The organism is Paenibacillus sp. MDV22-iso6, from assembly GCF_058408365.1.
In genome coordinates this window covers 56,898-114,568 of record NZ_JBZVDZ010000005.1, presented here as the reverse complement: position 1 = coordinate 114,568, position 57,671 = coordinate 56,898, and the positions used below count along the sequence as shown (strand labels likewise).

The following is a 57,671-nucleotide window of genomic DNA, read 5'->3' as shown; positions in this document are numbered from 1 at the left end:
ATCAGTTGACTTACATGGATATTCTTAACAAAGACCTTGGTGTAATGGATTCGACGGCATCCTCGCTTTGTAAGGACAACAACATCCCGTTGATCGTATTTGCCATTACGGAACAAGGTAACATCAAGCGTGTTGTTCTGGGTGAACGTATCGGAACAATCGTTAAAGGGAGTGTAGATTAATGCCACAAGCGGTTAAACAACATGCCGAAGAGCGTATGGAAAAAGCAATTCAAGCATTGCGTCGTGACCTGGCTACTTTGCGTGCAGGCCGTGCAACTCCAGCTCTTCTGGACCGAGTTCAGGTAGAGTATTATGGGGCTATGACGCCATTGAATCAACTCGCTAATATCAGTACTCCGGATTCCCGTACACTGATGATTCAACCTTGGGACAAATCTTCCATGGGTGATATCGAGCGTGCCATCATGAAATCGGATCTGGGTCTTACTCCAGCCAATGATGGTAGCATGATCCGTTTGTCTATTCCGGCATTGACGGAAGAACGCAGAGCGGAACTTGTGAAGCTGACGAAGAAGTTCGGTGAAGAAGGTAAAGTAGCGATTCGTAACATTCGCCGTGATGCGAATGATGACATTAAGAAAATGGAGAAGTCAGACATTTCCGAGGATGAATCCCGGAGACATCAGGACGATATCCAAAAATCGACCGACAAGTTTATTGCTGAAGTCGATAAGGTACTCGCTGCCAAAGAAAAAGAAATCATGGAAGTGTAAGACAAGCGCAGCCCCTCCAATACGGTGGGGTTTTGTCTCTTTTTCCAAGCTTCAGGTGAAGAAACTTCAGGGATTTTGGAGGAACAGGAATGATCAAACGGGTTCGGTCGTGGTGGAATGGGGCTGACAAGCAGGAAACGCTGACTATATCCGAGGATAATATCCCGCAGCACGTCGCCATCATTATGGACGGCAATGGACGATGGGCGAAACGTTTGGGTCTCCCACGAATAGCTGGCCACCAGAATGGGATGAAGGCGGTCAAACGTGCGACCATCGCGGCGGATGAACTGGGCATCAAATATCTGACGATGTACGCTTTTTCGACAGAAAACTGGACGCGTCCAAAAGAAGAAGTGGATTTTCTGATGCGGCTTCCGCAAGAATTTTTGGCGATAGAGCTGGATGAGCTTATAGAAAAAAATGTACGGATCCGCATGATGGGCCAGGAGGAGCACTTGCCTTCCCATACTATTAATGCTTTGCGTGAAGCTATTCGTCTTACGGAACATAACACAGGGCTTGTTTTGAATTTTGCAATGAACTACGGAAGTCGTCGCGAAATGACGGACTGTGTCAAACAGATCGCTCTGCAGGTAAAGTCGGGGGAACTATCGGCAGACGACATTACGCCTGAACTCATTGACAGACATATGCTCACTGGAGATATGCCTGATCCGGATTTGCTGATCCGGACGAGCGGAGAGTTGAGATTAAGCAATTTCATGCTTTGGCAGCTTGCATATAGCGAATTATGGTTTACGGATATATACTGGCCCGAATTTGGCAAAAAGCATTTGCTTGAAGCAGTAGCCGAATATCAGCGCAGAACAAGGCGTTACGGCGGTTTGAAATAGATGGAGGATGAAGCCGTTGAAACAGCGATTAACGACAGGAATCATAGCAGGTGTATTGTTTTTGGGTTTTTGCATGCTGGGCGGACCCTGGTACCATGGCTTGGTACTGCTTATGGCTCTCATCGGTTATTATGAATTTGTAAAAATGACCGGGGTACAGCCTTTTTCAGGTGTAGCCCTAATCGGTTATGCAGGTATCTTTGCGATTGTGTTTCCTTGGGAAATGGTTTGGGAAGCCAGACCACTAACGTTATTCCAGATCGGATGGCTTGTGATGCTTGTATTAATGATGGCCTCTGTGGTAACTAAAAACAAGATTCCTGTAAACACTGTTGCCATGCTCTTTCTTGGAGTAATGTATATTGGGATCGGTTTTTATTACATCGCGGAATCGAGACATTTGCATCATGGGTTGTTCTGGACGTTTCTGCTTCTGGGCTCCATATGGGCAAGTGATGCAGGTGCATATTTTGTAGGGAAACTTATCGGGAAGAACAAACTTTGGCCGTCGATCAGTCCTAACAAAACGGTGGAAGGTGCACTGGGTGGTGTTGTGATCGCGGTAGTCACTTCTGTTGTTTTTGCATTGGTGTCAGACGGCTTGTTGTCTTGGCAAAGAGCGGTATGGATTGGAATTGCATGCGCGGTTGTAGGACAAATGGGAGATCTGATTCAATCTGCTTACAAACGTGTGTATAACATCAAAGATTCCGGCACTTTGCTCCCGGGGCATGGCGGTATTCTGGATCGATGCGACAGCTGGATTGTCGTTTTTCCATTCGTACATATACTAATGCTTCTGCCCTATTAAAAATGAGCACAAGCCATATGACGAACTATTCGTCATAGGCATTGGATAAATAAAGATGAGGTGCAGCATGAAAAAAATTGCGATTCTCGGGTCAACCGGTTCCATTGGAACTCAGACACTGGATGTAGTCGATATGCATCCCGAACGCTTTCAAGTAGAGGGACTGGCTGCTGGGAGCAATATAGAGCTGCTGATTGAGCAAGCAAAGCGTTATCGACCCAAAAAGGTATCAGTTGGCTCAAAAGAGTTAGCAGAGACCGTGGCACCGCACTTACCTGGCGAAACACAGCTTTTTTATGGCAAAGAAGGACTGGTTGAAGTTGCTGCCGGAACGGATGCAGATACGGTTGTTACTGCTGTAATGGGGAGTGTTGGGCTTGAGTCGACCCTGGCTGCTATTGATGCAGGCAAACAGATCGGACTGGCTAACAAAGAGACGCTAATTACAGCAGGACATATTGTTACTGCCAGAGCGGCTGCGAAAGGGGTACCGATTCTGCCTGTGGATAGTGAGCACTCGGCTATCTTCCAATGCTTGAATGGTGAACCTCGTGAACGTGTGATGGGAATTACACTTACGGCCTCTGGAGGATCATTCCGTGATTTGACTCGTGAACAGCTAAAGGAAGTTACTGTAGAAGATGCACTCAAACATCCGAATTGGTCCATGGGATCGAAGATCACGATAGACTCTGCAACGATGGTGAATAAAGGTCTGGAAGTTATTGAAGCGCATTGGCTTTTTGGACTAAGTTATGATCAGATTGATGTATTGCTTCACCCGGAGAGCATCATTCATTCCTACGTGGAGTTTAATGATACGAGCATTATTGCGCAGCTTGGCAATCCGGACATGCGCGTTCCCATTCAGTATGCACTGACCTATCCAGACCGCTTACCATCGCCTTCACAACGTCTCTCCCTAACGCAAGTGGGCAAGCTGCATTTCCGTGAGATGGATATGGAACGGTTCCCTTGTTTAAGAATGGCATACGAGTGTGGTAAAATGGGGGGAACCGCAACAACGGCGTTTAATGCAGCCAACGAGGTTGCCGTAGCGCGTTTCTTGCGTAAAGAGATTTCGTTCCTTAAAATAGAGGATATTATTGCTTCTGTGCTGGAAGCACACCGCAATGTGGACGGGCCTGATCTAGAGGAAATCGCAAGATGTGATCAGGAGAGCCGTCAACTTGCGTTCAGTCTGTAATCTCTTTTTTCAAGATAAAATGGAAGAAGTGATTCTCTTGTGCGGCATCAGAGAATAATGATAATCTAAAGGGACAGACTGCGGTTCGTGCCGTGAAGGAGGATGGATAGGGATTGGAAACCATACAAGTGGTATTTCTAACGGTGCTCATGTTCTTTGTCATCGTGACGGTTCATGAATGGGGACATTATTATTTTGCCAAACGCGCCGGTATTCTTGTACGGGAATTTGCGATCGGTTTTGGTCCCAAATTGTTCTCATATAAAAGAAACGAGACCCAGTTCACACTGCGTTTGCTGCCTTTTGGCGGATATGCACGTATGGCTGGGGAAGACCCGGAACTGGTAGAAATTCAAGAAGGTCAGACCATTGCAGTAAGGTCGGCTGATGACCAAGTCAAAATGATCTACCTCGATCAATTGGATAATCGCAAAAATGTAATTCGTGGTGAAGTGATCTCTATTGATATGGAGAATGCATTGAAATTGCAACTCGATGTGGATGGTGAAATTCAGCAGTACCGGATACATCCGCAAGCGATGTTGGTTAGTCGTGGAAAACAAACCCAGATTGCACCGAAAGATCGCCAATTTGGCAGTAAAACGGTGGGTCAGCGGGCAATGGCGATTTTTGCCGGACCACTCATGAATTTCATCCTGGCATTTGTTTTATTTGCAGTCTATGCACAAATGGCTGGGGTTCCAGTTGAGAATCCGAAAAATCTGGAAATTGGTGAAGTGCTTGAAGGTGGAGCTGCCTACCAGGCGAATTTGCAAAAGGGAGATATCATTGAGACGATCAATGGTACTGCTATTGGTACGGATTCGCAAAAAATGGTGACGATGATTGCCGATTCCAAAGACAAACCGATGGAATGGACACTGCGTCGGGGGAATGAAACGTTTAATATAACGATCACACCTCGTGCAGTAGAAGGTCAAGAAGGCGGTAAAGTCGGAATTGTGCCAACACTGCCAACCCGATCTGTTGGATTTGTAGAAACCTTTAAAGTGTCAGGGATAGCGATGGTCGATACAACCAGAGTAATCTTTGAAGGCTTCAAACATTTGATCAATCAGTTTAACATGGATGATATTGGTGGTCCTGTGCGTACTTTTGAAGTAACAGGCCAAATTGCGAAGCAGGGTATTGAACAGTTGACGAGATGGGCAGCTATTCTGAGTCTGTACCTCGGTATTTTCAACCTGTTGCCGATTCCTGCGCTAGACGGAAGCCGTCTTGTATTCCTCGGAATTGAAGGTCTGCGAGGCAGACCTGTTGACCCCAACCGGGAAGGCATGGTTCATTTTGTCGGCTTCGCGATGTTGTTTGTACTGATGCTAGCAGTAACATACAATGATATATTACGATTAATTAACGGATAATTATGGTTTGACTACGCTCTGACTATTCAGAGATAGTCGTTATGGGAGGACGCTGGAGTCTTATGTCAAAGGAAAATGATAAACAGTTCGTGACTGAAATTACACCTCAGGGCGAGGATTTCTCACGCTGGTACATTGATGTTATTAAAAAAGCTGATCTCATGGACTATTCACCCGTACGCGGTTGTATTGTTTTCAAACCAGACGGTTTCGAAATCTGGGAGCATATCAAGGATGAGATGGACCGTCGTTTCCGTGAAACGGGTCATCGTAATGCCTACTTCCCTATGTTCATTCCCGAGAGCTTTTTCCAAAAAGAAAAAGAACATGTTGAAGGCTTCAATCCCGAATTGCCTTGGGTAACGGAAGCCGGCGGAGAAAAGCTGGAAGAGCGTCTGGCGATCCGCCCAACCTCGGAAACCATCATTGGTCACATGTACTCCAAGTGGATTAAGTCGTATCGTGACTTGCCGGTGCTGATCAACCAATGGGCGAACGTGGTTCGCTGGGAGAAGAGAACACTGCCTTTCCTTCGCACAACCGAGTTCTTGTGGCAAGAGGGCCATACGGCGCATGAGACAGAAGAAGAAGCACGTGAAGAGACGATGAAAATGCTTGAAATCTACCGCGAAGTTGTGGAAGAATATCTGGCGATTCCCGTCATTACAGGTCAGAAAACAAAATCCGAGAAATTTGCAGGTGCTGTAGACACCTTCTCCATCGAAGCGATGATGAAGGATGGACGTGCGGTACAAGCCGGAACTTCTCATTATATGGGTACGAATTTTGCAAAAGCATTTGAGATCCAGTATCTTAGCCGCAACAATGTGTTGGAACTGGCTCACACCACTTCATGGGGAACAAGCACACGTCTGATCGGTGCGTTAATCATGGTTCACGGGGATGACCGTGGTCTGGTTCTTCCTCCTAAAGTTGCACCAACACAAGTGGTCATGATTCCAATTGGACCGCCAAAAACACGTGATGCCGTTGTAGGCCGTGCGGACGAGTTGTTCGCTGAACTGAAACAAGCGGGAATTCGTGTGAAAATGGATGATCGCAGTGATGTTCGTCCAGGCTGGAAATTCAACGAATATGAGATGCGTGGTGTTCCGATTCGTCTCGAAATTGGCCCGCGTGATATGGAGAACGGTGTGTGTGTTCTCGTTTCCCGGATTACGGGAGAGAAGAAAGTCGTTGAACAAGCAAATCTGGTGGAAGAAATCCAGACTATGCTGACTCAAGTGCAAGCCGATATGCTGCAACGTGCTCGCACGTTTATGTCGGACAACTTCTACTCTGTAGATACGCTTGATGAGATGAAGGAACTGATGGAGAACAAACGTGGGTTCACACTGGCTGGATGGTGCGGTTCAGAAGCTTGCGAAGATAAAGTAAGAGAAGTAACAGGTGCAACAAGCCGGAACATTCCGTTCCAGCCTGCGGAAGAAAAGCATACGTGCTTGGCTTGTGGTGAACAAGCGAAACACACGGTAGTGTTTGCAAGAGCGTATTAAGTCAGGATAACCTGACTAACGGCACTTATTCACCGTAAGAGTAAGGAATGGAGAGCTTCTGTCGGATAAAATGAGTCGGTGCGGGTTCGGATCGGGGACATTTTTGAATGCAGAGGCTTTTCCTGTTTTAAGGGGGTACAAGGAGGAACACGATGAGTGGATTCGAGGAGAAGAGAAAACGATTTGAGTTGTTGATGAAACAGACGGAGCTTCCAGCTGGCCTAATAGAGCCCTACTTTTTGGATGGATGGATTGAACGGGTGGAGACAAGCCGTAGCAACCGCGACTGGACTATTGTGATTGCAAAGGATACCTTGGTTCCTGCTCCAATCTATCGAACATTTTGCCTGCACATTCAGGAGAAAATGAATCATATTTCCAAGATTACGTTTGGTTTCAAATATAGTGAGCAGGTCGAGATTGGTGATATTGTCAGTGAGTATTGGAACTTGTTCCTTGAGTGGGTTACACGGGAGATTCCATCTGTTAATGGTTGGATGAATCGTACCAAGTTCGAATGTGAAGCGGATCTGCTGCAATTGACTATGAGTGATGCCATGTCGATGGAGCTCGCGAAGAAGAAGCAGATCGATCAGGCTATAACTACTTTTTACGATAAGTATTTTCAACTTCCCTTGCGGGTCAAATTGCTGGTTGGTGAGGTTGAAAGCAACAAAGAGGCAATGGAACAATTCCAGCTCAAGAAGCGGGAAGAAGAGCTTCAAGTTATCGAACAGATGATGAGTGAAGTGGACTCCGAAATGCCTGAAGAGGAAGAACAGGGCGATGTTCGTTTACAGATGGGATATGAGATCAAGGAACCACCTGTACCTATGCAGGAAATTCAGGATGAAGAGAAAAAGGTTACGTTGCAGGGAACGGTCTTCGGTCTGGATCGCAAGGAGTTGCGGAACGGGAATACGTTGTTTACTTTTTATCTGACGGATTTCACGGATTCCATGCAAATGAAGATGTTTGCCAAAACAAAAGAGGATGTCAAAATCCTGAGCCTACTGGCCAATGGAAAATGGGTGAAAGTGCGTGGCCGTGTAGAATACGACCGGTTTATGCAAATTCCGGAACTTGCCATGATTCCTTCAGACTTGGTAGAAGTAAAGGCACCACCATCCCGTAAGGATAATGCAGCTGAGAAACGGGTTGAGTTCCATTTGCACTCCACAATGAGTACAATGGATGCCGTAACTTCGATCGACAAATACGTAAAAACTGCAGCGGAATGGGGACACAAGGCTATCGCCGTAAGTGATCATGGCGGTGTGCAGGTGTATCCGGAGGCATCCAAAGCGGCCAAGAAAAACGGAATTAAAATGATCTACGGCCTTGAGGCCAATGTGGTGAACGATTCAGTTGCTGTTGTACTGGCACCACAGCCATTGGAACTCAAATCAGCGACATATATCGTCTTTGATATTGAGACCACAGGTCTGTCTGTAACCCAGAACAAGATTATCGAAATTGCGGCTGTGAAGGTAGAGGACGGTAAAGAAATTGACCGCTTTGCTACGTTTGTAAATCCGCATGAGCGCATCCCATATAACATTCAGCAGTTGACTAACATTAACGATGAAATGGTGAAGGATGCACCTGAGCTAGAACCGGTTATCCGTGATTTTGTGAAGTTTGCCGGAGATGGCGTATTGGTTGCGCATAATGCGCGATTCGATATGGGCTTTATTCAGGCTTCGCTGAAACAGCTTGGTATGCCTGAGCTTCTGAACCCTGTCCTCGATACGTTGGAATTGGCACGGTTGTTATATCCAAAAATGAAGAACCACCGTCTGAATACGCTGGCGGATAAATATAAAGTAGCACTGGAAAGTCATCACCGGGCGATTGATGATACGATTGCGCTCGCAGGTATACTGAATGGATTGGTTAATGATGCCGCCCAGATGAAAGGCCTGACCATGCTTGATCGGCTTAACGATTATGTCGGAGTTGATCTCTCTAACACGCGTCCATTCCATTGCGGCATCTATGCTTTGAATGATGTTGGTAAAAAGAATCTTTATAAACTGGTATCACTTTCCCATACGGAGCATTTCAAACGGGTGCCTTGTATTCCAAAGTCGAAGCTGATCAATTTGCGTGAAGGTCTCATTATTTTATCCGGTTGTGAAAAAGGTGAGTTTTTCGAGGCTGTGCTAAACAAATCGCTTGAAGAGGCGGAAGAGATAGCGCATTTCTATGACATTCTGGAAATCCAGCCTCTGACAATGTATATGCATTTGGTGGACAAAGGGCTGGTGGCTACACCAGAGGAATTGAAGCTCGCTGTTCGTAAAGTTGTTGACATTGGTCAAAAATTGGGGAAACCGGTAATAGCCACAGGTAACGTGCATTATCTGGAGCCGCGCGATAAGCTATATCGGGATATCACCATTCACGGAATTACAGGGTTCAGCCCACTCAAAGATCAACGTAAACCGGATGCTCACCTAAGAACGACGGATGAAATGCTGGAAGAGTTCCAGTACCTGGGCCAAGATAAAGCCTTCGAAGTCGTTGTTACGAATACGGTTGAATTGGCGGATCGGTTCGAGGAAATCAAGTTGTTCCCGGACAAGCTGTTCACCCCGATTCTGGAAGGTGCGGACGATGAAATCCGTAATACCTGCTATAATACTGCCAAGTCGATTTATGGTGAGGAACTACCGGAAGTCATTGTGGCACGACTGGAGAAAGAATTGAATCCAATCATCAAATACGGTTTTTCTGCCAACTATCTGATCTCAGAACGTTTGGTTAAAAAATCGAATCAGGACGGCTACCTAGTAGGCTCCCGGGGATCGGTTGGTTCGTCTGTAGTTGCTACTTTCCTAGGCATATCCGAGGTTAATCCGTTGCCAGCACACTATATTTGTGTGAATCCGGAGTGTAAGCACAGTGAGTGGTTCCTCGACGGCAGTGTGCCGAGTGGATTTGACCTTCCTGAGAAAGAATGCCCTGATTGTGGAGGCCGGTTAAAAGGCGAAGGACAGGATATTCCGTTTGAGACTTTCCTTGGCTTTAAAGGGGACAAGGTTCCCGATATTGACTTGAACTTCTCGGGTGATTATCAACCGCATGCCCACAACTATACGAAGGTGCTTTTCAGCGAAAAGAGTGTGTTCCGTGCGGGCACAATTGGTACGGTAGCTGAGAAAACAGCATTTGGTTTTGCCAAAAAATATGAGGAAGAACATCATAAGAAATGGCGCGGAGCAGAACTGAACCGTTTGGCCTCCGGTTGTACCGGAGTTAAACGTAGTACAGGACAGCATCCCGGTGGTATTGTTGTTGTACCGGATTATATTGAAGTGGAAGATGTAACGCCTGTACAATTCCCGGCGGATGACGTTAATGCGGAGTGGAAAACAACACACTTTGACTATCACGCCTTTGAAGAGAACTTGCTAAAACTCGATATTCTGGGGCACGATGATCCAACCATGATGCGGATGCTGCAGGATTTGACAGGTATCGATCCAACGACCATTCCGATGAATGATCCTAAGGTTATGAGCATGTTCAACTCTACCGAGGCACTCGGCGTTACGCCAGAGCAGATTCGTTCACCAGTTGCCACTTTTGGTGTACCAGAGATGGGGACGAAGTTTGTACGTCAGATGCTTATCGAGTCCCAGCCTTCGTCTTTTGCCGATCTACTCCAGATCTCTGGATTGTCTCATGGTACGGGGGTATGGCTTGGTAACGCACAAGATCTAATTAAAAATGGAACTTGTAACATCAAAACGGTGATTGGTTGCCGGGATGATATCATGTTGTTCTTGATCTATAAAGCGGGCATGGACGCCAGTCTTGCCTTTAAAATTACGGAGAGTGTGCGTAAGGGACGTGGTTTGCCGCAAGAATGGATTGATGAGATGAAAAACTGCAAAGTGCCGCAATGGTACATTGATTCCTGTCTTAAAATCCAGTACATGTTTCCAAAGGCCCACGCGGCCGCTTACGTTATCTCTGCAGTACGTACAGCTTTCTTTAAGCTGTATCACCCAATTGAATACTACGCAACATACTTCACAGTTCGTGCGGATGAGTTTGACATTGAACTGGTATGTCAGGGCTATGAGCCTATCTATCGGAAGATCGTAGAGATTGAACAATTAGGTTTTCAGGCACCGCCAAAAGAAAAAAATATGCTGCCTGTCCTTGAGATGGCATTGGAAATGGCAGCACGCGGATTCTCGCTCAAACCGATTGATCTGTATCGTTCGGAAGCGACGAAGTTTATCGTCGACGGAAATTCACTTATTCCTCCGTTTTCGGCACTGGGAGGAATCGGGGATAATGCTGCACGCAATATCGCTGCGGCAAGAGAGCATGGAGAATTCCTTTCGATTGAAGATTTCCAGCAGAAGTCCAAAGCAAGTAAAACAATTGTTGAATTGCTGACGAGCATGGGATGCTTCCGCGGTTTGCCGGAAAGCAATCAATTATCCTTGTTCTAAAATGACATTTTGAGTACCCATTTATGGTCTTTGATGTGATTACGTAAATTTTTCTTCATTAGTGGTTAAAATGGCTGAGTGATCGCTTACTTGTCACTATTACCAGACTATGTTATAATTTTTGAAGTGAACGAGATAGTACGAATTTCTAAAGAGTGGGGAAACCCACTCTTTAGTCTTTGGTATACAAGAATCTTGGGTAATGAAGAAATTGCCAGTCATTATTTGCTGGTGTAACCTAAGTTGGAGGTTATCGGTTTTGAGCACAACGAACATTAAATCTACCGTGGAAGAAATGATCCAACCCTACTTGAACGAACAAGGCTTCGAGCTGGTTGACATCGAATACGTCAAAGAAGGCAGCAACTGGTTTTTACGGGTGTATGTCGACAAAGAGGGTGGCATCGACATCGATGATTGTGTCTTGATCAGCGAAAAGCTAAGCGCCAAGCTGGATGAGAACGATCCGATTCCGACCATCTATTTCCTTGAAGTGTCTTCTCCCGGTGCGGAGCGTCCACTGAAAAAACCAGAGGACGTTGCCAAATCCGTAGGTAAAAATGTATTTGTTACAACCTACGAGCCGGTAAATGGAATAAAGGAATTTGAAGGCAAGCTGCTTTCCTTTGATGACGGGGAACTTGTGATCGAAGCAGGCAAGAAACAGCATGCCATTCTTTATGACAAGGTTGCGAGTGCGCGCCTGGCCATTCTGTTTTAAGTGCCTTGTTCACTTATTAATGAAAAAAGACACATCTCACGATAACGGCAAGGTGCTCATGAGTCTAGAGCCTTTCGCCGTTTTACGTATGAGATGCCATGTTTGAAAGGGGGATCAACATTCATGAGTATGGATTTTATTGAAGCAATGAATGAATTGGAGCGGGAAAAAGGGATCAGCAAGGACGTGCTGTTTGAAGCGATCGAGGCAGCACTCATCTCCAGCTACAAGCGTAATTTCAACACCGCCCAGAATGTGCGTGTTGACATGAACCGCAATACGGGTGTTATCCGGGTGTATGCCCGCAAATTGATCGTGGAAGAAGTCCTGGATTCACGTACCGAAATTTCATTGCCTGCTGCACGCGAGATCAACCCACACTTCCAGCTGGAAGATATTGCGGAGATTGAAGTTACGCCGCGTGATTTCGGACGTATCGCCGCACAAACTGCCAAACAGGTAGTGACCCAGCGGATTCGTGAAGCCGAACGCGGCCTGATCTACAACGCTTTCGTTGATAAGGAAGAAGATATCGTTACGGGAGTGGTGCAGCGTCAGGATTTGCGCAATATCTACATCGATCTGGGCAAAATCGAAGCGGCATTGCCGCTGACCGAATTGATGCCGAACGAGAAGTTTGTTCATGGTGACCGTATTAAAGCTTACATCACCAAGGTCGAGAATACGACCAAAGGGCCGCAAATCATTTTGTCCCGTACACATCCGGGCTTGTTGAAACGTCTCTTTGAACTGGAAGTACCTGAAATTTTCGATGGTGTGGTTGAGATTCGCTCCGTCGCACGTGAAGCGGGCTTCCGCTCCAAGATTGCTGTTCATTCCCGCAATGAGGAAGTTGATCCGGTTGGATCATGTGTAGGTCCTAAGGGAATCCGCGTGCAGACCATTGTGGGTGAGCTGCGCGGTGAAAAAATTGACATCGTTCGTTTCTCCGATCAGGTAGACGAATATGTGGCTAATGCACTTAGTCCTTCCAAAGTATTGGAAGTTCAAGTATTCGAGGAAGAAAAGATGGCTCGGGTTATTGTTCCTGACTATCAGCTGTCCCTCGCCATTGGGATTAAAGGCCAAAATGCCCGATTGGCAGCCAAACTGACCGGCTGGAAAATCGACATTAAGAGCGAGAGCCAGGCGGAACAGGAATTCGGCAGAGAGAAAGATTCTTCTTCGGAAATGCACCAAGATTCCGTCTCCGTCGACTAAAGTAAAGCACGGGGGGGCGCTAACGTATGAAAACTAAAAAAGTACCGCTGCGCAAATGTGTGGCGTGTCAGGAAATGATGCCCAAAAAGCAGCTGATCCGTATCGTTAAAACGCCAGAGGATGAAGTGCTGATCGATTTGACTGGCAAAAAGTCCGGACGTGGTGCTTATTTATGCGGCAAAGAGTCCTGTTTTAAGCTTGCACTCAAAAACCGGTCTTTGGATCGGGCGCTAAAGGGCAAAGTCTCACCGGAAATTTATGAGCAATTGGCAGCTGATTTCGTTGCGGTAGAGGACGAATTCATAGCAGCACAGGAGCGTGAACATGATGAATAATAAAACATTGTCTTATCTGGGACTCTCCATGCGTGCAGGCAAACTTGTGACAGGTGAAGAAATTGTACTTAAAGCGATCCGTTCTTCCGAAGCTAAAATGGTTATTGTTGCGGGTGACGCCTCGGCCAATACACAAAAGAAATTTCGCGACAAATGCGGGACATATAAAGTTCCACTGGTGATCGGATTTGACCGGGATAGTCTGGGTTCAAGTATCGGTAAAGAAACGCGGGTTGTTCTTGCAGTAACGGATCGAGGGTTTGCAAAAATGATCTCCAAGCAAGTCGGTATAATGTCGGAGGTGGAGTATATTGAGTAAACAGGAAAACAAGGATAAATTGCGAGTTTATGAATATGCGAAGTCCCTCAATATGAGTAGTAAAGAAATTATAACCATTCTTAAAAAGCTGGATATTCCCGTAAACAATCATATGAGTGTCATGGAGAATGGTTCAGTCGGTAAGGTGGAACAATTTTTTAAAGATATAAAATCCACTGCCGCTTCCAAACAAAGTAACGAAGCAAAATCCGTTGCTACTTCGTCAGTGCGCAGTGACAAAACAGTGGACAGCAACAAGCCGGCCGGCGGAGTGAACACGCCGAATAGCAGTAACCCATCCGGTAGTCCCGTACAAACAAAAATACAACAGGAAAAGCAGGTAGGTATGAACAATAGACCAAATTCCAACAATAACAATGGCTCCCAAAGACCTAGCGGCCAAGACAGCCGCAACAGAACGAACTCTTCCCAAGGCTCAAGCCAAGGAGGACAATCAAGTAATCGTCCAAGACCAGCTCAAGGTGGACAAAGCAGTACAGCATCCCGTCCGCAAAGTACAGGTCAACGTCCATCGAATAGCGGTGGCGGTCAAACAAGAAGCGCAGGACCGACTAGCAGTGGCAACACTGGCACTGGCGGCAACCGTACTGGTGGCCAAGGACAGAGCTCAGGACAAGGCCAACGCAGAGGCGGCCAAGGTAATTCCGGCAACAGCAACAATAATAGCGGCAACCGTTCGAACAGCGGTGGCGGTGGACGTCGTTATGACGATAACCGTGGCGGCAACTTCCGCGGTAATCGTGGCGGTAAGAACAATCGCAACAGAAATCAACAACAGTACCAACAACGTGAGAAAATTGATAACACACCTAAGAAAATCATCGTACGTGGTGACATGACTGTTGGTGAAACAGCGAAGTTGCTCCATAAAGATGCTTCCGAAGTTATCAAAAAACTCATTGCGATGGGTGTAATGGCAACGATTAACCAAGAGCTTGATATCGAAACAATCCTGCTGCTTGCTGGAGAGTTCGGTGTTGAGGTTGAAGTGAAAATTGTCCTTGAAGATGACCGCTTCGAAACACTTGAAGAGAATGATGATCCTGCTGATTTGCAGTCTCGTCCTCCGGTAGTTACGATCATGGGTCACGTTGACCATGGTAAAACAACATTGCTTGATGCGATTCGTTCAACAAATGTAACGGGCGGAGAAGCAGGCGGTATCACGCAGCATATCGGTGCTTATCAAGTTGAAATTAACAACAAAAAAATTACGTTCCTAGATACACCAGGTCACGAAGCGTTTACTGCTATGCGTGCACGTGGAGCACAGGTTACGGATATTACAATTATTGTTGTAGCTGCAGATGATGGTGTTATGCCACAAACCGTTGAGGCGATTAACCATGCCAAAGCTGCTGGGCTGCCAATTATCGTAGCTGTCAACAAAATTGACAAGCCGGGTGCAGATGCGGATAAAGTAAAACAAGAATTGACCAACTATGAACTCGTTCCGGAAGAGTGGGGCGGCGACACCATCTTTGTTAACGTTTCGGCGAAACAAAGAATCGGTCTAGAAGGTCTGCTTGAAATGATCCTGCTCGTTGCAGAAGTGAATGAGTACAAAGCAAACCCGGACAAACGTGCCCGTGGTACAGTGATCGAAGCCGAGCTGGATAAAGGACGTGGCCCAGTTGCCCGTATTCTCGTACAGCACGGTACACTGAAAGTCGGAGATGCTTTTGTTGCAGGTAACTGCTTCGGTCGCGTACGTGCGATGGTAAATGACAAAGGTCGCCGTTTAAAAGAAGCTGGACCTTCAACACCTGTAGAAATTACTGGTCTGACTGAAGTTCCAGGTGCGGGAGATCCGTTTATGGTGTTTGAAGATGAGCGTAAAGCGCGTTCTATCGCCGACAAACGTGCCATTACACAACGTGAATCCGATTTGGGTACAAATACACGTGTGACATTGGACGATCTGTTCCAGCACATCAAAGACGGTGAAATCAAAGATCTGAACGTAATCATCAAAGGTGACGTACAAGGTTCGGTTGAAGCATTGAAAGGTTCCCTTGCGAAGATCGAAGTTGAAGGTGTACGCGTGAAAATCATTCATAGCGGCGCTGGTGCAATCACAGAGTCTGACATCATTTTGGCTGCAGCATCCAATGCCATCGTGATTGGTTTCAACGTTCGTCCTGATAATCAGGCGAAAGCGACTGCAGATCAAGAGCAAGTAGACATTCGTCTGCATCGCGTTATCTACAGCGTTATCGAAGAAATTGAACAAGCGATGAAAGGTATGCTTGATCCGATTTACAAAGAAAAAGTAATCGGTCATGCTGAAGTTCGTAGCACGTTCTCCATTAGTAAAGTCGGTACCATTGCTGGATGTATGGTTACCTCCGGTAAAATTACGCGTTCCGCGGAAGCACGTCTGATTCGTGATGGCATCGTCCTTTACGAAGGCAAGCTGGATTCCCTGAAACGTTATAAAGATGATGCCAAAGAAGTAGCCCAAGGTTACGAGTGCGGTATCACGCTGGATAAATACAATGATCTCAAAGAAGGCGACGTTATCGAAGCCTTCATTATGGAGACAGTACAACGATAAGCAAGGAAGCATGAGGTGAACAACAATGGCTAAGATTCGTACAGGTAGAGTGGGCGAGCAGATCAAGAAAGAATTAAGTCTGCTTATCCAGTCTGAACTGAAAGATCCTCGTATCGGCTTTATTACCGTAACGGGAGTCGAAGTGACAGGCGACTTGTCGCAAGCCAAAGTTTATCTGAGTGTCTTCGGTGAACAGGAACAAAAGGATAATTCGCTTAAAGCGCTGGCAAAAGCAAATGGATTTTTGCGTTCAGAACTGGGCAAGCGTATCCGTTTTCGACATGTTCCCGAGTTGATATTCAAGATTGACGAATCTATTGCATATGGCAGCCGAATTGAGAAGCTGCTTGGTGATATCGGTACCGACAAGAACGAATCCCAGTAACAGAATAAAGGAGACGGCAATGCACACTTATGAACAGGCGCTTCAGGACGGAAAGCAATTTCTGCTGGAGCATGATGATTACCTGGTCGTGTCGCATGTACAGCCGGACGGTGACGCAGTCAGCTCGACGGTAACGGTGGGCTGGCTGCTGTCATGTCTGGGCAAGACATTCACGATGATTAATGAAGGTGAAATTCCACAACGCATGAATTTTCTGTGGGAAGCTGGCAAGATCGTGAACATGACCGAACAACCACCAGCGCGGAAATATAAAGCGATTATCTGTGTGGATTGTGCAGACTTTTCCAGGGTAGGCCTGACTCGTCATTATTTCGAAGAAGATGCTGTCATTTTAAATATTGATCATCATCCGACCAATGACGCGTATGGAACAGTAAACATCATTAAGCCAGACGCAGCAGCAACGGCTGAAATTCTGTTTGATTTCCTCAATCTTTTCCCAGTGAAGTTGAATAAAGATGTGGCTACAGCAGTCTATACAGGATTGCTAACAGATACAGGTGGATTCCGCTATGCGAATACGAGTCCTAATGTGATGACCACTGCATCCAAATTGCTTGAACATGGTGTGGATGGACCTTATCTTGCACAGATTTTGCTTGAGCAGGTTACGCTCCCACAAGTCCGTATATTGAACCAGGCACTCTCAAGCCTGCAAATGACTGACGATGGCAAGATTGCCTGGGTGGTCATTACACCTGAAGACATGATTGCTTGTGGTGCAGCTAATGAAGATCTTGAAGGGGTAGTCAATTACCCACGTAACATTCAAGGTGTGGAAGTGGGCATCTTTTTTAAAGTAATCAATGACAATGCGGTGAAAGTATCTCTCCGGTCAGCTGGTAAAGTTGATGTTGCCTCGCTTGCACAGAACTTTGGTGGAGGCGGACATGTACTCGCAGCTGGATGTCGCGTAGAGGGCAAGTTGAAAGATATCGTGGAACTAGTGCTGAAGCAGGTGAATGCTCAATGGTAAAACCATTTGAAGGTGTACTTCCGGTGTATAAACCAGCGGGATTTACTTCTCATGATGTTGTGGCCAAAATGCGTCGCATTCTCAAAATGAAACGTATTGGTCATACAGGCACATTGGACCCGCAAGTTACTGGCGTACTACCGCTTTGCCTAGGACGGGCAACACGTGTGGTGGAGTACATGCAGGAGCTTCCCAAGGAATACCTGGCAACGCTACGACTGGGTCTGTCTACTGACACGGAGGATATGACAGGTGAAGTTATTGAGCGGTCGGAGACGGCTGTTAAGGTGACACAGGAGCAGGTTCAGCAGGTGCTGGAGCAATTCCTGGGCACCATCTCACAGGTTCCACCTATGTATTCTGCAGTCAAAGTGGATGGGAAACGTCTTTACGAGTTAGCTCGTGAAGGAAAAACGGTAGAGCGCAAGAGTCGGGAAGTTACGATCTATGAGCTGGAATTGACAGGGATTGAGAATCAAGGCGACACTACGGATATATCGTTCCGTGCTTTATGTTCCAAAGGGACATACATTCGAACATTATGCGTGGATATCGGCAAAAAATTGGGATATCCGTCCACCATGCTACACCTGGAGCGTACGATATCGGCTGGGATTTCTGCTGATCATTGCCTTCATTTTGAAGAAGTGGAACAACGCATGATCGATGGAACGTTAGCCGAGGTGTTGATTCCGGTTGATGAAGCCATCTCTTCCATTCCGGCTCATACGGTGGGTGCGGATCAGACCAAGGGAGCACTTCAGGGCCAGAAATTATCGGCGCGTTTGCTCGAACCGCCTGCAGAACAACCTGGTCTACTGCGGTTATATGATCAGGATGGGACGTTTCTGGGGATATTTGAGCGGGATGAATTGAAAGCAACGGTGAGAGCTGTTAAAGTCTTTTTGCCGGAATAAAGAGGTTCCTGGTTTGAGTGGTGGTACTCAAGCCTGGCCTATCAAGTGAAATGCAGGTGAATGATTGTGAAAACCGTAATGCTAACCTATCCGCAGACGTTACAATCGGCTGTTCAGGGCACACATCCCCAAGTGCTCGCGATCGGTCAATTTGACGGGCTGCATCTCGGACATGCAAGTGTCATTTTGTCAGCTGTCCGCATTGCACGCGAAACGGGCATGCAGGCAGCGGTGATGACCTTTCATCCTCATCCGAAGGAAGTTATGCGCAAAGGGGATTACGAGGGTTATCTAACTCCCTTGAGAGATAAAGAAGACATCCTGGCAGGGATGGGTGTAGACGTGCTCTACGTGGTCGAATTCAATGAGGAGTTCTCAAGGTTGACGCCGCAGCAATTCGCACATGATCTGCTGCTTCCGCTTCAGACTCGAACAGCGGTAGTTGGTTTTGACTTCCGCTTCGGTCACAAGGGAGCAGGGGATGAGCAGCTTCTTCGCACATTGGGAGAAGGCGAAATGACGGTGGAGACTGTGCCTCCATTCCTGTTAAATGGCGAGAAGGTAAGCAGTTCTCTCATTCGTGGCCTGTTGAAGCGTGGAGAAATGGACGAAGCCAGTCAATGGCTCGGACGACCTTACAGCATCAGGGGAATCGTAATTCATGGAGAGAAGCGTGGGCGGACCATTGGTTTCCCTACCGCTAACCTTGAACTTACGGATCATTATGTTACGCCAGCGAAAGGTGTTTACGCTGTTCGTGTGCAGTATGGGGAGCAAGAACTGCGTGGCGTCATGAACCTTGGTGTGAAACCTACCTTTCACGAAAACGGGATGAAACCTACGTTTGAGGTGCACTTGCTTGATTTTGATGGGCAGATATATGACCAGGAATTAAAGGTTGATCTCGTTCACTACATTCGTGCAGAGCGAAAATTTGACTCGATTGATGCTTTGATCAGTCAGATTCGTGAAGATGCATTAACCGCCGCCCGCCTATTATCGTAAGGCTCAGGACAAAATACATGTTTACATTTACTTTGTCTGGGCAACTATGATATAATGTACTACGTTGTCGTTTGAGACAACACATAACCTTGGCTTGGTTACTTGCTCTCACCGGCGGTGACGAGGCTAATGGCGATTATAATGAAGGAGGTGAATAGGATGGCATTGACTCAAGAACGTAAACAACAACTGATCGACGAGCACAAAACTCATGAGTCCGATACTGGATCACCTGAGGTGCAAGTTGCTATCCTTACGGAAAACATCAGAAGTTTGACAGACCACTTGCGTACACACAAGAAAGACCACCACTCACGTCGTGGACTTTTGAAAATGGTAGGTCAACGTCGTAAGCTTTTGGCTTACGTGAAAAACAAAGATGTTAAACGTTACAGCGCACTGATCGAAAAACTCGGATTGCGTCGTTAATTATCGTACATGTTTTCAAAATCAACCTGGCTGTTATCCGTCATTCCTTTGTCTAAAAGGACAAGCGGAGCTTACAGCCGGGTTGTTTTGTAGATGAACATGTTGCCATATATTTGTAGCTGATGGCTCCGCAAGGAGCTTTTGTTTTGCAAGTGAGCATGTTGCTGTGCAGTTAATGAATGCAGGACAAGCAGGAAATACTGTGAAAATGCAGAATCCATTGTGTTAGGAACGAATAAAAGGAGGGATTTCATGGAACAGCGTGTTGAAATGCAGCTTGGTGGAAGAACGCTTACGCTTGAAACAGGGCGTTTGGCCAAGCAGGCTAATGCTGCCGTTAAGGTAACGTACGGGGATACCGTTGTATTGTGTACCGTGACAGCATCAAGTGAGCCTAAAGATCTGGACTTTTTCCCATTAACGGTAAACTATGAAGAAAGATTGTATGCCGTAGGTAAAATCCCAGGTGGATTTATTAAACGTGAAGGCAGACCAAGTGAGAAAGCGATTCTTTCGAGCCGTTTGACAGACCGTCCGATTCGTCCTTTGTTCCCGGAAGGTTTCCGTAATGATGTACAAGTTCTGAATATCGTTATGAGTGTGGATCAGGACTGCGAACCGCAAATTGCTGCCATGATAGGTACATCGGCTGCACTGAGCATTTCGGATGTTCCATTTAGCGGACCGATTGGTGGCGTAAAAGTTGGACGTATTAATGGTGAGTTCATCATCAACCCAACGATTGCACAGCTAGAGGTAAGTGAGATTGAACTCGTTGTAGCAGGAACCAAAGATGCCATCATGATGGTTGAAGCGGAAGCGAACGAAGTTCCGGAAGAAGTAATGCTGGAAGCAATCATGTTCGGACATGACGAGATTAAGAACATTGTTGCAGTCATCGAACAACTCGTACAAGTGGCTGGTAAAGAAAAAATGGCTGTGAAATTGCATGCCGTTAATGCTGAAGTTAACAGCAGTGTACGTGAGTTCGCCAGTGCTCGTCTGGTTGAAGCTGTTAAAATTGCTGAAAAACATGCGCGTCAGGATGCAATCGATCTTGTGAATGACGAAACCGTTGCTCACTTCGAAGAGAAGTATATTGAGACTCCAGAACTGCTCAAAGATGTGAAAGAAGTGCTGCACGATATCGTTAAAGAAGAAGTGCGCCGCCTTATCACACATGATAAAGTTCGTCCGGATGGACGTGGACTCGCTGAGATCCGTCCAATTGAATGTGATACTTCCCTGCTGCCACGTACTCACGGTTCAGGTCTGTTCACTCGTGGACAAACACAGGCGCTCAGCATTTGTACACTTGGTGCATTGGGTGATGTTCAAATTTTGGACGGAATCAGTCTTGAAGAAACGAAACGTTTCATGCATCACTATAACTTCCCACCGTTCAGCGTAGGTGAAGCTCGTCCATTGCGTGCTCCAGGCCGTCGCGAAATCGGACATGGTGCTCTAGGTGAGCGTGCTCTTTCCAAAGTAATTCCTTCCGAAACAGACTTCCCATACACAATTCGTCTGGTATCCGAAGTATTGGAATCCAACGGTTCAACTTCCCAGGCAAGTATCTGTGCCAGCACATTGGCTATGATGGATGCAGGTGTACCAATCAAAGCTCCAGTAGCGGGTGTAGCTATGGGTCTGATCAAAGACGGAGATCATGTATCTATCCTGAGTGATATTCAAGGTATGGAAGATCACCTTGGTGACATGGACTTCAAAGTAGCAGGAACACCTGATGGTGTAACAGCTATTCAAATGGATATCAAAATTGATGGTATTGATCGTCAAATTTTGTCCGAAGCATTGGCTCAAGCCAAAGAAGGTCGTATGCACATCTTGAGCAAAATGACCGAAGTGATGAAAACTCCACGTGAGCAGTTGTCACAATATGCACCTAAAATTACAACCATGCATATCAATCCGGACAAAATCCGTGATGTTATCGGTGCAGGTGGTAAAATTATCAATAAAATCATCGAGGAAACCGGTGTTAAAATTGATATTGAACAAGATGGACGTGTCTTTATCGCTTCTTCCAACCAAGAGATGAATGATAAAGCCAAATCGATTATCGAAGGCATCGTACGTGAAGTACTGGTCGGCGAGATTTATGTAGGTAAAGTAAAACGTGTTGAGAAGTTTGGTGCATTTGTTGAAGTGCTGCCGAACAAAGAAGGTCTGGTACACATCTCACAATTGTCCACAGAGCGTGTCGCTAAAGTGGAAGATGTTGTTGCCATTGGTGATTCCATTACGGTAAAAGTAACGGAAATTGACCCACAAGGCCGTATCAACTTGTCCCGCAAAGCCGTATTGACTGCCGAAGCTCCAGCTCAATCATAGGCTGCGTGCCATCATTTTTTTGAAAAGATAGATTGAATGAAGAGACAGAATGTGAATTTCTGGCTCTTTTTTTAACGTTTAAATACCTTTATGAAATCGATTGTCTACCCATACGGCCTCTGAATCCAGCTTTGAAGATACTTTACATGAACAGCTTGTTTTATTCATATTCTTGCACTTGTCCTCATATGATGGGGACAAAGACGGCGGGAGGATGGAGCTGTGGGAAACCAATCCAAAAAGCTGGCGGCTGTTCTGGTAGGTATGGCAGCTGTCATACTGGTCGGACAAGTGGGCAGTGTACGTACATACATTACGGAAATCCGTGATGGGCCAGGCACGCAAAATGCATTTGATATGTTCAAAGAGGCAACCGGAGAAGATCAGCTGTTGTCGGCGATCCGGGATAAAGCGGCCGAAACGAAAATCGCTCCGGTAAATGCCAGAGTGGATCGGGTCTGGAAAGCGATACCCGGGTATAACGGAATAGAAATTGATGTGGAAGCCACGTATCGCAAAGCACTTGGTGGGACGCTGAATACTAAGATAGCGTATGTCTATCGGCAGACTGTACCTGAAATCCAGCTTAAAGATTTGGGTGCACACCCGATTTACCGGGGGAATGCCGAGAAACCAATGGTGTCTTTCATGATTAATGTAGCGTGGGGCAATGAATTCATTATCCCGATACTAGATACGCTTGACGCCGAAAAAGTCAAAGCTACTTTTTTTCTGGATGGAAGCTGGTTGAGCAAAAACGAAGAACTGGCTAAAGAGATCCAAAAGCGTGGACATGAGTTATCAAATCATGCATACTCACATCCGAATATGAGTCGGTTGAGTACGGAGCGAGCCAAGCTGGAAATCAGTAAAACCCAGGACCTGCTCAAAGAAAAATTGGGTGTGGAGAACCAATGGTTTGCTCCACCTTCCGGTGATTTTAATCAACAAACAGTCGACATTGCTTCCGGCATGGGACTACAAACGGTACTTTGGACACTGGATACGGTGGATTGGCGCAAACCAAGTTCTGCTTCTGTTGTAGCCAAGATCGCCAAAAACGTAGAAGCCGGTACATTAATTCTGATGCACCCCACGGCTGCTTCTTCAGGAGCTTTAAAAGGAATGATTGATTCCATACGGGCCAAGGGTTTGACGCTTGGAACCGTTAGCGAAACGTTGTCATCCGAGCGCGTGAAGGGATCAGCGGTTGAGTGAATGATGTTTTTTTGTTACTATCAAACAGTTGGAACCAAATGTCGATTTCAATTTCGCGTTGAAATCCAGGCAATTATAGAGATGTAGGAGGGCCAACCGTGAAAAAAATTCAGCTGGGCAATGGCCTCAGAGTTGTCATGGAACAGATTCCGACCTGTCGTTCCGTGTCATTTGGAATATGGGTCAAGACAGGTTCTCGCAATGAGCAGCCTGCAAGCAACGGAGTGTCACACTTTATTGAGCACATGCTGTTCAAAGGAACGGATCGTTATGATGCCAAAGCGATTGCGGAGCAATTCGATGCCATTGGTGGTAACGTGAATGCGTTCACTTCGAAAGAATACACTTGTTATTACGCCAAAGTATTGGATGAACATCTGCCAATAGCTGTCGATGTGTTATCCGATATGTTCTTCCGCTCTAAAATGGATGATGGTGAACTGCTTAAGGAGAAAAATGTCATTCTGGAAGAAATATCGATGTATGAGGATACACCGGATGACATGGTGCATGATCTTATGGCTTTGGCCGCCTATGGTGAGCATCCGCTCGCTTACCCAATTCTGGGTACTGAAGAGCGTCTCAAGGCGATGGACTCCAGCCATCTGCGTGCATATATGAAGGAGCACTATACGATTGAGAATACCGTTATTAGTATTGCAGGGAATATTGATGACAGTGTGATCGATTTGATGGAAAAGCATTTTGGTGCTTTTGATGTCAATGGTGTATCTGAACAAGTCACGCTGCCTGCATTCCAGAGCGGACAACTCTTTCACAAAAAGAAAACGGAACAGAATCATATCTGTATCTCATTCCCGGGATGTAAGATCGGAGATCCGCTTCAGTTCGCGATGGTCGTGCTGAATAATGCGATTGGCGGAGGTATGAGCTCCAGACTGTTCCAGGAAATTCGGGAGAAGCGCGGCCTTGCTTATTCCGTTTATTCGTATCATAGTTCCCATGCGGATAGTGGACTCTTCACCATCTATGCAGGTACAGCGCCGAAACAGACGAAAGAAGTTCTGGATCTGACCAAAGAAGTTCTGAACGATCTGGCTGTAAATGGATTGTCAGAAGATGAGCTGCGCAAAGGAAAAGAACAGCTGAAAGGCAGTTTGATCCTCAGTTTGGAAAGCACGGGCAGCCGCATGAACCGTCTGGGCAAAAACGAGCTGATGCTGGGCAGACACCACACGCTGGACGAAATGATTGCCAAAATTGAAGAAGTAACGATGGACGATGTCGATGCTGTGCTGGACCTGATGTTTGCCGAGCCATTTGCGCTCGCTATGGTCGGTGCTTCGGATCGTACGATCGCTGGATTAAGAAGGGATGATTTTGTTGCATTACGTTCAAATTCAAAAGTTACCGGGCAATGAAGATATTAAGTTGCCTCAAAAAATGTCAGAGCTGGCCTCCGGCTTTGATGTAGTTGCGGCATTACAAGAAGAGGTTGTATTGCAGCCGGGACAGCGTACGTTGATTCCTACGGGACTCGCGATGGCTATGCCAGCTGGATTGGAGGCACAGGTTCGCCCTCGTAGCGGTCTGGCTTTCAAACATGGGATTACGTGTCTGAACACACCGGGCACCATTGATGCCGATTATCGCGGGGAAGTTAAGGTCCTTCTGATCAATCTGGGTCAGGAGCCATTCACGATTGTACGTGGGGAGCGTATTGCCCAAATCGTCTTTCAAACTGTTCCAGCAGTTGAATTAACAGAGGTAGCTGAACTGTCGGAAACTGTACGTGGAGAAGGCGGATTCGGTCATACCGGGAAATAAAGGATTCGAAACCAAGCTGTAAATAAGAGCATCTTCTGTAATAAGAGCTTCACAGTTTAATTTACTGAGCATGTTCTCGAAGAGTCGTCCCCGAGGGGGCGGCTCTTTTTTCTTTTTTTGAACGATAGAGATAATTTTTTCTTTGCATGCTTCAATTTTAATGTTTCACCCCCCTGTGGGCCACTGCATACGATAAGGCATACATGTGGTGAAAGGAGTGACGTCCCGATGCTGACCGGTGTCCGGATTATAGTCCTGGGCGGAGATGCGCGGCAGCTTGAAGTCATTCAAAAATGCGCAGAGCTGGATGCTACGGTAAGTGTGGTGGGCTTCGACAAGCTGGAGCGTTCCATTCCGGGTATCGAACACCAGGAATTGGAGGACGATGTATTTGCTTCGGCAGATGTGCTGGTGCTTCCTGTGGTCGGGTGTGATGATCAGGGGAAAGTGAGCACTTCGTTCAGTGATACACCGATTTTTCTGAAAAAGGAACATGTTGCGGCATTGCCGGAGCATTGTATTGTGTTCACAGGTATGGCGAAGCCTTTTTTACGTGATTTGTGCCGGGAAAATGGTCTACGGCTTGTTGAAGTACTCGATCGTGATGACATCGCGCTCTACAACTCCATTCCGACAGCTGAAGGCGCCATTGCCATGGCGATTCGGGAGACGGACTTCACGATCCACGGCTCGGAATGCATTGTGCTTGGATTGGGTCGAACAGGTTTCACAATGGCCAAAACGCTTCAGGGACTTGGGGCAAATGTACGGGTGGGAATCAGGCGCGAAGAGGATGCTGCTCGAGCAGCCATAATGGGCTGGAAGCCTTTCATGACAACGGATTTGGCCGCTCAAACCGGGGAAGTTGACTTGCTTTTTAATACGATACCGACTATGATAATCACAGCACAAATCCTGTCCAAAATGCCGCAAAAAGCAGTCATTATCGACCTCGCATCCGCTCCTGGCGGCTGTGATTTCCGGTATGCCGAAAAACGCGGTATCAAAGCGCTACTTGCGCCTGGCCTCCCCGGCATTGTTGCTCCCAAAACGGCTGGCGGCATTATTGCCGACGTCTTAATCCGTTTGCTTTTGGAAGAACAAAACGCACGGGAGGTTGAACAATGAACTGGCAGGGAAAAACGGTAGGTTACGCAATTACAGGTTCTCATTGTACGTTTGAAGAGGTTATGCCGGTGATTAGCCGCTTCGTAACCGAAGGTGCCAATGTTGTCCCGATTATTTCCAATTCGGTTCTGACTACGGATACACGCTTTGGGACCGCGCAAAATTGGCAAAAACAGTTGAAAGATATAACGGGGAATGATATCATTTCTACAATTGTTGAGGCAGAGCCGTTAGGTCCTTCCAAGTTGCTCGATGTGCTCGTAATTGCTCCATGCACAGGCAACACGACGAGTAAGCTGGCTAACGCGATGACGGACAGTCCGGTTTTAATGGCAGCCAAAGCTCAGATGCGAAATCAGCGTCCGCTGGTACTCGCGATTTCCACCAATGACGGCCTTGGGTTGAATGCTGCGAACATCGCCAAACTGCTGGTGGCCAAATATTTGTATTTTGTGCCATTTGGGCAGGATGATCCAGTGAAAAAACCGAACTCGTTAGTGGCCAAAATGGAGCTCATTCCGGAGGCATGCTGGAGTGCGCTTGAAGGCAAACAGTTACAGCCAATGATTGTGCAGCGCTCTGCACAGGCTTGATAGTTCTTGGGTCCGCCGTAACATTAGTTTGTTATAGACATGGTTCTGTACAGACTTAGTTACGGGGATAACGGTTATTCGCTTGAAGAAATGAAGATGGTTCGAGAGACAAAGAAAATCATGAGGGACGTTATGCTGGTATAAACAGCTACCTGTGTCCACGTTCCTTTCATTAAAAGGGAATTCCTGCTTGCAACGATAAGGTTAGGCAAGCGGGATCAGTGCACGGGGAACGTGTGCGTCATGATCTCGATAACAACCGCGGCCTTCATATGGGATTGTTTCACTAATCTTTGATGAGGAGCGGCATGAAATGCCGTATAAAATGCTGAAATTATCGCATCGGAACGCTCCCTAGGGTGATCCATTTGTTGATTGACCCGTGTCCAGTCTTCATGCGTACACAAATGGAGGAATAAAGATGCGCATCATGGTACAGAAATTCGGAGGTACATCTCTCTCTACCGTTCAGGCGAGAGAGCATGTGCTCCGTCATGTTAAACGTGAACTTGAAGCAGGAATGAGTCTGGTCATTGTTGTGTCAGCGATGGGGCGCCGCGGTGAGCCTTATGCGACTGATACGTTATTGGACTGGGCTGCACAGAACGGAAATGCACTCTCCGCACGCGAAAAGGATTTACTGCTGTGCTGTGGTGAAATTATTTCTGCGACGACTTTGAGCAGTCTGCTCGAACATGAAGGCATTCCAACTACAGTGCTGACCGGTGCACAAGCAGGTTTTGTGACGGACGACAATTTCGGGAATGCCCGAATTTTGGATGTCCGTCCTGTTCGTGTGCTGGAGCAGCTACAGAGTGGGCGTGTTGTCATTGTTACGGGGTTCCAGGGGCAGACCGAGAATGGTGACTTTACTACCCTTGGTCGTGGAGGAAGTGATACGTCAGCCACAGCTCTTGGTGCAGCTTTACACGCTGAGATGGTGGACATATACACAGATGTAAATGGGATACTGACAGCAGATCCACGTATCGTGGAGGACGCTCGTCCGTTGACTGTTGTGAGTTATGCCGAGATATGTAATATGGCCCATCAAGGAGCCAAGGTAATTCATCCGCGTGCAGTCGAGATTGCAATGCAATCCCAGATTCCAGTGCGTGTACGGTCTACCTTTGCAGATAGTGAAGGGACGCTGGTAACGCATCCAGAAGGATTCCAGGATGTGCAGACAGGCATTGTCGACCGATATGTAACAGGGATTGCCTATGTAAGTAATGTTACGCAAATAACGGTGGAAGTGCCGGGCGGTGCAGATCGTTTGCAGCTAAAAGTGTTCAAAACGATGGCTGAAAATTCGATAAGCGTAGATTTTATTAATGTTACCCCCCTGGGAGTTGTCTATACCGTTTTCGATAGTGATTCCGAGAAAGCTATACAGGTACTGCAGGAAATTGGTCTTAAACCGCAAAGTCTTTCCGGATGTGCCAAAGTTTCCGTCATCGGCGGAGGGATCAACGGAGTGCCAGGCATTATGGCACGGATCGTGGAATCCTTGACACTGGCGGACATCCAGATCCTGCAATCTGCAGATTCCAATACAACGATTTGGGTACTTGTGAAAAAAGAAGATATGGTTCAAGCTCTGAGGGCGCTTCACGCCTCATTCGAACTTCACTTGTAGTACTTTGAAGTCAGCGGAGCCGGACCTGTTTTGAAGGAGGAATCGAATTGGACTTTGGAAGATTGATTACAGCAATGGTCACTCCGTTCAACGAACAAGGGGGGATCCATTGGGAGGAAACTGCACGTCTGATAGACTATTTGATTGAAGATCAAAAGTCAGAGACGCTTGTTATTTCAGGAACAACTGGAGAATCTCCCACGCTTAGCGACAAAGAAAAAGTAGAACTATTCGAATTCGCAGTAAAACATGCGGCTGGACGGTGCAAAATCATTGCTGGAACGGGTAGCAATAACACCGCTCATTCAATCCATCTGACACAGGACGCTGAACGTGCTGGTGTAGATGGTGTTTTGCTGGTTGTCCCTTATTACAACAAACCAAGTCAAGAGGGAATGTTTAGACACTTTGAAGCGATCGCGAACGCGACGAAACTGCCGATTATGTTGTATAACGTTCCTGGACGTACAGCAGCCAGCCTTTCGGCTGCAACAACGCTTCGTTTGGCACAGATTCCTAACATTGTAGCTACGAAGGAATGTGTATCGTTGGAGCAAGTCACGCAGATTGCTGCGAGTGCACCGGGACATTTCAGGGTGTATTCCGGTGACGATGCTTCTGGCTTGCCAGCCATTGCTGTAGGTGCTTACGGGATCGTTAGTGTTGCTAGCCATGTGGTAGGCGCTGAGATGAAACAAATGATTGATTCATACTTCGGTGGTGCACCTGTACAGGCGGCTCAGATACATCAGAAGCTGTTTCCGGTGTTCAAAGGTCTATTCGAGTGCCCGCAGCCTTTACCGAACCCTGTAGCGGTGAAATACGCTTTGACATTGCGCGGTCTGAACGTCGGATCTGTTCGCCTTCCGCTTATAGCCGCAACAGAGGATGAGCAAGGTTTTATTCGTGCCTTGTTCAACTAGCAATAATACGATATTGAACTGATTTGTTAACTTTTATAAACCCATAGAAATTGCAGAAGAACCGTTCCTCATTTAAGAGGAGGCGGTTCTTTTTTTTGACGATGATTGTTAGGTTTCTTTTCACAACTGGAGGCAAACGTAGAGGTTAACGAGAGAGTGACTTGTTTTTTTTGTTTTTAATCATGTATAATGATGTCAAGTGACTGGGTGCGGTATTTTTTTGAAATTGAAAGCGACATCGTTTCTTGGTGTAGCTTTGTGGTGAAAAAGGAAGGAACGGCTAAGAAGGATCATTTCAAAATCCATCTTGTTGGTGAAGGGGAATAACTTCGAAGAACTTCTTCCAAATATCGTGAATAAAGGTGCTCTTTTGCATTCATCCCTATTTACGGGCATGGGTGTGATGGACTGCTTTTCTTAACTTACAATAAAATAATAAGGTACGACGTCCAACTACCATAGGAGGTTTAGATTCATTTGTCTAAGAAAAATAACAACGATAAACTGATGATTTTTGCTTTGGGCGGCGTAGGCGAGATTGGTAAAAATATGTACGTCATCCAATACGCGAACGACATTGTAGTCGTAGATGCTGGTCTTAAATTCCCGGAAGAAGATATGCTTGGAATCGACATTGTCATTCCTGACATCTCTTATCTAACTGAAAACCGTGACAAAGTAAGAGGTATTATTTTGACTCACGGACATGAGGATCATATCGGTGGTCTGCCATATGTTCTGAAACATTTGAATGTTCCTGTATACGGAACAAAGCTTACTCTCGGACTTGTGGAGAACAAGCTGAAAGAAGCCAATTTGCTGGGTGAAACAAAACGCATCCTGATTGATGCGGATTCCGAGATTCAACTCGGCTCTGTATTGAAAGCAACGTTCTTTGCTACTAACCATAGTATTCCGGATTCCGTCGGCGTATGTGTCGAAACACCGGAAGGCGCTGTTGTTCATACAGGTGACTTCAAATTTGACCACACTCCAGTCAATGGTCAATATGCAGATCTCCAGCGTATGGCACAGATCGGAACCAATGGCGTACTTGCCCTCTTGTCCGATAGTACCAACGCAGAGAAACCTGGATTTACACCTTCGGAGAAAAATGTGGGTATCGTTCTGGAAGATATCTTCCGCAAAGCAAGCCAACGTGTCGTTGTAGCAACATTTGCTTCCAACGTACACCGGATTCAACAGGTTATCAATGCAGCTGAAGTAACTGGACGTAAAGTCGCAGTTATTGGACGCAGTATGGTAAATGTGGTGGGTATTGCTTCTGAACTGGGTTATCTTGAGATTCCAGACGGCATGATTATTGAGCCGGAAGAAGTAGGCAAAATGGCTGCAGACCGTGTAGTAATTCTCTGCACAGGTAGCCAAGGCGAGCCGATGTCAGCATTGACACGGATGGCTCGTTCCACTCATCGTAAAGTAGATATTTTGCCTGGTGATACAGTAATTATTGCTGCAACTCCAGTTCCAGGTAATGAGAAATATGTAGGCCGTACGATTGATGAACTGTTCCGTCTGGGTGCCAACGTGCATTACAGCGGTGCAAACAGTGGCGTTCACGTATCCGGTCACGGTAGCCAGGAAGAGCTCAAGCTGATGCTTAACCTGATGAAACCAAAATATTTCCTGCCGATTCACGGTGAATTCCGTATGCAGCGCCGCCACGCGGTACTGGCTGAATCTGTAGGTATTGAACCAGACAACATTTTCATTACGGATATTGGTGAAGTTGTTGAAATTCAAGGTGGAGCAGCACGCAAGGCAGGTAAAGTTACTGCAGGTAACGTGTTGATCGATGGCTTGGGTGTAGGCGATGTAGGTAACATCGTATTGCGTGACCGTAAATTGCTGTCACAGGATGGCATTCTGGTTGTCGTGGTAACACTGAGCAAACAGGATGGCAAAATTGTTTCCGGTCCGGACATCATCTCCCGTGGATTTGTCTATGTACGCGAATCGGAAGGACTGCTTGATGAAGCGAATCGCATTGTCAGCAGCACATTGCAGAAGTTGATGAGTGAGAACGTTAACGAATGGGCTTCACTCAAAACGAATGTTAAAGATGCACTCGGACGCTTCTTGTATGAGCAAACTCGTCGTAGACCGATGATTTTGCCAATCATTATGGAAGTTTAAAATAAATCAAACAAAAACATAAATTCAGGCACACAGTCGCCCCTTCTCTACGAGTAATATTGGACGGTTCCTCGTAGAGAAGGGGCTTTTTTTGTTTTTTTCTGGCCTTACACCAGATTATGGAGAAATTGATGAGTAATCGGGTATAAGTCAGCTGGAACATTCCCCATACTAAGGAAATACATTACATGTTTCTGGAGAAGGGGAGTAATCGAATGAGCGAATATATGAAAAACAAGCAAACACCCAAATCGGAACAACCGGGCACCGAGACACCGGAAGTGCCTGCACAAGAGGAAAAGGCGATGTCACCTGTAACGGAGGCTATTCAGCAATTTGGACAGACGCAGTCACCTGCAGCTGAATCGAACATTTTCTGTATGACCATTATCGGTCAGGTGGAAGGGCATTTAATTTTACCTCCGCAAAACAAAACAACAAAGTATGAACACCTCATTCCTCAGCTGGTTGCAGCAGAGCAGAATCAGCGAATCGAAGGAATTCTGATCATTTTAAACACGGTAGGAGGAGATGTGGAGGCGGGCTTGGCTATTGCTGAAATGATTGCTTCACTCAGCAAACCTACGGTTACTGTCGTCATTGGAGGAGGGCACAGCATCGGGGTTCCAATTGCGGTTGCTTCAACCTATTCCCTGATCGCGGGTAGTGCAACAATGACCATTCATCCGATCCGCATGAACGGACTCGTGATAGGCGTGCCTCAGACGTTTGAGTACATGGAGAAGATGCAGGAACGTGTCGTAAGATTTGTTACGTCGCACTCCAATATCTCTGAAGAAATGTTTAAGGAACTGATGTTTAAGACAGGTGAACTCAACCGCGATATCGGAACAGCTGTGGGTAGCGCAGATGCGGTTAAATATGGATTGATGGATGCCGTAGGCGGGATCGGCCAGGCCATCGCTCAATTAAATCAGCTCATAGGAGACAAAAGACAGACGCTGCAGGCAGGGGGTTATACCCAATGACGCTCTACACAGTGATGCCACCTGAACTGTTGTGGTCAGGGATGTGGAATGAGGGAGAAGACACCCGGGAGATCAAGATGAACGGATTATTGATGCAGGTCAGACCTGTTAATGAAAATGAAGCTGTCATTGTACGTTTACTTGAATGCCCCTTGGAAGCTTATCTGAATCCCGCCAATATGCCCGGATCGATCGTTCCACTTTCGGGTAACCCGGGACCAACATAACGTGACCAAATAAGACAAATTGAGCAGAAAAAGAACATATGTACGGATTATATTTGTATGGTATAATATTCTTCTGGGGGTGACCTGATTTTGGCCAGAAGAAAAAAGAGGAAAAAAAAGGCCGCAGCATTTAGCGGCGTTTTAAAATATGAAATTTACGGCATTGTGCTTATTACCCTTGCTGTCATTGCCTTGTCGGGTGAAGCAACCGTAGGGCGCTCGCTTTCCAAGATGTTTGGATTGATGCTTGGCAAGTTCTATTTTGCGATTCCGCTTATAGGGATTTATTATGGCTTAATGGTGATGATTCATCGAAAATGGCCAAGCGGCTGGACAACGCGCAAGACAGGGCTCGTATTGCTGGTGTTTGCTTTAACCCTGATGAGTACCGTCTCTGCTATGCACCAGAAGCTTATACCGGTTGGAGCCCTTGAGCCTGGTGCTGTACTTACACAGATACATAATGATATGCAAACCGAGTTACTCACGCCTGCTGCGCCAGGCGAACGGGATTCGATGCTCAATAAGGACATTAGCGGCGGTTATATAGGAGCGGCGCAGTTTGCCTTGTTCTTGTGGTTGTTTGGCAGCTTGGGAGCACGATTGATTATGATCGTGATGTTCGTTATCAGTTTCATGCTAATTACCAATCTTTCTTATGTCGATCTGATTCGCATTTTCAGAACCAAGATATGGGATGCAGGAAGTGCGATGTACAAAAAGCTGGAAGCTAGACCAGCAGCACGTGCCACTTCAAGCTCTGCGGGCAAGAAAAGCGGGAATGTTCGCAAAGTGGTGCCTGTTCCAGTGGACGACGAGGAAGATGATGACGATGATATGCAGGATCAGCAACTACCGAAACGAAAAGCACCAATATTTTTCCAACTCTTTGGAAAATGGGGTTCTGATCGGGAACGGACGAAGGCTGAGCGTGGAGTGGGCGAGGATGATTCTTTAGATACGGAACATATCGTCTACCGAGCCGAGCAGGAAACGCCTGCAGATTCATGGCATGACGAGCCAATCATCGCATCCGATGTTATGGCTCCCGCAGCAGTTCCTGTGCAATCAAGACCTAATTCGGCTCCAATCATCCGTGACTTCTTTGAGCATGTTAGATCCGAGGATGCGGGTAAAGATGATGATCTGGATGATGCGTATCCTTTCCCAGATGATCTAACGGCTAACATGCAGGGAGAAGGGATCCCAATCAAGATCTCAGATGAACTTGTGGATAACAATGAGTGGCCTGGAGCGACGGATGCTGTTGAGGGTAGTTCAGACGTTGGGTCTACGTTGAGCAATGGGGCTCAAGGTTCGGTTGTTTCAGATACGGAGGGGCAGGAAGTGCAGCCAGTTAAGCCTCCACCACCACCTCCGAAACCTTATAAACTTCCGTCATTCAGGCTTCTTTCCAAGCCGAACAATGGAGGTAAGGGTGGCGACCAAAAGGATTATATGCAGACTGCACGCAAGCTGGAAGCAACGCTGGAAAGCTTCGGTGTTCGTGCCAAAGTACTTGAAGTAGTCAGAGGACCTGCTGTTACACGGTATGAGATCCAACCGGATATTGGTGTGAAGGTTAGCAGAATTGTAAGTCTGACAGACGATATTGCTTTAGCCCTGGCGGCAAAAGATATCCGAATGGAAGCACCCATTCCTGGTAAATCCGCTATCGGTATTGAAGTACCTAATGGAGAGGTATCCGTAGTAACAATGCGGGAGGTTATGGAAACAGCTACATTCCAGGAAGCTGAATCCAAAGTGACCATTGCATTTGGACGAGATATCTCAGGACAGACGATCATCGGTAATCTGGCTCGTATGCCCCATTTGCTGGTGGCTGGTGCGACGGGTTCAGGTAAATCCGTATGTATCAATGGTATTATTACGAGCATCCTGTACAAAGCGAAGCCGGATGAAGTGAAATTTTTGATGGTCGATCCCAAAATGGTCGAGCTAAACGTATATAACGGAATTCCGCATCTGATGGCGCCAGTCGTAACGGATCCTAAAAGGGCTTCACTTGCTCTCAAAAAGATCGTTGTTGAGATGGAGAAAAGATATGAGTTGTTCTCCAAATCCGGTACACGTAACGTTGAAGGTTATAACAATCTGATGAAAGACAACCCAGCGGCGGTTTTGCCTTACATCGTTGTTATCGTGGACGAGCTGGCTGACCTCATGATGGTTGCCGCGGGTGACGTGGAAGATGCGATTGCCCGATTGGCTCAGATGGCGCGTGCCGCCGGTATCCATCTGATCATTGCCACACAGCGCCCTTCTGTGGATGTTATCACTGGTGTAATCAAAGCCAACATTCCGTCCCGGATTGCCTTTGGTGTATCCTCTCAAGTGGATTCTCGAACCATTCTGGATATGGGTGGGGCCGAGAAGTTGTTAGGTCGGGGAGATATGCTGTTCATGCCAATGGGAGCTTCGAAGCCGGTTCGTGTACAAGGTGCTTTCATGAGTGATGAGGAAGTTGAAAATATCGTGAATTACGTGCGTGGTCAAGGTGAAGCGCAGTATGACGAATCCATTGTGCCAGAGGTGGACGATTCCGTTCAGGCAGCAGATGAAGTGCAGGATGAGTTATATGAACAAGCAGTGCAGATTATTTTGGAGGCTAAGCAAGCTTCCGTTTCTCTACTGCAGCGCCGAATGCGAGTGGGTTACACGCGCGCAGCACGTTTGATTGACTCCATGGAGGCCCGAGGTGTAATTGGTCCTTACGAGGGCAGTAAACCAAGGGAAGTATTGATCTCACTGGAACAGTATCAACAGAATAAAATAAGCTCGTAATACACAGCATGTGTAAACAATCCAAGCCCTTAACCTTATTGGTTGAGGGCTTTTTGCATGCCACTTGACTGAAGATTTGCCATGATGTCCAATGATCGGAGGATTTGGTGCATAGGAACGAAGTATGCTTGTCATAATAACCTTAGCGATTCTGTTAATCCCACAAGAGAAAGGTAGAGCACAGTCGATGCGAAAAATGAACATATGGCTTTTCACTGCTATTTTGCTGATGTCCGCATTGGGAATTCGTTATTTGCTTCCAGGGAATACAGCAACCGAAAGTCCAAACCCAAGTACCCCGCAAGTCGAAGAGAAGTCGATACCCACCTTTAGCACCAATGCTGTGAAATATGGAAGTTACGGTCAGGATGTATACGAGCTTCAAGGCCGGCTAAAATATTTGGGATTTTACAATGGTAAAATTGACAGTAATTTTGGCAGCACTACATTGAAATCGGTAAAATGGTTTCAATCGGAATTCGGCATGAAGGCAGATGGTGTCGTTGGAGCCAAAACCAAGCTGAAACTTTACAATGCTTCAAAACAATGGTCGCCAACAGAAACACCGTTGCACAAGGATCAAACTTCAGGAGATAGTGGGAAAAATAACAATACTGCGGATAAAGAGCAGGACAATATGGGCTCAGCCAATTCCATGGGGTTGTCGGAGAACGAAATCAAAATTATGGCTAACGCCGTATATGGTGAATCTCGCGGAGAGCCATTTGAAGGTCAAGTTGCAGTAGCGGCAGTTATCCTGAATCGCGTGAAATCACCGAGTTTCCCGAACACACCGTCAGGAGTAATTTTCCAGCCGGGTGCGTTTACTGCCGTTGCAGACGGACAGATTTATCTTGAACCGAATGCACAAGCTAAAAAAGCAGTTGAACAGGCGATGAATGGTTGGGATCCATCCGGTGGATGCCTCTATTATTTTAATCCGAAGACAGCTACTTCCAAATGGATCTGGACACGTCCTCAGGTAAAAACAATCGGGCAGCATATATTCTGTATGTGATGATCTTGGAAGCAACCAGAAGGCGTGACTTCGGTTGCTTCTTGCCTTTTGAATGGGTTAAAATGGTTGTTACGTTTAAGCTTCACTTCTTGCACGATAAATGACGCCGTAAAGGGGTTTTGACATTTGAATACATCAGGATTTGAACGAGGAAACCGGAAAGAATTCCGCATACATGTTCTTCCTACGAAACGTTTTAAGACATTTGCGATCTCACTTTACGCAGGGGTTCCCCTGCAGGAAGATACGGTTACCAAAGTAGCCTTAACACCTTTCGTACTTCGGCGTGGGACCGAATCCTATCCGGAAACAACGCAATTTCGTGAACAATTGGAACATTTGTATGGAGCGGGTTTTGGTTTTGATGTCTATAAACGTGGCGATTACCAGATCGTACAGTTCCGTATGGACACCATCAATGATTCCTTTGTTGGTGGGGACGAGCAGCTGTTGGATCGTTCTTTTGCTTTTTTGGGAGAGGTGCTTACACGCCCTGCACAGGAGGATGGACATTTCCGAACCTCTTATGTTCAAGCTGAGCGGGAGACTGTTCGCAAAATGCTGGAGTCCATCGTCAATGACAAAATGCGATATGCTGCGGAACGTAGTATTGAGGAGATGTGTAAAAACGAACCTTACCGCTTGCACCCGCTTGGTGAGCGAAAGGATTTGCCGGGCATTGATCCAGATACATTGACAGCTTCGTATCAGGAATGGTTACAGCAGGCAAGTATGGACTTGTATGTGGTGGGCGACACCACACTGGAAGAGGTAGAGAATCTGGTACAGCGTTATTTCAATGTAGAACGTGCCACCTCTTCCGACTATCATACACAGGAAGCTATTCGTGGAGATAAAGAAGTGGAAACCGTTGTAGAACGGCTTAATGTTAATCAGGGTAAGCTCAATATGGGGCTTCGCACGTCTATCACATATGGTGACCCTCAGTATGCGGCAGCATTGATGTATAACGGCATTCTCGGAGGATATCCTCATTCCAAGCTGTTTGTTAATGTTCGTGAAAAAGAAAGTCTGGCGTACTATGCCTCATCGCGTTATGACGGACATAAGGGTATTGCAACGATCCAATCGGGGATCGAAATCCCCAATTACGAAAAAGCCGTTATGATTATCAAGCAGCAGCTGGATGAAATGAAGAACGGGAATATCACTGACCTGGAAATGTCTCAGACCAAAGCGATGATCCGTAATCTGCTCAAGGAAATGCAGGATTCTGCGTTTGAGCTAATTGCTTATGATTTCAATCGACAGTTATCCGGCAAAGAGCGGACCGCCGAGGAACTGCTGGCCCAGGTAGAACAGATCAGCAAAGAAAATGTTCGTGAGGCGGCAGAGAAATTCCGTCTGGATACGATTTATTTCTTGCGTGATGAGAAGGGGGAATAGTCGGTGGAGAGCATAACATACGATCGTTTGCAGGAAACGCTGTATTACGAAGTGATGGATAACGGGCTGCATGTTTATATTTTGCCTAAACCGGGTTTCCAAAAAACTTATGCCACGTTTGCAACCAAATACGGTTCGGTCGACAATCATTTTAAAGTTGAAGGACAGGAAGAAGTAAAGGTTCCGGACGGAATTGCTCATTTTCTGGAACACAAAATGTTTGAAGAACCGACAGGTGATATTTTTGCCACATTTGCTTCTCATGGAGCTTCTGCCAATGCTTTTACCAGTTTCGATCAGACTGTTTATTTGTTTTCGGCGACGGAATATGTCAATGAAAATATACAAACATTAGTTGATTTTGTGCAAAATCCTTACTTCACCGATCAGAATGTAGAAAAGGAAAAAGGGATCATCGCACAGGAAATTAATATGTATGCGGATAATCCAGATTGGCGCGTTTATTTTGGCCTGATCGAGGCGATGTATCAGAAACATCCCGTGCATATTGATATCGCCGGAACCGTTGAATCCATTGGCACCATAACCAAAGAAACGTTGTACACGTGTTACAACTCTTTTTATCATCCAAGCAACATGCTTCTGTTTGTCGTGGGTGGAGTAGACCCGCAGGAAGTGATTGATATGGTTCGTTCGAACCAGGCAAAGAAAAATTATAAACCTCAAGGAAAAATCGAGCGGATATTTGAACCGGAACCTGAGAAAGTGGGGGAAGCCAGACGTGAATCCAAGTTGGCCGTTTCTCTGCCCAAATGTTTGTTTGGCTTTAAGGAAACCGATGTGGGACTAACTGGAGAAGACCTGCTGCGCCGGGATATGACAACCAAACTAATGATGGATCTGTTATTAGGTTCCAGTACCTCGCTATTTCAAAAATTGTATGATGAAGACCTGATTTCGGACAGCTTTGGACATGAATATAACAGTTCGCCGCAATACGCTTTTTCTGCTATTGGCGGGGACACCAAAGACCCTGATCAACTGCTTGCGCGTATCCGTGAAGAAGTCGATGCTATTGTGGAAAAAGGCTTTGATGCAACCGATTTTGAGCGCGCACGCAAAAAGAAAATAGGTGGATATTTGCGTATGCTCAATTCACCAGAAAACATTGCAAATGAATTCACGCGGCAGCAATTCCGTGGTGGTGATTTTTTCAACATGCTCCCGTTGTATGAATCGCTTACACTGGAAGAGGTAAACCGCAGATTGAAAGAGCATATTCGTTGGGATCAACTGGCGATATCGCTTGTCGTGAGTCCTTAATATGGAGAGGGGAACAGGACAATTGAAGCCAATTGGAGAAATGACGGTACTTGTAACGGGCGCGAGCGGAGGCATTGGAGCGGCCATCGCAGAGCGTTTTGCCAAGGTGGGCATGAATGTAGTGATTCACTATATGAAATCGCATGAAGCAGCTAATGAAGCTGCGAGAAGGTGCATGGAACAAGGCAGTGGTAAAGTCATGACGGTGTCTGCTGATCTTCGCAGTCGGGAGCAAATTGAACGTATGCGTGAGAAGCTGGAATCACATGGGCTGATGCCGGATATTCTGGTGAACAATGCAGGGATATCTCATTATGGAATGCTGGCCGATGTTACGGAAGAAATCTGGGATGAAGTGATGGCGATCAACCTGAAAGGCACGTTCTTGTGTACACAGGAAATGATGCCTCACATGATCTCCCAAAGATACGGTCGAATCATTAACGTTTCGTCTATCTGGGGACTGTCGGGTGCCTCTTGTGAGGTGTTGTATTCTACAACCAAAGGTGGTGTAAATGCATTCACCAAAGCTCTCGCCAAAGAGTTGGCTCCATCTGGCGTAACGGTGAATGCTGTAGCTCCAGGCGCGGTTCAAACATCCATGTTGAACCATCTGGATCAGGATGAACTAAAAATGCTGGAAGAGGAAATTCCGGCAGGAAGACTCGCCCAGCCAGATGAAATCTCCTCACTGGTCTACTTCCTTGCACTTCCCGAGTCCGGATATATTAATGGGCAGATTATAAGTCCAAATGGTGGCTGGCTCACGTAATATATGGGTGCGCGAATTCAATTTTGTTTTAACTTCGTGGTATTGCCTTGATGGAAATTAATGATTTGTAGATAATCTTCAATTAATTCAAAAATGCTCGTATATAAAATGTCCGGGAAGCACATATTACAACTGTTGATTTTAAATCTCATGCGTCAAGCAAAGGAGGATTTATCATGTCAACAGAAAAAACGGTGCTCACGAGTTTTGACACTTGGAAGAAGTTTTTGGGTGACCGCGTACAGCAAGCAGAGAAGATGGGAATGAATGAAGAAACCATCAACAAACTTGCGTATGAAATCGGTGACTTCCTGGATGAGAAAGTAGATCCGGCGAACCCTTCCAACCGGGCATTGAAAGAACTATGGGAAGTCGGCGACGAGGATGAACGTCGTACGATTGCGTGCCTGATGGTCAAATTGGCCAAACAAAACGCATAAGATTACAGATGGAGAGCTCCCGCAAGGGGGCTTTTCTCTAATGATTACACATTGATTACAGACCTGTTCTTGTAATTCATTTTCTTTTTATATATCATTAACGTGACCCATTTTTAGAAGATATCTCAGATTGTCGTCCAATGGACGCGTTCTGTTACTGTCGAATAATGTGGAATAATGCTTTACGGGGTGTTTAAATGGAATCTAAACAATGGTATATGGAGTATAAAATACATAAGAACAGACCTGGCCTTTTAGGGGATATTGCCTCTATGCTGGGGATGCTTGAAGTAAATATATTGACCATCAACGGTGTAGAAGGCAAAACCCGGGGGATGCTGCTGGAATCGGACGATGACGAGAAGATCCGTCTGCTGGGTGAAATGCTTGGCAAAGTGAACAGCATAACTGTGTCTGCTTTGCGTCAACCGAAACTGGTTGATATTCTGGCTGTGCGTCATGGTCGTTATATTGATCGTGATTCGGATGATCGCAAAACATTTCGTTTTACGCGGGACGAACTTGGGTTACTTGTGGACTTTTTGGGTGAAGTATTTAAGAGGGAAGGCAATCAAGTCATTGGTTTGCGTGGAATGCCGCGTGTAGGTAAAACAGAATCCATTATTGCAGGCAGCGTATGTGCGATGAAGCGCTGGACGTTTGTTTCCTCCACACTTCTTCGTCAGACCATAAGAAGCCAGATGTCCGAGGACGAATTGAATCCAAACAATGTGTTTATCATTGACGGAATTGTCAGTACGATTCGTTCAAGCGAACGGCATTATAATCTGTTACAGGACATCATGACGATGCCAAGCACCAAGGTTATTGAACATCCGGATATTTTTGTGCAGGAGTCTGAATATGATTTTAATGATTTTGACATTATTATTGAACTGCGCAACAATCCGAATGAAGAAATTATTTATGATACGTTTACGGCCAGCTACACCGACGAACTGTAACGCTCCGTACGGGATCATGAAATAGATAAGCAACAACCATAGAGATAAACATAAGGAGGAGATGGCATGTCTGAACTGGGTCAGCAGTTAAGAGAGGCCCGGCTGCAAAAAGGGATGAGTCTTGACGATGTACAGGAAATGACTAAAATTCGCAAGAGGTATTTGGAGGCAATAGAGGCAGGAGACTACAAAGTGCTGCCTGGTAGCTTCTATGTGCGTGCATTTATCAAAACCTATGCGGAAACGGTGGGACTAAATCCTGATGAGCTGCTGGAGGGACATAAGAAAGATGTACCTGCAGAAGAAACGGAAGCCACCATGGAGCCGGTTATTCAAAAGCGTTCAAGCCGCCCGGTAGAGCGCAGTAACCGCTGGATGTCTGTTGCGCTGATGTGGACTTTTCCGGTATTAATTCTTGTGCTGTTGTACGTGTATGTAGTGATGAACAGGGATGATTCGGATACACAAGGGCTGGATCAGACGAAGATCACAGACAGCCAGCAGCAACCTCAAGATAAACCGGATGAGCCTACAGATAATGGTCAAGCTTCCAATCCTCCAGCGAATGAATCAGGTAGCGGAGAAACGAATGAAGGCGAAGCAGGCGGTAACGGTGGCGGAACAGCAGAGGGGCAGCCTGACGGACAAACTGACGGACAGACGGATGGGCAAACGACGGGTGAAAATGAAGAGAACCCAACGGATAATACGCCAGCTTCTGTAACTGTTGCTGAAGACGGAAAATCAGGCAATATTACGAACTTCAAAGTAAACGGCAGTGCAGGGCAGCCTGTGACCGTTACAATTAAAGCAACGGGGCATAGTTGGCTCGAAGTATACAAGGGCGAGAACTCTAGTGGAGAAAAGTTAGAGTACGGCAACACCGCTGAAGGAGACAGTTATACTTTTGAATTGGACAGTGCAGGAATGTACATTAAGTCCGGTTACGCTGCAGCGACCACAATTGAGGTTGCAGGGCAGGTTGTGACAGACGGGAAAGCGACAAACCGCATTCGGTTAAGACTTGGTGAGGATACGTCCTCCGCAGGTACTGAAGGCACTACGACGAATGAAACAGGAAGCACTACCGAAGGAAGCACCGGCACTAACGGCGAATAACCAAAGTTTCTGCGGGAGACACTAACCTTGTCTTAACTTGCAGTCAACTTTTGGTGAAGTGAGGTGGATGGCTGTGACAGTCAGCTGGATCGTAACAGGTTTGGGGATCATTGTCAGCCTCCTGGGTTATTACTTGACCCCAACTGCTTGGGGTTACGGTATTTTGGGTTTTGGACTTGCACATGTACTTCTGGGTGTGCTTGACATGTTCAGACAGCCTAATCGCAGTCGTTATTAGAATGGCAGCCGCACGGTAAGCATTTTTGGCAACCACCTCAAGTGGCAGCCAAAAATGCTTTTTTATTTTGAAAAACCTCATAAAATTAGACTTTTGCTTGGCGTATCCTCTATAATGTTACAGAACATATGATTAACTGAAAGGGTGACTGGTTTGAGTTCAGAAAATTCATTTGATATCGTGTCCAAAATGGACTTGCAGGAATTGACAAATGCTGTTACACAAACGGAAAAAGAAATTGGCACGCGTTATGACTTCAAGGGCAGCAAGAGCAGTCTGAAACTTGATAAGGATGCGTTAACGATCGTATCTGATGATGAGACCAAACTCAAGGCTGTTATCGATGTACTGCAATCCAAGATGGCTAAGCGGGGTTTACCTTTAAAAAACATTGATTATGCAAAAGTAGAACCAGCTTCTTCAGGTACAGTCCGCCAGCGTTTGAATTTCAAGCAGGGGATTGATCAGGATATCGCTAAAAAAATTAATATTCTGATTCGTGACTCCAAGATGAAAGTGAAGAGTCAGATTCAGGGAGATCAGCTCCGGGTAACAGGTAAAAGTAAGAATGATTTGCAAGCAGTTATGCAGTTGTTGAACGGTGCCAATCTACCTCTAGATCTGCAATATACAAACTTTAAGTAAGATCTCCTCATTGTAGCTAGGTATGTTTTTTGACACTGCAATTGGCGTATATTATACTAAGTGTGCATTGCTGGCAGATAAGCATCAAAGCCCAGTCATCATCGTTTGCTGACTTTGTGAAAAGCAGTACATCTTCTGAAAGTCACCGGAACGTTTAAAACGGTTTTGCGTTTGAACGGTTGACTTTATTTTTTGCGTTTTTACATAGTGAGAGCACTTTAGTGCTGATTGACAGTGAAACTGTAAATTTCATGTTCCGGATGATGAATACGGGATTAAGATGAATGTTTGGAGTAATGGAGGATAAGAGGGAGGGCGTCTTGTGAATTTACCCAACCGGATTACGCTTGCACGAATTTGCTTAATCCCTTTTTTGATGGTGTTCCTGCTCGTAGATTTTCCGTTCTATCCAGAGCCGTTGCAATTGGGAAGCTTATCGCTCCCGTATAATCAGTTGATTGCTGCTGTCATTTTTATCATTGCAGCAAGCACGGATGGAATTGACGGCTATCTGGCGCGGAAAAATAATATGGTCACCAACCTGGGGAAATTGCTTGATCCGCTGGCTGACAAGTTGTTGGTTACTGCGGTGCTAATTTCTCTTGTGGAAATGGGCAAGTTGGATTCCTGGATTGCTGTGGTCATTATTAGTCGTGAGTTTGCGGTTACCGGCTTGCGTCAGATTGCGTTATTGGATGGTTCGGTTGTTGCGGCAAGTGCCTGGGGCAAACTGAAAACCGTCGTGCAAATTGTGGCGATTGTACTGCTGTTGTTGAATAATTTCCCGTTCTCATTCACGGGTATTCACATGGACGTTATTGCCGTTTGGGCTGCAGCGATTATTACGATTTGGTCAGGTATTGATTACTTTATCAAAAACAAAAATTTGCTTCATTTATCGAAAGCGTAACGTTTGAGGTTAAATGGGTAAGTATGAAGAAATCATTTGTACGAAGGGCAATAGGAAATTATCCTATTGCCCTTTGATCACTCACCACGTGTACAGGAGGATGCTGAATGAAGGCAGAAATCATTGCAGTTGGCACAGAATTGTTGCTTGGACAAATTGTGAATACCAATGCTCGATATCTATCCCGTGAATTGGCTGCAATCGGGATTGATGTATATTTCCAAACGGTGGTTGGTGATAATCTAAATCGACTTAGTGACGCTATTCGCATCGCTCAGGGTCGTGCAGACGTCATTTTATTTTCTGGGGGCATCGGTCCTACACAGGATGACCTGACCAAGGATGCGATCGCGGCGGTCTTGAACCGCAAGCTGCATATAGATCGAATGGCCATGGACAAAATCGAGAGCTTCTTCCGAGATCGTAATGTAGACATGACCGAAAACAATCGTCGTCAGGCAATCGTTATAGAAGGCGGGACACCGCTGGCGAACGAAACAGGCCTTGCCGCAGGAAATGCGATTTCTGACAATGGCAAGCATTATGTAGTGATGCCTGGACCACCGAAAGAGCTAATTCCTATGTTTGAACAGGAAGTTAAGCCTTGGTTGTTCCAGCATGTACTGACAGAAGAAATGCCGATCTACTCGAAAATGCTGAAGTTTGCAGGAATTGGCGAATCGGCATTGGAAGACCGACTCCTTGATCTGATTGATACACAGACAGATCCTACCATTGCTCCTTATGCAAGTGAGGGAGAAGTTACGGTACGTGTATCTACAAAGGCTCCAAGTGAGAATGAGGCAAAGCTGAAGCTGGATGCAATGGAAGTTCAGATTCGGGAACGATTGCCAGAGCATCTCTACGCGAACGAGGATGTGCCTATAGAGTACACAATTGTAACGATGATGTCTGATATGGGTCTGACTCTTAGCGCGGCTGAGAGCTGCACAGGAGGGCTCGTCATGCAAAGTCTGACATCAGTTCCTGGCAGTGCGTCGATGCTTAAGGGCGGAATTGTATGTTACTCCAATGAAATTAAAGAGAAGCTGCTCCATGTGCCGCATTCCTATCTGGAAGGTGAAGATGCACCGGGCGCAGTGAGTCCGGAAGTGGCCAAAGTGCTGGCAGAGCAGATTCGAATGATTGGGGATGCCGACTTCGGTCTGTCAGTGACAGGTGTAGCGGGACCTGGTTATTCCGAACGCAAACCGCCAGGTCTTGTCTTCATCGCTCTGGCAGAGCGTGGTAAAGAGACAGAAATTCATGAACTGCGCATTAATGGCAATCGGGAGACGGTTCGGATTCGTTCAGCGAAAGCGATTCTTTACCGTTTGTGGCGCAAGCTTGTGGAGATGGACTAGTTAAGAGCTCGGATTGCATTTGCCAAGGCAAGCAAGTATAATAAAGGAAGACGGAAGAACCGTAAAATCAGGCTTTACAGCCTTGTTTACGGTTCTTTTTTCTGTTTAATGGAAAGTTTCCTTGAGGAAGAGGCGCCTCGGCCTTTACAAAAAAAAACGAATGTATGTTCGAAAAAAAGCTTGGCAAACGTGTTAAAACAAGGTATCATTATCTTATAAACAGTAAAGGGTGTGAGCTTATTGTCAGACCGTCGTGCCGCGCTTGATATGGCGCTCCGTCAAATAGAGAAGCAATTTGGTAAAGGATCCATCATGAAACTGGGTGAGTCGACTCACATGAATGTGGAAATTATACCCAGCGGTTCCTTGGCTTTGGATATTGCATTAGGAACAGGCGGCTTGCCTAAAGGCCGTATTGTTGAAATATATGGACCTGAATCTTCTGGTAAAACAACCGTAGCATTGCATGCTATCGCTGAAGTACAAAGAGTGGGTGGACAAGCTGCATTTATCGATGCCGAGCATGCTCTTGACCCACAATACGCCAGCAAACTGGGTGTTAACATTGACGAATTGCTTCTGTCTCAGCCAGATACGGGTGAGCAAGGGCTTGAAATTGCAGAAGCTCTTGTACGTAGTGGTGCTGTGGACATTGTCGTTATTGACTCTGTGGCTGCATTGGTACCGAAAGCAGAAATCGAAGGCGAAATGGGTGATTCCCATGTCGGTTTGCAAGCGCGTCTGATGTCTCAGGCACTGCGTAAACTGTCTGGTGCAATCAGTAAATCCAAAACGATCGCGATCTTTATCAACCAACTTCGTGAAAAAGTCGGGGTTATGTTTGGTAACCCAGAAACAACACCTGGTGGTCGTGCCCTGAAATTTTATTCCACGGTACGTCTGGATGTACGCCGTATTGAGAGTATCAAATCAGGAAATGACATGATTGGTAACCGTACACGTATTAAAGTGGTGAAAAACAAAGTAGCACCTCCGTTTAAACAAGCGGAAGTGGATATCATGTACGGTGAGGGTATTTCGAGAGAAGGCAGTATCATTGACATTGGTACTGAGCTGGACATCGTCAATAAAAGTGGTGCATGGTACTCATACGAAGGCGAGCGTTTAGGACAAGGCCGTGAGAACGCGAAGCAGTTCATGAAAGAGCATAAAGATATTGCTGAAATCATTGAACAAAAAATTCGTGTAGCCAGTAACTTGACTACTGCAGTTCCTGCGCCAACTAGCGAAGAGCAACAAAAAGAAGCAGCAGAAGAACAAGAACTATTTGAAATTAACGAGTAACCTCCCTTGTAGGAAGGGCCCTAGAGGGCCTTGCCCTCTGAACTCCCAAAGCTTGTCTGATTGAGCTTGCTCGATCTAGCTTGGGGTATGGTGTGTGCGCTCGCGCTGTCCAACAGCCTCTGTCCGAATGGGCAGAGGCTGTTGGCACGTTTACTATTAGGGAGAGGCCGGATATTGTTTCCGGCCTTTTGTATTAGCGTCTGATGTCTCTGTGAAGTTACGCTAAACGTATTCAGTGTAGCTGTGTTATCTCCGTCGGAGATGTATTCGAGGAAGTCTTTTATTTTGCTATGTACTTGTCAGTTAGGCCGTGCAGTTTGACACACAAAATGACATGGAAGGGGAGACCGAAATGGATCAACATGAAGATGATTTATATGAAGAAGCCGAGCTGGAGGGAATCTCCCAATTCCCGGATAACGAAGAACTTACCATTACACGAGTTGAACGAACGAAGAGCAGGGAAGCTCGTTACCGAATTACCTTTGGTTTATATTCAATTACGGTGCTTGAAGATGTAATGATTAAATATCGGATGACCCGGGGAAATACGTTTCTGAAAAAAGACTTGGAAGATATCATCGTAGCTGACGAGCGACAGCGGACGTATGTGCAGTCTTTGCGATATCTGGAGCATAAACCTCGGACACGCCACGAATTAAGTCAGAAGCTTCGTCAGAAAGAGTTTGCTGCACCGTTGATTGAAGAGGCCCTGGATCGGCTTGAGCGTGAGAATTTGGTCGATGACGAACTGTTTGCGAAGGAATGGACTCGTCAGCGTATGGAGGGCCAGCGGAAGGGAAAACTGTGGATAAGGCAAGAGCTGCGTCAGAAGGGCATTGCCAATGATCTGATTGCTGAAGCGCTGGAAGGTGTAAGTACAGATGCGGAATTTGAGACGGCTCTAACCGCCGGACGCAAAAAATGGAATCAGGTCAAAGGAGACATCCAGGAGAAGAAACGTAAAACGCTTCCCTTCTTGATGCGACGAGGTTTTTCCATGGATATGGTGCGTCGGGTCGTGAATTGTTTAATTGAAGAAGACGAGGTTAAAGACCCCGAAGAAGACGAAGCGTTGTTATGGGATTAGCAGACTGGACTCACTATACTGCATTCTCTTGACAATTTCTTTCGTCAAATACTAAAATGGACATGAGTCTGTAAGAAATGGACAACCCTTTTTCCTTCCAAAAAAGCGGTTTCTGTTTTTTAAGATTTATACCATTCATGATTATGGGTTCGCCAGAGACGGTGAATAGTACGTGGCAACATGTACACTTGAAATGAAAATCGGCGGGGGATCGCCGTGAGTATTCGTTATTCCCAAAAATATGTAAGGTTTGAAAACTGCAAATTGACCCAAGGAATGCCTTGGAGGAACCAACGAGGAGGTGAACAGTATGAATCCTGCAATCACGATCGCTCTCGTTGCAGCCGCGCTATTCATTGGGTTCGGAGTAGGATATTTTATTCGCAAATCTCTTGCAGAAGCTAAGATCTCCAGTGCGGAAGAAGCTGCCGTACAAATCGTGGAGAACGCGAAGAAAGAGGCAGAGGCACTGAAGAAAGAAACGGTGCTGGAAGCGAAGGATGAAATCCATCGCATTCGCGCCGAAGCTGAAAAAGACACTCGTGAACGTCGGAACGAAATTCAACGACAAGAAAGACGATTGTTGCAAAAAGAAGAGTCGCTGGATAAAAAATTGGAATCACTCGAACGTAAAGAAGAGCAAGTGGCTAACAAAGAGAAACGAATTGATGAGACACAGCAGCAGATCGAGATGATCTACAAAAACCAGGTGACGGAGCTGGAGCGCATATCCAACCTCACTATGGAAGACGCACGCAGTATCATACTGTCCAACGTAGAACAGGAAGTTCGTCATGAGACGGCTCAAATGATCAAGGACATTGAACAGCAAGCGAAGGAAGAAGCGGACAAAAAGTCCCGCGAGATTATTACACTCGCTATCCAACGTTGTGCGGCTGACCACGTGGCGGAAACAACGGTATCCGTTGTTACTTTGCCAAATGAAGAAATGAAAGGCCGGATTATCGGTCGTGAAGGACGTAACATCCGTGCGCTTGAAACCCTTACAGGGATTGACCTCATTATCGATGATACGCCAGAAGCTGTTATTCTGTCGGGCTTTGACCCGATTCGCCGTGAAATCGCCCGTACTGCCCTCGAAAAACTGGTGGCTGATGGACGTATTCACCCGGCACGGATTGAAGAGATGGTGGAGAAATCCCGCAAAGAAGTGGATGAGCGTATCCGTGAATACGGTGAGCAAGCTACCTTTGAAGTGGGCGTGCATGGTCTGCATCCGGACTTGATTAAAATTCTGGGCCGGTTGAAGTTCCGTACAAGCTACGGTCAAAACGTCTTGAAACATTCGATGGAAGTCGCTTATCTGGCTGGATTGATGGCCGGCGAACTCGGAGAAGACGTAACCTTAGCAAGACGTGCAGGTCTATTGCATGACATCGGTAAAGCGCTGGATCACGAAGTGGAAGGATCACACGTCGAAATCGGCGTGGAACTAGCGAAGAAATACAAAGAACATCCGGTTGTAATCAACAGTATCGCGTCCCATCACGGGGATTGCGAAGCGACTTCGGTTATTGCCATGTTGGTTGGCGCAGCAGATGCGCTCTCCGCAGCAAGACCAGGCGCACGCCGCGAAACGCTGGAAACGTATATCAAACGACTGGAGAAGCTGGAAGAGATCTCGGAATCGTTCGAAGGTGTCGAGAAATCGTATGCCATCCAGGCCGGACGCGAAGTTCGCGTTATGGTACAGCCTGAGAAAATCGACGATGCTGAAGCCTTCCGCCTCGCGCGTGACATCACGAAGATGATCGAGAACGAACTCGATTATCCGGGTCACATCAAAGTCACCGTCATCCGGGAAACCCGTGCGGTTGAATACGCAAAATAGAGCATTACGGAAAAGTGGCCGCAGTAGTGGGCCACTTTTCCTTTTGATAGCTTGTTAAAAGGCATTTAATAAAAAAAATGGTGAGCAAGAGATAGAGGTCCTGCGAAGTTTCGGATGCTTTGAAGTAGGCTGCGCTTGGTAGGGTTTAAGGAGGCAGTAAAATGAAAGTTTTGTTTATTGGTGATATTGTGGGGAACGTGGGGCGTAAGGCATTGAAGGAAAACCTTCCCTACCTCAAAACGAAGTATAAGCCACATGTGGTCATTGTTAATGGGGAAAATGCAGCGGCAGGCCGGGGAATCACCGGGGCAATTGCAAATGAGTTTTTCAACTGGGGTGTGCATGGCATCACCCTTGGTAACCATACCTGGGACAATAAGGACATATTTGATTTTATAGATGATGAGCCACGTATGATTCGTCCTGCGAACTTTCCGCCGGGAACACCAGGCAGAGGATACACCGTAGTCAAAGGAGAGGGCAAGGAGCTGGCGATTGTCAACCTGCAAGGCCGGACGTTCCTGCCTGCTCTGGATTGTCCATTCCGCGTTGCCGATGAGATTGTGGATGAACTGCGTCAAGACCACAAATGCATTTTGGTCGATATGCATGCTGAAGCAACGTCTGAGAAGATTGCTATGGGCTGGCATCTGGATGGACGTGCGTCGCTGGTCGTAGGTACACATACACATGTGCAGAGCAACGATGATCGTATTTTGCCAGGAGGAACAGCTTATTTAACCGATGCGGGTATGGTAGGGCCGCGTGACGGCATATTGGGCATGGAGCGTGAAGCGGTGCTTCGCAAGTTCTACACCCAGCTTCCGGTACGATTTGTTGTGGATGATGGCAAATGGCATTTCCACGGTGTATTTGTGGAGATCGATGAAGCCACAGGTGCTGCAACACGCATTGAGAAAATTCGTCTGATGGAGGACGAGTGGCGCATGGAATAGGGGTATTGTCCCAATTTGCAGGGAAACCCGTCTAAAAAGAAGGAATTTTTTTGCCTCCCGCGAATAACATCTAGTAAGTGGAAACAAACATTCAACATTCCCAGGGAGGTACTTACCATGGAAGTATTAAAAGTTTCAGCAAAGTCCAATCCCAATTCCGTAGCCGGCGCTCTTGCAGGTGTTCTTCGTGAACGTGGAAATGCTGAACTGCAGGCAATTGGAGCGGGAGCACTGAACCAAGCCATTAAAGCGGTAGCGATAGCCCGGGGATTTGTAGCACCAAGCGGAGTTGACTTGATTTGTATTCCAGCTTTTACAGACATTGTGATCGACGGCGAGGACCGAACGGCCATTAAGCTGATTGTGGAGCCCAGATAATACATGCGTTTATGCATTGAACCTGTTTACGAAGTAGACAGGTTTTTTTGCGTTTTATTCCATAACATAACCGTTTAGAAGGAGAGATTGTGATGCACAACTGCCGAGTAGCCGATTTTCATTGTGATGCTTTGAGTAAAATGCTGATGAACCCTAGCCATTCATTTGAAAATGCTTCACAGCTGGATGTGAATCTGGAACGTATGAGAGAAGGTAACATTGGTTTACAGGCCTTTGCAATCTATTTGCCCGAAGTGCTTGGCAGAGGAAAGTTTGAACATGTGATGGGCCAGTTGGACACCTACCGCAAGCGAGTGGAGATAACCAAAGAACGAGCTGAAGGCACAAATACATTGTTATGGCGAGAACAGCTTACGCAGATCGGGAAAACGGACAGACCATGGGGACTACTTACACTTGAAGGTGTCGATGGACTGGAGGGCAATCTCTTTTATCTGGAGTTATGTTATCAAATGGGTGTGCGGATCGTTGGCCTTACCTGGAACTATGCCAATTGGGCAGCTGATGGTGTACTGGAGAAACGTGGGGCGGGACTTACGGAGAAGGGCAGAGAGCTGGTTCAACTGTGTAACCAAATCGGCATGCTGCTGGATGTATCACATCTGACCGAGAAAGGCTTCTGGGAGCTTGCTGACCTTAGTGAACGTCCTTTTATCGCTTCGCATTCCAACAGTTATGCTATATGCCCGCATGTGCGTAATCTGAAGGATGATCAGATACGGGCCATTATTGCCCGGGAAGGGCGTATTGGGCTGACGTTTGTACCGTGGTTTGTGAAGCAGGAAGGCGAAGTATGTATTGAAGATCTATTGCCTCATATTGAGCAGATATGTTCTCTGGGAGGGGAGCATCATCTGATGATGGGGTCTGATTTTGACGGAATTGCTACGTACATCCATGACCTTGAACATACCGGGCAGTATCCAAAGCTGATAGATACGCTGCTCAAGCACTACGACGAATCACTCGTTCACGGTTGGATGTGGGGCAATGCGATGAGTTATTTAGGAGAAAATTTGCCAAGGGAAAATTTGAAGGTGGAACATGGTAAATCATGATACCGTTGGTCCCCTGAAGAAAACGAGCTGGAAGGAGTATCCGTCCATGTTCAGATGGATTTACCAAATGCAGGGGATTAATGATTGCAAAATAAGTGTATTTCATGAATTTTCAGCAGTTCGTTTTCATTTCACTTCAAAAAGGGGTATAATACCATAGGATTGTTAAGAGCCTGGCTACAGGCCATAGATAAACAAGGAGTGAAATTCACAATGAGCAAAACTGTACCTGTGGGCGTATCTGCCCGTCACATTCATGTATCTCAAGAGCACGTTGAAATTTTGTTTGGTAAAGGCTACGAATTGACTGAGTTTAAACCTCTGTCCCAACCAGGACAATATGCTGCTAACGAAACAGTAGCGGTTATTGGTTCGAAAGGACAGTTTGATAAAGTGCGTATCCTTGGACCTGTTCGTCCGGAAACACAACTGGAAATCTCGATGACAGATTCTTTCGCTATTGGTGTTAAGGCACCTGTTCGTGAATCCGGAAGCATCGAAGGTACTCCAGGTATTACGATTAAAGGACCTGCTGGCGAAGTTACGATCGATAAAGGTGTTATCGTTGCTGCTCGTCATATCCACTTCCATACTTCTGATGCTGCTAAATGGGGCATTGAGGACAAACAATTGCTGAAAGTTCGTCTGGGTGGAGATCGTGGTCTGGTACTGGAAAATGTACTGGCTCGTGTATCGGATTCCTTTGCACTGGACATGCATATTGATACGGATGAAGCTAATGCAGCTGGCGCTCGTAACGGCGATACTGCTGAAATCATCGACTAATCACATGGAACAATCTTCAGCCGTGATCTTGGCGGTTTGAATGAACGTATAAACCTGAGTATATCCACGCGTCGCTACATTCGACCTGGGATAGCTCAGGTTTTTGTGTATTTTCGGGCTGTTTAGCAGACCTGCGCAGATTTCGGGATAGGCGAAGGGGCAGCGGCTTTGGATGTGGAACTACAGCCCAATTCATGTTATAATTTGCTGTAATGCTCTTTTGATGTATAAAGCGTGCAAATCACGTGAAACAAGATGAAATAACGATTTTTTATTAATAGAGGCTGTAAGGAGTGACCGAAGGAAATGGCTAAAGACTCAAAAAAGGATTACTCCCAATATTTTGATTTCTCCGATGCCAAAGTAATTTCGCAAGATGAATTCAGCAAAAAGATAAGAATCCGGGGCCGGGAGATTAACATCAAATCCGAACCTAATCATCGTCAGGAGAAACAACGGGGCAAGGAAGACGTCCAGGTGCTTTACGAAACAGCCGTACCCGAGGAACTGAAAAACGTGGGGAAAGGCAAACACTATATCGTATATACGTATGGATGCCAGATGAACGAACATGATTCGGAGACCATCAAAGGATTGCTTGAATCGATGGGCTATCAGGCTACCGAGGATCGCAAAGAGGCAGATATCATTCTGTTAAACACATGTGCGATTCGAGAAAATGCGGAAGATAAAGTGTTTGGTGAGCTGGGCCATCTGAAAACCCTGAAAACCGAACGTCCAGGTTTGTTACTGGGTGTGTGTGGCTGTATGTCGCAGGAAGAAGGCGTCGTGAACCGGATCATGCAGAAGCATGGTTTTGTGGATATGATTTTTGGTACACACAACGTACATCGGCTGCCACACCTGATTCAAGAAGCGCTGTTCAGTAAAGAAATGGTTGTTGAGGTATGGTCCAAGGAAGGCGACATCATTGAGAACCTACCGAAAAAACGTGAGGGCATGCGCGGCTGGGTGAACATTATGTATGGTTGCGACAAGTTCTGTACATATTGCATCGTCCCGTTCACACGGGGGAAAGAGCGCAGTCGACGTCCAGAAGATGTTATTGCCGAAGTTCGTGAACTGGCAAGACAAGGCTTCAAGGAAATCACGCTGCTCGGCCAGAACGTCAATGCTTATGGCAAAGACTTCACGGATCTGAAGTATAGCTTCGGTGACCTGATGGATGATATCCGCAAAATCGATATTCCACGGGTTCGGTTTACAACCAGTCATCCACGTGACTTCGATGATCATCTGATTGAGGTGCTTGCGAAGGGCGGGAACCTGGTGGAACATATCCATCTGCCTGTGCAGTCTGGTAGCACGGAAGTGCTGAAACGTATGAGCCGCAAGTACAGTCGGGAACACTACCTGAAGCTTGCTGACAAAATTAAAACTGCAATTCCAGATGTCGTGTTAACCACTGATATTATCGTTGGTTTCCCGGGGGAGACGGAAGAGCAGTTCGAAGATACGCTGTCACTGGTCAAGGAAGTTGGCTACGATTTTGCCTACACATTCATCTACTCTCCGCGTGAAGGTACACCTGCTGCGGTGATGGAGGATAACGTGCCGATGGACGTGAAGAAGGAACGTTTGAAACGCTTGAACGAGACGATCAACGCATACAGCCATAGCAGCAATGAAAAGCAGCGCGGCAAGGTTGTTGAAGTGCTGGTCGAAGGTGAGAGCAAACGGAATTCCAATGTTCTGGCAGGACGTACACGCAGCAACAAGCTGGTGCACTTTGAAGGACCTAAAGAATTGATCGGTACTTTTGTACATGTAGAAATCACCGATCCAATGACTTTCTATATTCGGGGCAACCTGCTCTCAGAGCCAGTAGCCGCCAATCAGTAATACACAAACCTAATAAGATGAATGTCTTTTTGCACTTGGCGGGTTACGGCCCAGCGTAGCGAAGGTGACGGAACCGATTCTGTAGAAGCGAAGCGTTCGCCTTTGTCTCCAAATTTTATCCACAGACTATTACAATCAGAAAAATTTGGAGACAACAGCGATCGAAAGAACGATCCGTAACCGCAGCGGTCAATCAAGCAGTTAACTAAGCTTAGTGCAACATCGAGTATTTCATCTTATATCATCTCATAGAATGGAGCGATTTCGAGTGGCGCAGGAAGAAGTGCAGTACAACCCTTATGGAATGCCTACCTACGATACGCGCGATCTGGTTATACGCGACGACATTATGGGAAAAGCCAAAGAATTGGCTGATATGCTTGGAACGAGCGAGGAAGTTAAACAGTTCCAACAGGCTGAGTCCAAAATTCGCGATCATGAGCGCATCCAACAATTGATTGCAACGATTAAGAAGAAACAAAAGGAAATCGTTGCTTTTGAAAGCTTCAAAAATGCAGACATGGTCAGCAAAATTGAACAGGAAATTGAGGATCTGCAGGCAGAGTTGGACGGCATTCCACTCGTTACGGAATTCCAGCAAAGTCAAAGCGATATCAATTATTTGCTTCAGCTTGTTATTTCTGTAATTCGGGATACCGTCTCCGAGAAAGTGAACGTGGAGGCAGGTACGGATTCACCTCCGACCAGCTGCGGGTAAGTGAACGGAAGGGTGCGGACGCAGTCCGCGCCTTTTTTGATCATCTCAGACTCCACGTGGTGGGGTTATTTTGTGTGGTGGCCTGATCAAGACAACTTCACTGGATAAGACCTGTTCCGTAAGAGCAGGCTTAATATAATAACGAAGCACTTTAGATCAACTACGAAAAGAACCAATGCTGGTAAAATCATCAACAACATACATCATGGGCTTTATACTTAAAGTGCACTAAAGGGGAAATCAATATGGGTATTTTGGACAAAATGGTTGCAGAAGGAAACGGAAGATTTTGGGGCTTTCTCGGTTGTCGGTTTATTAAAGGTGACGGAGAAGAAGTACAGATCGCGCTGACAGCGGGCGAACATCACACCAACTCCATGGGGATTATTCATGGTGGAGTGCTGACGTCCCTGATGGATCAGGCGATGGGCATGGTAGCTACAGCGGCAATGGCAGTAGACAGTTGTGTGACCACCAATCTGAATGTTCATTTCTTGGCACCTATGAAACAAGGGGAATTAATCGTGACATCAACGATCCTTCATCAAGCGGGGCGTAGTGTGACGGCACAATCTGAGGTCCGGGATGCATCTGGAACGTTGGGATGTATGGCAACAGCTACATTCCGTATAGCGCGAGTAAAAGCGCAAAACACGGAATCTCAAGGTTGACAAAAGATATTATTATGTCATAATGAAAATATCAAAATGAGAATAGTCGGTGGTGCCCATGAGCGAAAACTACGAACAATTCAATGCTGAAAGCGATGAACAGGCAGCACGTGCCTATAGTTCCAAGAAATATCGTACACCCGATGGTGTTCCTGCGGATATCGTCATGTTTACCTTGACCAAGCGGGAACGCAAGACGGTAACCAAGACACTCCCAATCCGGGAGTTGAAGGTCATGCTGATCAAACGCAAAGGTTGGCCTTTTGCAGGAAGATGGGCGTTGCCCGGTGGATTTTGTCAGGAAAATGAATCCATCTATGGTGCTGCAAAGCGCGAGTTGATGGAAGAGACAGGTGTGGACGGCGGACATCTGGAGTATTTGAATGTATATAGTCAGCCTGGGCGTGACCCCAGAGGATGGATTATCTCACATGCGTTTTTTGCACTGGTAGAGGAATGGATGTTGGAACACCGTCAGGCTGCAGATGATGCTGAGGATGTTGGATTATTTACGATTCAGGAAGCTTTGCAAGAGCTCGAGCTTGCCTTTGATCACCGGACGATTATAGAAGATGCGTACCGGCGTATTCAACAGCAAATGCTGGAAACGACGATTGCACGACAGTTCCTGCCTCGTGATTTTACACTAAGCGAGTTATACCAAGTGATTCAGAGTGTTGTACCTGACTTTGAAGAACCGAATTTCATTCGGAAGATCACTTCTACACGTAGCCGCAAAGGCATTGTGGAAGAGGTTCGGGATGAGGAGGGCAACCTGCTAAGCTCCAATCAATATTCACAGCGTCCGGCACAGCTATACCGTTTTACGGAGCTTGTACCTCGTCTTTCCATCTATACTTAATTCGCAAGCGAATCATGATGGATTGAATCAGGATCAACCTATTCTCAAAAAGGGAGTGTGGACGATGAAAGCACTGATTGTAATCGATTTTACACGTGATTTTGTGACAGGTTCGTTGCCTGTAGGCGAGCCTGCTGTGGAGATTGAGGAGACGATCGCAGCTATAACGGAGGCTTATTGCAATAACAAGCATGAGGTTGTTATGGCCGTGGACTTGCATGAAGAGAATGATCCT

At 46.3% G+C, this 57,671-nt stretch carries 53 protein-coding genes (2 of these 53 cut by a window edge); all 53 read left to right on the top strand.

Going from position 1 to position 57,671, the window contains the following annotated elements:
* Positions 1 to 182, top strand: the end of a protein-coding gene (gene pyrH / locus AC4PM4_RS15530) for a UMP kinase (RefSeq protein WP_024630245.1). Its footprint begins 547 nt before the window's first position; 182 of the gene's 729 nt are visible here — the last part of the coding sequence; its start codon lies beyond the left edge, outside the window; it ends in the stop codon at positions 180 to 182.
* Positions 182 to 736 carry a ribosome recycling factor gene (gene frr, locus AC4PM4_RS15525; protein ID WP_063566385.1) on the top strand — a complete coding sequence of 185 codons (555 nt, stop codon included), beginning with the start codon at positions 182 to 184 and terminating at the stop codon, positions 734 to 736. Before pyrH ends, frr begins: the two co-directional genes overlap by 1 nt.
* An 89-nt stretch (positions 737 to 825) precedes the next feature.
* On the top strand, positions 826 to 1,593 hold the full coding sequence (gene uppS / locus AC4PM4_RS15520; RefSeq protein ID WP_063566384.1) for an undecaprenyl pyrophosphate synthase: 768 nt from the start codon (positions 826 to 828) through the stop codon (positions 1,591 to 1,593).
* Positions 1,594 to 1,609: 16 nt separating this feature from the next.
* Complete coding sequence (locus AC4PM4_RS15515) at positions 1,610 to 2,404, top strand: phosphatidate cytidylyltransferase (RefSeq protein ID WP_491614016.1); 795 nt, start codon at positions 1,610 to 1,612, stop codon at positions 2,402 to 2,404.
* A 67-nt stretch (positions 2,405 to 2,471) separates the two neighbouring features.
* A complete protein-coding gene (locus AC4PM4_RS15510; protein ID WP_491614015.1) occupies positions 2,472 to 3,611 on the top strand; it encodes a 1-deoxy-D-xylulose-5-phosphate reductoisomerase in 1,140 nt (379 codons plus the stop codon).
* Between the two features lie 113 nt (positions 3,612 to 3,724).
* On the top strand, positions 3,725 to 4,996 hold the full coding sequence (gene rseP, locus AC4PM4_RS15505; protein WP_063566381.1) for an RIP metalloprotease RseP: 1,272 nt from the start codon (positions 3,725 to 3,727) through the stop codon (positions 4,994 to 4,996).
* A gap of 62 nt (positions 4,997 to 5,058) precedes the next feature.
* A complete protein-coding gene (gene proS, locus AC4PM4_RS15500) occupies positions 5,059 to 6,513 on the top strand; it encodes a proline--tRNA ligase (protein WP_063566380.1) in 1,455 nt (484 codons plus the stop codon).
* Between the two features lie 152 nt (positions 6,514 to 6,665).
* Positions 6,666 to 10,985: a PolC-type DNA polymerase III gene (locus AC4PM4_RS15495; RefSeq protein WP_491614014.1), complete on the top strand. Its 4,320-nt coding sequence runs from the start codon at positions 6,666 to 6,668 to the stop codon at positions 10,983 to 10,985.
* A gap of 259 nt (positions 10,986 to 11,244) precedes the next feature.
* Positions 11,245 to 11,706, top strand: a complete 462-nt coding sequence (gene rimP, locus AC4PM4_RS15490) for a ribosome maturation factor RimP (protein ID WP_062326086.1) — start codon at positions 11,245 to 11,247, stop codon at positions 11,704 to 11,706.
* Between the two features lie 123 nt (positions 11,707 to 11,829).
* Positions 11,830 to 12,927 carry a transcription termination factor NusA gene (gene nusA / locus AC4PM4_RS15485; RefSeq protein WP_063566378.1) on the top strand — a complete coding sequence of 366 codons (1,098 nt, stop codon included), beginning with the start codon at positions 11,830 to 11,832 and terminating at the stop codon, positions 12,925 to 12,927.
* 26 nt (positions 12,928 to 12,953) lie between these two features.
* The gene (rnpM, locus tag AC4PM4_RS15480) at positions 12,954 to 13,262 is read left to right on the top strand and encodes an RNase P modulator RnpM (protein ID WP_053783828.1); all 309 of its coding nucleotides are present in this window, start codon (positions 12,954 to 12,956) and stop codon (positions 13,260 to 13,262) included.
* Positions 13,252 to 13,581 (top strand): YlxQ family RNA-binding protein, encoded by a 330-nt coding sequence (locus AC4PM4_RS15475; RefSeq protein ID WP_029880929.1) that lies wholly within the window; start codon positions 13,252 to 13,254, stop codon positions 13,579 to 13,581. The genes rnpM and AC4PM4_RS15475 overlap by 11 nt, the downstream gene beginning before the upstream one ends.
* Complete coding sequence (gene infB, locus AC4PM4_RS15470) at positions 13,574 to 16,159, top strand: translation initiation factor IF-2 (protein ID WP_063566377.1); 2,586 nt, start codon at positions 13,574 to 13,576, stop codon at positions 16,157 to 16,159. Before AC4PM4_RS15475 ends, infB begins: the two co-directional genes overlap by 8 nt.
* 25 nt (positions 16,160 to 16,184) lie before the next feature.
* Positions 16,185 to 16,544, top strand: a complete 360-nt coding sequence (gene rbfA, locus AC4PM4_RS15465) for a 30S ribosome-binding factor RbfA (protein WP_063566376.1) — start codon at positions 16,185 to 16,187, stop codon at positions 16,542 to 16,544.
* A gap of 19 nt (positions 16,545 to 16,563) precedes the next feature.
* Positions 16,564 to 17,541 carry a DHH family phosphoesterase gene (locus AC4PM4_RS15460; protein ID WP_491614012.1) on the top strand — a complete coding sequence of 326 codons (978 nt, stop codon included), beginning with the start codon at positions 16,564 to 16,566 and terminating at the stop codon, positions 17,539 to 17,541.
* Entirely contained in the window at positions 17,535 to 18,458 is a 924-nt protein-coding gene (truB, locus tag AC4PM4_RS15455; protein WP_491614010.1) for a tRNA pseudouridine(55) synthase TruB, read from the top strand. The genes AC4PM4_RS15460 and truB overlap by 7 nt, the downstream gene beginning before the upstream one ends.
* A gap of 66 nt (positions 18,459 to 18,524) precedes the next feature.
* Positions 18,525 to 19,463: a bifunctional riboflavin kinase/FAD synthetase gene (locus AC4PM4_RS15450; protein ID WP_063566432.1), complete on the top strand. Its 939-nt coding sequence runs from the start codon at positions 18,525 to 18,527 to the stop codon at positions 19,461 to 19,463.
* 159 nt (positions 19,464 to 19,622) lie between these two features.
* Complete coding sequence (rpsO, locus tag AC4PM4_RS15445) at positions 19,623 to 19,892, top strand: 30S ribosomal protein S15 (protein ID WP_056700672.1); 270 nt, start codon at positions 19,623 to 19,625, stop codon at positions 19,890 to 19,892.
* Positions 19,893 to 20,144: 252 nt separating this feature from the next.
* Entirely contained in the window at positions 20,145 to 22,247 is a 2,103-nt protein-coding gene (gene pnp, locus AC4PM4_RS15440; protein WP_063566373.1) for a polyribonucleotide nucleotidyltransferase, read from the top strand.
* Between the two features lie 222 nt (positions 22,248 to 22,469).
* Positions 22,470 to 23,465 (top strand): polysaccharide deacetylase family protein, encoded by a 996-nt coding sequence (locus tag AC4PM4_RS15435; RefSeq protein ID WP_491614006.1) that lies wholly within the window; start codon positions 22,470 to 22,472, stop codon positions 23,463 to 23,465.
* 98 nt (positions 23,466 to 23,563) lie between these two features.
* Positions 23,564 to 24,847 (top strand): M16 family metallopeptidase, encoded by a 1,284-nt coding sequence (locus AC4PM4_RS15430; RefSeq protein ID WP_072732415.1) that lies wholly within the window; start codon positions 23,564 to 23,566, stop codon positions 24,845 to 24,847.
* Complete coding sequence (gene dut / locus AC4PM4_RS15425; protein ID WP_170867769.1) at positions 24,807 to 25,253, top strand: dUTP diphosphatase; 447 nt, start codon at positions 24,807 to 24,809, stop codon at positions 25,251 to 25,253. The genes AC4PM4_RS15430 and dut overlap by 41 nt, the downstream gene beginning before the upstream one ends.
* Positions 25,254 to 25,481: 228 nt before the next feature.
* The gene (gene dpsA, locus AC4PM4_RS15420) at positions 25,482 to 26,381 is read left to right on the top strand and encodes a dipicolinate synthase subunit DpsA (RefSeq protein WP_063566370.1); all 900 of its coding nucleotides are present in this window, start codon (positions 25,482 to 25,484) and stop codon (positions 26,379 to 26,381) included.
* Positions 26,378 to 26,974 carry a dipicolinate synthase subunit B gene (locus AC4PM4_RS15415; RefSeq protein ID WP_491614003.1) on the top strand — a complete coding sequence of 199 codons (597 nt, stop codon included), beginning with the start codon at positions 26,378 to 26,380 and terminating at the stop codon, positions 26,972 to 26,974. Before dpsA ends, AC4PM4_RS15415 begins: the two co-directional genes overlap by 4 nt.
* A 421-nt stretch (positions 26,975 to 27,395) precedes the next feature.
* On the top strand, positions 27,396 to 28,613 hold the full coding sequence (gene dapG, locus AC4PM4_RS15410) for an aspartate kinase (RefSeq protein WP_491614001.1): 1,218 nt from the start codon (positions 27,396 to 27,398) through the stop codon (positions 28,611 to 28,613).
* A 47-nt stretch (positions 28,614 to 28,660) separates the two neighbouring features.
* Positions 28,661 to 29,536 carry a 4-hydroxy-tetrahydrodipicolinate synthase gene (gene dapA, locus AC4PM4_RS15405; RefSeq protein ID WP_072732416.1) on the top strand — a complete coding sequence of 292 codons (876 nt, stop codon included), beginning with the start codon at positions 28,661 to 28,663 and terminating at the stop codon, positions 29,534 to 29,536.
* Positions 29,537 to 30,013: 477 nt separating this feature from the next.
* A complete protein-coding gene (locus AC4PM4_RS15400; RefSeq protein ID WP_063566368.1) occupies positions 30,014 to 31,693 on the top strand; it encodes a ribonuclease J in 1,680 nt (559 codons plus the stop codon).
* A gap of 227 nt (positions 31,694 to 31,920) precedes the next feature.
* A complete protein-coding gene (locus AC4PM4_RS15395; protein ID WP_063566429.1) occupies positions 31,921 to 32,682 on the top strand; it encodes a ClpP family protease in 762 nt (253 codons plus the stop codon).
* Positions 32,679 to 32,909: a YlzJ-like family protein gene (locus AC4PM4_RS15390; RefSeq protein WP_063566367.1), complete on the top strand. Its 231-nt coding sequence runs from the start codon at positions 32,679 to 32,681 to the stop codon at positions 32,907 to 32,909. The genes AC4PM4_RS15395 and AC4PM4_RS15390 overlap by 4 nt, the downstream gene beginning before the upstream one ends.
* Positions 32,910 to 32,999: 90 nt before the next feature.
* Positions 33,000 to 35,714 (top strand): FtsK/SpoIIIE family DNA translocase, encoded by a 2,715-nt coding sequence (locus AC4PM4_RS15385; RefSeq protein WP_400344039.1) that lies wholly within the window; start codon positions 33,000 to 33,002, stop codon positions 35,712 to 35,714.
* A gap of 187 nt (positions 35,715 to 35,901) precedes the next feature.
* Entirely contained in the window at positions 35,902 to 36,732 is an 831-nt protein-coding gene (sleB, locus tag AC4PM4_RS15380; RefSeq protein WP_063566365.1) for a spore cortex-lytic enzyme, read from the top strand.
* A gap of 126 nt (positions 36,733 to 36,858) precedes the next feature.
* On the top strand, positions 36,859 to 38,139 hold the full coding sequence (gene yfmF, locus AC4PM4_RS15375; protein WP_063566364.1) for an EF-P 5-aminopentanol modification-associated protein YfmF: 1,281 nt from the start codon (positions 36,859 to 36,861) through the stop codon (positions 38,137 to 38,139).
* Positions 38,140 to 38,142: 3 nt separating this feature from the next.
* Entirely contained in the window at positions 38,143 to 39,423 is a 1,281-nt protein-coding gene (gene yfmH / locus AC4PM4_RS15370) for an EF-P 5-aminopentanol modification-associated protein YfmH (RefSeq protein ID WP_491613997.1), read from the top strand.
* 1 nt (position 39,424) lies between these two features.
* A complete protein-coding gene (ymfI, locus tag AC4PM4_RS15365) occupies positions 39,425 to 40,195 on the top strand; it encodes an elongation factor P 5-aminopentanone reductase (protein WP_063566362.1) in 771 nt (256 codons plus the stop codon).
* A 176-nt stretch (positions 40,196 to 40,371) separates the two neighbouring features.
* A complete protein-coding gene (locus tag AC4PM4_RS15360; RefSeq protein WP_063566361.1) occupies positions 40,372 to 40,635 on the top strand; it encodes a DUF3243 domain-containing protein in 264 nt (87 codons plus the stop codon).
* Positions 40,636 to 40,832: 197 nt separating this feature from the next.
* Complete coding sequence (locus AC4PM4_RS15355; protein ID WP_024630282.1) at positions 40,833 to 41,600, top strand: DUF3388 domain-containing protein; 768 nt, start codon at positions 40,833 to 40,835, stop codon at positions 41,598 to 41,600.
* A gap of 66 nt (positions 41,601 to 41,666) precedes the next feature.
* Positions 41,667 to 42,719 carry a helix-turn-helix domain-containing protein gene (locus AC4PM4_RS15350; protein WP_090805430.1) on the top strand — a complete coding sequence of 351 codons (1,053 nt, stop codon included), beginning with the start codon at positions 41,667 to 41,669 and terminating at the stop codon, positions 42,717 to 42,719.
* Positions 42,720 to 42,786: 67 nt separating this feature from the next.
* The gene (locus AC4PM4_RS15345) at positions 42,787 to 42,957 is read left to right on the top strand and encodes a hypothetical protein (RefSeq protein ID WP_157258470.1); all 171 of its coding nucleotides are present in this window, start codon (positions 42,787 to 42,789) and stop codon (positions 42,955 to 42,957) included.
* 153 nt (positions 42,958 to 43,110) lie between these two features.
* On the top strand, positions 43,111 to 43,602 hold the full coding sequence (locus AC4PM4_RS15340; protein WP_017689115.1) for a YajQ family cyclic di-GMP-binding protein: 492 nt from the start codon (positions 43,111 to 43,113) through the stop codon (positions 43,600 to 43,602).
* 322 nt (positions 43,603 to 43,924) lie between these two features.
* The gene (gene pgsA, locus AC4PM4_RS15335) at positions 43,925 to 44,512 is read left to right on the top strand and encodes a CDP-diacylglycerol--glycerol-3-phosphate 3-phosphatidyltransferase (RefSeq protein ID WP_063566359.1); all 588 of its coding nucleotides are present in this window, start codon (positions 43,925 to 43,927) and stop codon (positions 44,510 to 44,512) included.
* A 107-nt stretch (positions 44,513 to 44,619) separates the two neighbouring features.
* Entirely contained in the window at positions 44,620 to 45,876 is a 1,257-nt protein-coding gene (locus AC4PM4_RS15330; protein WP_063566358.1) for a competence/damage-inducible protein A, read from the top strand.
* A 240-nt stretch (positions 45,877 to 46,116) separates the two neighbouring features.
* Complete coding sequence (gene recA, locus AC4PM4_RS15325) at positions 46,117 to 47,181, top strand: recombinase RecA (protein WP_053783851.1); 1,065 nt, start codon at positions 46,117 to 46,119, stop codon at positions 47,179 to 47,181.
* Between the two features lie 352 nt (positions 47,182 to 47,533).
* Positions 47,534 to 48,271 carry a regulatory protein RecX gene (locus tag AC4PM4_RS15320; RefSeq protein WP_079694665.1) on the top strand — a complete coding sequence of 246 codons (738 nt, stop codon included), beginning with the start codon at positions 47,534 to 47,536 and terminating at the stop codon, positions 48,269 to 48,271.
* Positions 48,272 to 48,581: 310 nt separating this feature from the next.
* Positions 48,582 to 50,123, top strand: coding sequence for a ribonuclease Y (gene rny, locus AC4PM4_RS15315; protein ID WP_053783853.1), 1,542 nt, complete (start codon positions 48,582 to 48,584; stop codon positions 50,121 to 50,123).
* A 161-nt stretch (positions 50,124 to 50,284) separates the two neighbouring features.
* A complete protein-coding gene (locus tag AC4PM4_RS15310) occupies positions 50,285 to 51,079 on the top strand; it encodes a TIGR00282 family metallophosphoesterase (RefSeq protein WP_024630289.1) in 795 nt (264 codons plus the stop codon).
* 117 nt (positions 51,080 to 51,196) lie between these two features.
* Positions 51,197 to 51,457 carry a stage V sporulation protein S gene (locus AC4PM4_RS15305; RefSeq protein WP_019005392.1) on the top strand — a complete coding sequence of 87 codons (261 nt, stop codon included), beginning with the start codon at positions 51,197 to 51,199 and terminating at the stop codon, positions 51,455 to 51,457.
* Positions 51,458 to 51,549: 92 nt separating this feature from the next.
* Positions 51,550 to 52,536 (top strand): dipeptidase, encoded by a 987-nt coding sequence (locus AC4PM4_RS15300; RefSeq protein ID WP_491613991.1) that lies wholly within the window; start codon positions 51,550 to 51,552, stop codon positions 52,534 to 52,536.
* Positions 52,537 to 52,749: 213 nt separating this feature from the next.
* Positions 52,750 to 53,322: a phosphate propanoyltransferase gene (pduL, locus tag AC4PM4_RS15295; protein WP_053783855.1), complete on the top strand. Its 573-nt coding sequence runs from the start codon at positions 52,750 to 52,752 to the stop codon at positions 53,320 to 53,322.
* Positions 53,323 to 53,628: 306 nt separating this feature from the next.
* On the top strand, positions 53,629 to 55,185 hold the full coding sequence (miaB, locus tag AC4PM4_RS15290; protein WP_090949141.1) for a tRNA (N6-isopentenyl adenosine(37)-C2)-methylthiotransferase MiaB: 1,557 nt from the start codon (positions 53,629 to 53,631) through the stop codon (positions 55,183 to 55,185).
* 304 nt (positions 55,186 to 55,489) lie between these two features.
* Entirely contained in the window at positions 55,490 to 55,903 is a 414-nt protein-coding gene (locus tag AC4PM4_RS15285) for a YlbF/YmcA family competence regulator (protein ID WP_372828763.1), read from the top strand.
* Positions 55,904 to 56,148: 245 nt separating this feature from the next.
* Positions 56,149 to 56,574: a PaaI family thioesterase gene (locus AC4PM4_RS15280; protein WP_063566353.1), complete on the top strand. Its 426-nt coding sequence runs from the start codon at positions 56,149 to 56,151 to the stop codon at positions 56,572 to 56,574.
* Positions 56,575 to 56,632: 58 nt separating this feature from the next.
* A complete protein-coding gene (locus AC4PM4_RS15275; protein ID WP_062326181.1) occupies positions 56,633 to 57,436 on the top strand; it encodes an NUDIX hydrolase in 804 nt (267 codons plus the stop codon).
* A 64-nt stretch (positions 57,437 to 57,500) separates the two neighbouring features.
* On the top strand, positions 57,501 to 57,671 hold the 5' end (the start) of the coding sequence (locus AC4PM4_RS15270; protein WP_090805439.1) for a cysteine hydrolase family protein. Its footprint extends 399 nt past the window's final position; 171 of the gene's 570 nt are visible here — the first part of the coding sequence; the start codon lies at positions 57,501 to 57,503; its stop codon lies beyond the right edge, outside the window.

Coding starts and splice junctions, on each gene's coding strand:
- nusA (WP_063566378.1), top strand. CDS start 11,830: ATGAGTATGGATTTTATTGAAGCAATGAATGAATTGGAGCGGGAAAAA.
- AC4PM4_RS15280 (WP_063566353.1), top strand. CDS start 56,149: ATGGGTATTTTGGACAAAATGGTTGCAGAAGGAAACGGAAGATTTTGG.
- proS (WP_063566380.1), top strand. CDS start 5,059: ATGTCAAAGGAAAATGATAAACAGTTCGTGACTGAAATTACACCTCAG.
- AC4PM4_RS15460 (WP_491614012.1), top strand. CDS start 16,564: ATGCACACTTATGAACAGGCGCTTCAGGACGGAAAGCAATTTCTGCTG.
- dapG (WP_491614001.1), top strand. CDS start 27,396: ATGCGCATCATGGTACAGAAATTCGGAGGTACATCTCTCTCTACCGTT.
- rbfA (WP_063566376.1), top strand. CDS start 16,185: ATGGCTAAGATTCGTACAGGTAGAGTGGGCGAGCAGATCAAGAAAGAA.
- truB (WP_491614010.1), top strand. CDS start 17,535: ATGGTAAAACCATTTGAAGGTGTACTTCCGGTGTATAAACCAGCGGGA.
- AC4PM4_RS15475 (WP_029880929.1), top strand. CDS start 13,252: ATGATGAATAATAAAACATTGTCTTATCTGGGACTCTCCATGCGTGCA.
- pnp (WP_063566373.1), top strand. CDS start 20,145: ATGGAACAGCGTGTTGAAATGCAGCTTGGTGGAAGAACGCTTACGCTT.
- AC4PM4_RS15300 (WP_491613991.1), top strand. CDS start 51,550: ATGCACAACTGCCGAGTAGCCGATTTTCATTGTGATGCTTTGAGTAAA.
- pduL (WP_053783855.1), top strand. CDS start 52,750: ATGAGCAAAACTGTACCTGTGGGCGTATCTGCCCGTCACATTCATGTA.
- AC4PM4_RS15345 (WP_157258470.1), top strand. CDS start 42,787: ATGGCTGTGACAGTCAGCTGGATCGTAACAGGTTTGGGGATCATTGTC.
- rnpM (WP_053783828.1), top strand. CDS start 12,954: ATGAAAACTAAAAAAGTACCGCTGCGCAAATGTGTGGCGTGTCAGGAA.
- rny (WP_053783853.1), top strand. CDS start 48,582: ATGAATCCTGCAATCACGATCGCTCTCGTTGCAGCCGCGCTATTCATT.
- AC4PM4_RS15350 (WP_090805430.1), top strand. CDS start 41,667: ATGTCTGAACTGGGTCAGCAGTTAAGAGAGGCCCGGCTGCAAAAAGGG.
- rpsO (WP_056700672.1), top strand. CDS start 19,623: ATGGCATTGACTCAAGAACGTAAACAACAACTGATCGACGAGCACAAA.
- AC4PM4_RS15510 (WP_491614015.1), top strand. CDS start 2,472: ATGAAAAAAATTGCGATTCTCGGGTCAACCGGTTCCATTGGAACTCAG.
- AC4PM4_RS15495 (WP_491614014.1), top strand. CDS start 6,666: ATGAGTGGATTCGAGGAGAAGAGAAAACGATTTGAGTTGTTGATGAAA.
- AC4PM4_RS15330 (WP_063566358.1), top strand. CDS start 44,620: ATGAAGGCAGAAATCATTGCAGTTGGCACAGAATTGTTGCTTGGACAA.
- AC4PM4_RS15320 (WP_079694665.1), top strand. CDS start 47,534: ATGGATCAACATGAAGATGATTTATATGAAGAAGCCGAGCTGGAGGGA.
- ymfI (WP_063566362.1), top strand. CDS start 39,425: ATGGAGAGGGGAACAGGACAATTGAAGCCAATTGGAGAAATGACGGTA.
- frr (WP_063566385.1), top strand. CDS start 182: ATGCCACAAGCGGTTAAACAACATGCCGAAGAGCGTATGGAAAAAGCA.
- AC4PM4_RS15415 (WP_491614003.1), top strand. CDS start 26,378: ATGAACTGGCAGGGAAAAACGGTAGGTTACGCAATTACAGGTTCTCAT.
- miaB (WP_090949141.1), top strand. CDS start 53,629: ATGGCTAAAGACTCAAAAAAGGATTACTCCCAATATTTTGATTTCTCC.
- AC4PM4_RS15390 (WP_063566367.1), top strand. CDS start 32,679: ATGACGCTCTACACAGTGATGCCACCTGAACTGTTGTGGTCAGGGATG.
- AC4PM4_RS15360 (WP_063566361.1), top strand. CDS start 40,372: ATGTCAACAGAAAAAACGGTGCTCACGAGTTTTGACACTTGGAAGAAG.
- AC4PM4_RS15395 (WP_063566429.1), top strand. CDS start 31,921: ATGAAAAACAAGCAAACACCCAAATCGGAACAACCGGGCACCGAGACA.
- AC4PM4_RS15310 (WP_024630289.1), top strand. CDS start 50,285: ATGAAAGTTTTGTTTATTGGTGATATTGTGGGGAACGTGGGGCGTAAG.
- sleB (WP_063566365.1), top strand. CDS start 35,902: ATGCGAAAAATGAACATATGGCTTTTCACTGCTATTTTGCTGATGTCC.
- AC4PM4_RS15305 (WP_019005392.1), top strand. CDS start 51,197: ATGGAAGTATTAAAAGTTTCAGCAAAGTCCAATCCCAATTCCGTAGCC.
- AC4PM4_RS15285 (WP_372828763.1), top strand. CDS start 55,490: ATGCCTACCTACGATACGCGCGATCTGGTTATACGCGACGACATTATG.
- AC4PM4_RS15275 (WP_062326181.1), top strand. CDS start 56,633: ATGAGCGAAAACTACGAACAATTCAATGCTGAAAGCGATGAACAGGCA.
- AC4PM4_RS15355 (WP_024630282.1), top strand. CDS start 40,833: ATGGAATCTAAACAATGGTATATGGAGTATAAAATACATAAGAACAGA.
- uppS (WP_063566384.1), top strand. CDS start 826: ATGATCAAACGGGTTCGGTCGTGGTGGAATGGGGCTGACAAGCAGGAA.
- dpsA (WP_063566370.1), top strand. CDS start 25,482: ATGCTGACCGGTGTCCGGATTATAGTCCTGGGCGGAGATGCGCGGCAG.